Annotated in this window: 53 protein-coding genes, 3 pseudogenes and 1 riboswitch (1 of these 57 running past the window's edge); of the genes and pseudogenes, 27 read left to right on the top strand and 29 right to left on the bottom strand. The window is 58.2% G+C overall.

Going from position 1 to position 56141, the window contains the following annotated elements; genetic code table 11:
* Nucleotides 1-188 carry the 3' portion of a cardiolipin synthase ClsB gene (gene clsB / locus CWM54_RS00280; RefSeq protein ID WP_061155266.1) on the top strand. The gene continues 1057 nt to the left of window position 1, outside the view, so 188 of the gene's 1245 nt are visible here — the last part of the coding sequence; its start codon lies beyond the left edge, outside the window; its stop codon occupies nucleotides 186-188.
* Complete coding sequence (locus CWM54_RS00275) at nucleotides 185-1150, top strand: lysylphosphatidylglycerol synthase transmembrane domain-containing protein (protein ID WP_100695603.1); 966 nt, start codon at nucleotides 185-187, stop codon at nucleotides 1148-1150. The genes clsB and CWM54_RS00275 overlap by 4 nt, the downstream gene beginning before the upstream one ends.
* A 534-nt stretch (nucleotides 1151-1684) precedes the next feature.
* On the opposite strand, the gene CWM54_RS00270 is transcribed toward CWM54_RS00275, so the two are convergent.
* The 6 genes from CWM54_RS00270 to moaA all read right to left on the bottom strand — a co-directional run bounded on the left by CWM54_RS00270 (nucleotide 1685) and on the right by moaA (nucleotide 5150).
* Entirely contained in the window at nucleotides 1685-2389 is a 705-nt protein-coding gene (locus CWM54_RS00270; RefSeq protein ID WP_061155267.1) for a Bax inhibitor-1 family protein, read from the bottom strand.
* A 45-nt stretch (nucleotides 2390-2434) separates the two neighbouring features.
* Nucleotides 2435-2887 carry a molybdopterin synthase catalytic subunit MoaE gene (gene moaE / locus CWM54_RS00265; RefSeq protein ID WP_046622772.1) on the bottom strand — a complete coding sequence of 151 codons (453 nt, stop codon included), beginning with the start codon at nucleotides 2885-2887 and terminating at the stop codon, nucleotides 2435-2437.
* A 4-nt stretch (nucleotides 2888-2891) separates the two neighbouring features.
* Entirely contained in the window at nucleotides 2892-3140 is a 249-nt protein-coding gene (gene moaD, locus CWM54_RS00260) for a molybdopterin synthase sulfur carrier subunit (protein WP_008805749.1), read from the bottom strand.
* Complete coding sequence (gene moaC / locus CWM54_RS00255) at nucleotides 3133-3621, bottom strand: cyclic pyranopterin monophosphate synthase MoaC (RefSeq protein WP_008805748.1); 489 nt, start codon at nucleotides 3619-3621, stop codon at nucleotides 3133-3135. Before moaC ends, moaD begins: the two co-directional genes overlap by 8 nt.
* Nucleotides 3622-3624: 3 nt before the next feature.
* On the bottom strand, nucleotides 3625-4137 hold the full coding sequence (gene moaB, locus CWM54_RS00250; RefSeq protein WP_100681501.1) for a molybdenum cofactor biosynthesis protein B: 513 nt from the start codon (nucleotides 4135-4137) through the stop codon (nucleotides 3625-3627).
* 23 nt (nucleotides 4138-4160) lie between these two features.
* Entirely contained in the window at nucleotides 4161-5150 is a 990-nt protein-coding gene (moaA, locus tag CWM54_RS00245; protein WP_072041819.1) for a GTP 3',8-cyclase MoaA, read from the bottom strand.
* A riboswitch (molybdenum cofactor riboswitch) is annotated at nucleotides 5138-5276 on the bottom strand. Its footprint overlaps the gene before it by 13 nt.
* A 208-nt stretch (nucleotides 5277-5484) precedes the next feature.
* Between moaA and yvcK the strand changes: the two genes are divergently transcribed.
* From yvcK to pmrB, 4 genes are all read left to right on the top strand, one after another.
* Entirely contained in the window at nucleotides 5485-6390 is a 906-nt protein-coding gene (gene yvcK, locus CWM54_RS00235; RefSeq protein ID WP_061155269.1) for a uridine diphosphate-N-acetylglucosamine-binding protein YvcK, read from the top strand.
* Nucleotides 6391-6493: 103 nt separating this feature from the next.
* On the top strand, nucleotides 6494-8134 hold the full coding sequence (gene eptA / locus CWM54_RS00230; RefSeq protein ID WP_061155270.1) for a phosphoethanolamine transferase EptA: 1641 nt from the start codon (nucleotides 6494-6496) through the stop codon (nucleotides 8132-8134).
* The gene (gene pmrA / locus CWM54_RS00225) at nucleotides 8134-8805 is read left to right on the top strand and encodes a two-component system response regulator PmrA (RefSeq protein WP_061155271.1); all 672 of its coding nucleotides are present in this window, start codon (nucleotides 8134-8136) and stop codon (nucleotides 8803-8805) included. The genes eptA and pmrA overlap by 1 nt, the downstream gene beginning before the upstream one ends.
* Nucleotides 8806-8808: 3 nt before the next feature.
* Nucleotides 8809-9924 (top strand): two-component system sensor histidine kinase PmrB, encoded by a 1116-nt coding sequence (gene pmrB / locus CWM54_RS00220; RefSeq protein ID WP_077274693.1) that lies wholly within the window; start codon nucleotides 8809-8811, stop codon nucleotides 9922-9924.
* 216 nt (nucleotides 9925-10140) lie between these two features.
* Here pmrB and uvrB read toward each other — a convergent pair whose 3' ends face one another.
* Nucleotides 10141-12162 (bottom strand): excinuclease ABC subunit UvrB, encoded by a 2022-nt coding sequence (uvrB, locus tag CWM54_RS00210; protein WP_061155272.1) that lies wholly within the window; start codon nucleotides 12160-12162, stop codon nucleotides 10141-10143.
* A 411-nt stretch (nucleotides 12163-12573) separates the two neighbouring features.
* On the opposite strand from uvrB, the pseudogene CWM54_RS00205 reads away from it, so the two are divergent.
* Together CWM54_RS00205 and CWM54_RS00200 are read left to right on the top strand one after the other, a co-directional pair.
* A pseudogene (locus tag CWM54_RS00205) lies at nucleotides 12574-12783 on the top strand (hypothetical protein); the annotation flags it as partial.
* Nucleotides 12784-12872: 89 nt separating this feature from the next.
* Entirely contained in the window at nucleotides 12873-13595 is a 723-nt protein-coding gene (locus CWM54_RS00200) for an ABC transporter ATP-binding protein (protein WP_100681496.1), read from the top strand.
* Here the strand turns inward: CWM54_RS00200 and bioD are convergent.
* Genes bioD through bioB form a run of 4 tightly spaced genes read right to left on the bottom strand, consistent with a single transcriptional unit; the run spans nucleotide 13537 to nucleotide 17185 of the window.
* Entirely contained in the window at nucleotides 13537-14259 is a 723-nt protein-coding gene (bioD, locus tag CWM54_RS00195) for a dethiobiotin synthase (protein ID WP_061155274.1), read from the bottom strand. The genes CWM54_RS00200 and bioD overlap by 59 nt on opposite strands.
* Nucleotides 14252-15007 (bottom strand): malonyl-ACP O-methyltransferase BioC, encoded by a 756-nt coding sequence (bioC, locus tag CWM54_RS00190; RefSeq protein ID WP_100681495.1) that lies wholly within the window; start codon nucleotides 15005-15007, stop codon nucleotides 14252-14254. The genes bioD and bioC overlap by 8 nt, the downstream gene beginning before the upstream one ends.
* A complete protein-coding gene (gene bioF / locus CWM54_RS00185) occupies nucleotides 14991-16148 on the bottom strand; it encodes an 8-amino-7-oxononanoate synthase (RefSeq protein WP_100695602.1) in 1158 nt (385 codons plus the stop codon). The genes bioC and bioF overlap by 17 nt, the downstream gene beginning before the upstream one ends.
* A complete protein-coding gene (gene bioB / locus CWM54_RS00180) occupies nucleotides 16145-17185 on the bottom strand; it encodes a biotin synthase BioB (RefSeq protein WP_061155277.1) in 1041 nt (346 codons plus the stop codon). The genes bioF and bioB overlap by 4 nt, the downstream gene beginning before the upstream one ends.
* Nucleotides 17186-17270: 85 nt before the next feature.
* On the opposite strand from bioB, the gene bioA reads away from it, so the two are divergent.
* Together bioA and CWM54_RS00170 are read left to right on the top strand one after the other, a co-directional pair.
* Nucleotides 17271-18560: an adenosylmethionine--8-amino-7-oxononanoate transaminase gene (gene bioA / locus CWM54_RS00175; RefSeq protein ID WP_100681508.1), complete on the top strand. Its 1290-nt coding sequence runs from the start codon at nucleotides 17271-17273 to the stop codon at nucleotides 18558-18560.
* A 70-nt stretch (nucleotides 18561-18630) separates the two neighbouring features.
* Entirely contained in the window at nucleotides 18631-19107 is a 477-nt protein-coding gene (locus tag CWM54_RS00170; protein ID WP_008805732.1) for a kinase inhibitor, read from the top strand.
* 100 nt (nucleotides 19108-19207) lie between these two features.
* Here the strand turns inward: CWM54_RS00170 and CWM54_RS00165 are convergent, their stop codons facing one another.
* The 6 genes from CWM54_RS00165 to hutI all read right to left on the bottom strand — a co-directional run bounded on the left by CWM54_RS00165 (nucleotide 19208) and on the right by hutI (nucleotide 27039).
* Nucleotides 19208-20587, bottom strand: coding sequence for an amino acid permease (locus CWM54_RS00165; protein WP_061155278.1), 1380 nt, complete (start codon nucleotides 20585-20587; stop codon nucleotides 19208-19210).
* Between the two features lie 98 nt (nucleotides 20588-20685).
* Nucleotides 20686-22212, bottom strand: a complete 1527-nt coding sequence (hutH, locus tag CWM54_RS00160) for a histidine ammonia-lyase (RefSeq protein WP_100695600.1) — start codon at nucleotides 22210-22212, stop codon at nucleotides 20686-20688.
* Nucleotides 22209-23897, bottom strand: a complete 1689-nt coding sequence (hutU, locus tag CWM54_RS29120) for a urocanate hydratase (protein ID WP_061155279.1) — start codon at nucleotides 23895-23897, stop codon at nucleotides 22209-22211. The genes hutH and hutU overlap by 4 nt, the downstream gene beginning before the upstream one ends.
* Before the next feature lie 142 nt (nucleotides 23898-24039).
* Nucleotides 24040-24765 (bottom strand): histidine utilization repressor, encoded by a 726-nt coding sequence (locus CWM54_RS00150; protein WP_008805728.1) that lies wholly within the window; start codon nucleotides 24763-24765, stop codon nucleotides 24040-24042.
* Nucleotides 24766-24826: 61 nt separating this feature from the next.
* Complete coding sequence (hutG, locus tag CWM54_RS00145) at nucleotides 24827-25783, bottom strand: formimidoylglutamase (RefSeq protein ID WP_061155280.1); 957 nt, start codon at nucleotides 25781-25783, stop codon at nucleotides 24827-24829.
* Nucleotides 25780-27039: an imidazolonepropionase gene (gene hutI, locus CWM54_RS00140; protein WP_162677829.1), complete on the bottom strand. Its 1260-nt coding sequence runs from the start codon at nucleotides 27037-27039 to the stop codon at nucleotides 25780-25782. The genes hutG and hutI overlap by 4 nt, the downstream gene beginning before the upstream one ends.
* Nucleotides 27040-27253: 214 nt before the next feature.
* Here hutI and CWM54_RS00135 point away from each other — a divergent pair, with 214 nt between their 5' ends.
* Nucleotides 27254-28537, top strand: coding sequence for a putative acyl-CoA thioester hydrolase (locus CWM54_RS00135; protein WP_100695599.1), 1284 nt, complete (start codon nucleotides 27254-27256; stop codon nucleotides 28535-28537).
* 90 nt (nucleotides 28538-28627) lie between these two features.
* Here CWM54_RS00135 and CWM54_RS00130 read toward each other — a convergent pair whose 3' ends face one another.
* Complete coding sequence (locus CWM54_RS00130) at nucleotides 28628-31315, bottom strand: cation-transporting P-type ATPase (protein WP_061155283.1); 2688 nt, start codon at nucleotides 31313-31315, stop codon at nucleotides 28628-28630.
* 51 nt (nucleotides 31316-31366) lie between these two features.
* Nucleotides 31367-31798 carry a universal stress protein gene (locus CWM54_RS00125; protein WP_100681488.1) on the bottom strand — a complete coding sequence of 144 codons (432 nt, stop codon included), beginning with the start codon at nucleotides 31796-31798 and terminating at the stop codon, nucleotides 31367-31369.
* Nucleotides 31799-32331: 533 nt separating this feature from the next.
* On the opposite strand from CWM54_RS00125, the gene CWM54_RS00120 reads away from it, so the two are divergent.
* The 3 genes from CWM54_RS00120 to CWM54_RS00110 are packed head-to-tail and all read left to right on the top strand — an operon-like array spanning nucleotide 32332 to nucleotide 37445.
* The gene (locus CWM54_RS00120; protein ID WP_100695597.1) at nucleotides 32332-33417 is read left to right on the top strand and encodes an efflux RND transporter periplasmic adaptor subunit; all 1086 of its coding nucleotides are present in this window, start codon (nucleotides 32332-32334) and stop codon (nucleotides 33415-33417) included.
* Entirely contained in the window at nucleotides 33418-36483 is a 3066-nt protein-coding gene (locus CWM54_RS00115; protein WP_100695595.1) for an efflux RND transporter permease subunit, read from the top strand.
* Nucleotides 36484-36521: 38 nt separating this feature from the next.
* Nucleotides 36522-37445: an acyltransferase gene (locus tag CWM54_RS00110; RefSeq protein WP_162678323.1), complete on the top strand. Its 924-nt coding sequence runs from the start codon at nucleotides 36522-36524 to the stop codon at nucleotides 37443-37445.
* 16 nt (nucleotides 37446-37461) lie between these two features.
* Here the strand turns inward: CWM54_RS00110 and CWM54_RS00105 are convergent, their stop codons facing one another.
* The gene (locus CWM54_RS00105; RefSeq protein ID WP_061155288.1) at nucleotides 37462-37968 is read right to left on the bottom strand and encodes a hypothetical protein; all 507 of its coding nucleotides are present in this window, start codon (nucleotides 37966-37968) and stop codon (nucleotides 37462-37464) included.
* 206 nt (nucleotides 37969-38174) lie between these two features.
* Nucleotides 38175-38326 (bottom strand): annotated as a pseudogene (locus CWM54_RS28255) (hypothetical protein).
* Nucleotides 38327-38703: 377 nt separating this feature from the next.
* Here CWM54_RS28255 and CWM54_RS00100 point away from each other — a divergent pair.
* Nucleotides 38704-38916, top strand: a complete 213-nt coding sequence (locus CWM54_RS00100; protein ID WP_061155289.1) for a biofilm development regulator YmgB/AriR family protein — start codon at nucleotides 38704-38706, stop codon at nucleotides 38914-38916.
* Between the two features lie 82 nt (nucleotides 38917-38998).
* Entirely contained in the window at nucleotides 38999-39553 is a 555-nt protein-coding gene (locus CWM54_RS00095) for a helix-turn-helix transcriptional regulator (protein ID WP_074386501.1), read from the top strand.
* A gap of 38 nt (nucleotides 39554-39591) precedes the next feature.
* On the opposite strand, the gene CWM54_RS00090 is transcribed toward CWM54_RS00095, so the two are convergent.
* Both CWM54_RS00090 and CWM54_RS00085 read right to left on the bottom strand, forming a co-directional pair.
* On the bottom strand, nucleotides 39592-40326 hold the full coding sequence (locus CWM54_RS00090) for a MerR family transcriptional regulator (RefSeq protein WP_061155291.1): 735 nt from the start codon (nucleotides 40324-40326) through the stop codon (nucleotides 39592-39594).
* A gap of 155 nt (nucleotides 40327-40481) precedes the next feature.
* Complete coding sequence (locus CWM54_RS00085) at nucleotides 40482-41693, bottom strand: diguanylate phosphodiesterase (protein ID WP_061155292.1); 1212 nt, start codon at nucleotides 41691-41693, stop codon at nucleotides 40482-40484.
* A gap of 328 nt (nucleotides 41694-42021) precedes the next feature.
* Here CWM54_RS00085 and ycgZ point away from each other — a divergent pair, with 328 nt between their 5' ends.
* From ycgZ to CWM54_RS00070, 3 genes are all read left to right on the top strand, one after another.
* Complete coding sequence (gene ycgZ / locus CWM54_RS00080) at nucleotides 42022-42267, top strand: regulatory protein YcgZ (protein ID WP_012542413.1); 246 nt, start codon at nucleotides 42022-42024, stop codon at nucleotides 42265-42267.
* A 125-nt stretch (nucleotides 42268-42392) separates the two neighbouring features.
* Complete coding sequence (locus CWM54_RS29040) at nucleotides 42393-42698, top strand: hypothetical protein (RefSeq protein WP_008805712.1); 306 nt, start codon at nucleotides 42393-42395, stop codon at nucleotides 42696-42698.
* Between the two features lie 51 nt (nucleotides 42699-42749).
* Nucleotides 42750-43016: a biofilm development regulator YmgB/AriR family protein gene (locus tag CWM54_RS00070; protein ID WP_012542414.1), complete on the top strand. Its 267-nt coding sequence runs from the start codon at nucleotides 42750-42752 to the stop codon at nucleotides 43014-43016.
* Between the two features lie 111 nt (nucleotides 43017-43127).
* Here the strand turns inward: CWM54_RS00070 and pgl are convergent, their stop codons facing one another.
* Nucleotides 43128-44123 carry a 6-phosphogluconolactonase gene (pgl, locus tag CWM54_RS00065; protein WP_100695593.1) on the bottom strand — a complete coding sequence of 332 codons (996 nt, stop codon included), beginning with the start codon at nucleotides 44121-44123 and terminating at the stop codon, nucleotides 43128-43130.
* Between the two features lie 228 nt (nucleotides 44124-44351).
* On the opposite strand from pgl, the gene CWM54_RS00060 reads away from it, so the two are divergent.
* Nucleotides 44352-45170: a pyridoxal phosphatase gene (locus CWM54_RS00060; RefSeq protein WP_100681485.1), complete on the top strand. Its 819-nt coding sequence runs from the start codon at nucleotides 44352-44354 to the stop codon at nucleotides 45168-45170.
* Here the strand turns inward: CWM54_RS00060 and modC are convergent, their stop codons facing one another.
* From modC to CWM54_RS00040, 4 genes are all read right to left on the bottom strand, one after another.
* On the bottom strand, nucleotides 45171-46229 hold the full coding sequence (gene modC / locus CWM54_RS00055) for a molybdenum ABC transporter ATP-binding protein ModC (protein WP_100696870.1): 1059 nt from the start codon (nucleotides 46227-46229) through the stop codon (nucleotides 45171-45173).
* Between the two features lie 2 nt (nucleotides 46230-46231).
* Nucleotides 46232-46921: a molybdate ABC transporter permease subunit gene (gene modB, locus CWM54_RS00050; protein ID WP_002895159.1), complete on the bottom strand. Its 690-nt coding sequence runs from the start codon at nucleotides 46919-46921 to the stop codon at nucleotides 46232-46234.
* Nucleotides 46921-47694, bottom strand: coding sequence for a molybdate ABC transporter substrate-binding protein (gene modA / locus CWM54_RS00045; RefSeq protein ID WP_100695591.1), 774 nt, complete (start codon nucleotides 47692-47694; stop codon nucleotides 46921-46923). The genes modB and modA overlap by 1 nt, the downstream gene beginning before the upstream one ends.
* 142 nt (nucleotides 47695-47836) lie before the next feature.
* Nucleotides 47837-47986, bottom strand: a complete 150-nt coding sequence (locus CWM54_RS00040) for an AcrZ family multidrug efflux pump-associated protein (RefSeq protein WP_064774530.1) — start codon at nucleotides 47984-47986, stop codon at nucleotides 47837-47839.
* Nucleotides 47987-48139: 153 nt separating this feature from the next.
* Here CWM54_RS00040 and modE point away from each other — a divergent pair, with 153 nt between their 5' ends.
* The 7 genes from modE to gpmA all read left to right on the top strand — a co-directional run bounded on the left by modE (nucleotide 48140) and on the right by gpmA (nucleotide 55981).
* Nucleotides 48140-48928: a molybdenum-dependent transcriptional regulator gene (gene modE, locus CWM54_RS00035; protein WP_100631696.1), complete on the top strand. Its 789-nt coding sequence runs from the start codon at nucleotides 48140-48142 to the stop codon at nucleotides 48926-48928.
* A gap of 67 nt (nucleotides 48929-48995) precedes the next feature.
* The gene (gene modF / locus CWM54_RS29035) at nucleotides 48996-50468 is read left to right on the top strand and encodes a molybdate ABC transporter ATP-binding protein ModF (RefSeq protein WP_012542418.1); all 1473 of its coding nucleotides are present in this window, start codon (nucleotides 48996-48998) and stop codon (nucleotides 50466-50468) included.
* 209 nt (nucleotides 50469-50677) lie between these two features.
* The gene (gene galE / locus CWM54_RS00025) at nucleotides 50678-51694 is read left to right on the top strand and encodes a UDP-glucose 4-epimerase GalE (protein ID WP_022065235.1); all 1017 of its coding nucleotides are present in this window, start codon (nucleotides 50678-50680) and stop codon (nucleotides 51692-51694) included.
* A gap of 9 nt (nucleotides 51695-51703) precedes the next feature.
* Nucleotides 51704-52750: a galactose-1-phosphate uridylyltransferase gene (galT, locus tag CWM54_RS00020; RefSeq protein ID WP_100695589.1), complete on the top strand. Its 1047-nt coding sequence runs from the start codon at nucleotides 51704-51706 to the stop codon at nucleotides 52748-52750.
* Nucleotides 52751-52752: 2 nt separating this feature from the next.
* Complete coding sequence (galK, locus tag CWM54_RS00015; RefSeq protein ID WP_032701039.1) at nucleotides 52753-53901, top strand: galactokinase; 1149 nt, start codon at nucleotides 52753-52755, stop codon at nucleotides 53899-53901.
* A complete protein-coding gene (galM, locus tag CWM54_RS00010) occupies nucleotides 53895-54938 on the top strand; it encodes a galactose-1-epimerase (RefSeq protein ID WP_100695587.1) in 1044 nt (347 codons plus the stop codon). Before galK ends, galM begins: the two co-directional genes overlap by 7 nt.
* A gap of 290 nt (nucleotides 54939-55228) precedes the next feature.
* A complete protein-coding gene (gene gpmA, locus CWM54_RS00005; RefSeq protein WP_002895089.1) occupies nucleotides 55229-55981 on the top strand; it encodes a 2,3-diphosphoglycerate-dependent phosphoglycerate mutase in 753 nt (250 codons plus the stop codon).
* Between the two features lie 35 nt (nucleotides 55982-56016).
* Here gpmA and CWM54_RS29115 read toward each other — a convergent pair.
* Nucleotides 56017-56141 (bottom strand): annotated as a pseudogene (locus CWM54_RS29115) (hypothetical protein); the annotation flags it as partial.

The raw sequence follows: 56141 nt of genomic DNA, 5'->3' as shown, positions 1-56141 counted from the left end.
TGCCGAAGCGCAACTGGTGGCGGCTGGGCGTCAGCGTGATGGCCTTCCACTTTCTGCGCCACTTCCCGGCGTGGGTCGGCTGGCTACCAGCCCATACACCGCGGCTGGCCAGGGTCAGCCCGCCGGTGCAGCCGGAGATTGAAACCCAGGATCGTGTCGACTCGCAAACCAGGGATAATCCGCTATGAGCAAATCGCATCCCGGCTGGCGGATGGCGAAAAGAGTACTTACCGTGCTCTTTTTTATCGCCGTGATCGTTCTGTTGGTGATTTACGCGCAGAAGGTCGACTGGCAGGACGTGTGGAAGGTGATCCGCGGCTATGATCGGCTGGCCTTATTTAGCGCCATTGCGCTGGTCATCGTCAGCTATCTGATCTACGGCTGCTACGATCTGCTTGGCCGGGCCTATTGCGGGCATAAGCTGGCGAAACGCCAGGTGATGCTGGTGTCGTTTATCTGCTATGCCTTTAACCTGACGCTCAGCACCTGGGTCGGCGGGATCGGCATGCGCTACCGGCTGTACTCGCGGCTGGGGCTCAACGGCGGCACCATCACCCGTATTTTTTCGTTGAGTATTACCACCAACTGGCTGGGCTATATCCTGCTCGGTGGAGTGATCTTTACGGCGGATCTGGTGAAGTTACCGCCGCACTGGTACATCAGCCAGACCACCCTGCGCATTATCGGCGGGGTGATGCTGATCCTTACGCTTTGCTATCTGTTCGGCTGCGCGTTCGCTAAACGCCGTCACCTGACGATTAAAGGCCAGCGGCTGGTGCTGCCCTCCTGGCGCTTCGCGCTGCTGCAGATGGGGATCTCGGCGGCGAACTGGATGGCGATGGGGGCGATAATCTGGCTGCTGTTGGGCAGCGAAATTAACTATTTCCTGGTATTAGGGGTGCTGCTGGTGAGCAGTATCGCCGGGGTGATCGTTCATATTCCAGCCGGGATCGGCGTGCTGGAGGCGGTGTTTATCGCCATGCTCTCCGGAGAGGAGATTTCGAAGGGCGCGATTATCGCCGCCCTGCTCGCCTGGCGTGCGCTTTATTATTTCCTGCCACTGCTGCTGGCGATGGTGGCCTATCTGCTGCTGGAGAGTCGGGCGAAAAAGCTGCGGCAAAAGAACCAACGCAAGCTGGCCCGCGAATGACACAGCCAGGTCGCGCTGCGCTTACCGGGCCTGCGGGGTGTGAGCCTGTGAGAGGACCCCGTAGGCCGGGTAAGGCGCAGCCGCCACCCGGCAACATCACGGGTACCGTGCCTGAAATCTCGCCCGGCGGCGCTGCGCTTGCACGGGCCTACGGGGTGTGAGCCTGTGAGAGGACCCCGTAGGCCGGGTAAGGCGCAGCCGCCACCCGGCAGCACCACGGGTACCGTGCCTGAAATCTCGCCCGGCGGCGCTGCGCTTGCACGGGCCTACGGGGTGTGAGCCTGTGAGAGGACCCCGTAGGCCGGGTAAGGCGCAGCCGCCACCCGGCAACATCACGGGTACCGTGCCTGATATCTCGCCCGGCGGCGCTGCGCTTGCACGGGCCTACGGGGTGTGAGCCTGTGAGAGGATCCTGTAGGCCGGGTAAGGCATAGCCGCCACCCGGCAGCACCACGGGTACTGTGCCTGATGCCATCGCCCGGCGGCGCTGCGCTTGCCGGGCGTTAGGAGATGCAACCCTCTGATATTAAGAGGTTACCGGCGGTTGCCCATAATACGCAGCAGCATCAGGAACAGGTTGATAAAGTCCAGGTACAGCGTTAAGGCCCCGAGAATCGAGTATTTACGCAGCGTGGCGCTGTCGCGGGTATCAATCTGCTCGCCGATGTTTTTCAGCTTCTGGGTGTCATACGCCGTCAAACCGACAAACAGCACCACCCCAATGTAGGTTACCGCCCACATCAGCGCTTCGCTCTTCAGCCACAGGTTGACCAGCGATGCCAGCACGATGCCAATCAGACCCATAAACAGCATGCTGCCGAAGCCGCTCAGATCGCGCTTGGTGGTGTAGCCGTACAGACTCATCGCCCCGAACATCCCGCCGGTGACCACAAAGGTGCTGGCAATCGATGAGTAGGTATAGGCGATAAAAATACTCGACAGTGTCAGCCCGGTCAGCGCCGAATAGAGCATAAACAGCGTGGTGGCCATCCCGGCGCTCAGCCGCTGCACCATTCCCGACAGCACAAACACCAGCGCCAGCTGGGCAATAATCAGCCCGAAGAAAGTGATTTTGCTCGAAAAGACGAACATCATCACCGCCGGGGTATTCGCCGCAAACCACGCGATAAACGCCGTCAGCAGCAGGCCGACCGTCATCCAGCCGTACACCTGCGCCATGTAAGTCTGCAGACCGCTACGGCCCTGCACTATTGAATCGGAACGCGGAAATCTGTCCATGACTCTCTCCTGATTAACAAAGTTTCACCCTGTAAGCGTATCACACTACCAGCGCTCTGCCGCCTGACGATCGCTGTCGCGAGCGTCGACCCAGCGTTCGCCTTCCGGCGTCGCCTCGCGCTTCCAGAACGGCGCGCGGGTTTTCAGGTAGTCCATAATAAACTCGCCGGCGGCGAAGGCGCTGCCTCGGTGGGCGCTGGTGACGCCGACAAACACAATCTCTTCCCCCGGCCACATTTCGCCGATGCGGTGGATAACCGTCACCCGGCCCAGCGGCCAGCGCTCGCGCGCCAGGTCGACGATCTCCGCCAGAGATTTTTCGGTCATTCCCGGATAGTGCTCCAGCGTCAGCGCTTTCACGCTGTCGCCAAGATTATGATTGCGCACTTTACCGGTGAAGGTGACCACCGCACCGTCTTCATCGCGTTCAGCCAGCCAGGGATATTCCTCACCGACGCTAAAGCGTGCCGGGCTGACGACAATACGAGTTTGCGTCATCTTATTAGCCTCCGGTGACCGGCGGGAAGAACGCCACTTCGTCACCGCTGGCGACAGGATGGTCAAACGCGGTCAGCGTCTGGTTGACTGCCGCCAGCAGCTTGCCCTCTTCCAGGGCCAGCGCCCAGCGGTCGCCGCGGGCGGCAAGCTGTTGGCGCACGGCCTCGACGGTTGCCAGGTCGCTGGCGTCGAGGGTCAGAGCATCGGTGCCGACCAGTTCGCGCACCTGGGCGAAAAACAGAACCTTAATCATGGCGTTCGTCCACCTTAAAATCGCCGGACTTGCCGCCGCTTTTCGCCAGCAGGCGCAGCGGACCAATGACCATATCTTTTTGCACCGCCTTGCACATGTCGTAGATGGTCAGCGCGGCAACGGAGGCGGCGGTCAATGCTTCCATCTCAACGCCGGTTTTACCGGTCAGACGGCAAAGTGACTCAATGCGCACCCGGTTATGCTCCGGCTGCGCCTGCAAATTGACTTCCACTTTGCTCAGCATCAGCGGATGACACAGCGGGATCAGCTCCCACGTACGTTTTGCCGCCTGGATCCCGGCGATACGCGCGGTGGCGAACACATCGCCTTTGTGGTGGCTGCCGTCGATAATCATCGCCAGCGTCGCCGCCTGCATTTCGACATAAGCCTCGGCACGCGCTTCGCGCACCGTTTCCGCTTTGCCGGAGACATCCACCATATGGGCTTCGCCCGCGGCGTTAATATGGGTCAGTTGTGACATAGATTATTTCTTCAGGTGAGGAATGAAGTTACACGGACGGGTGCGGGCATCCAGCTGCGGGGCAATGATGTTGTCCCACGCCGTGCGGCAGGCTTTGGTCGAGCCCGGCATGGCAAAAATCAGCGTGCGATTGGCGACGCCGGCCACGGCCCTGGACTGCAGCGTCGAGGTGCCGATCTCTTCGAACGACAGCATGCGGAACACTTCGCCAAAGCCTTCGACCTCTCGGTCAAACAGCGGCAGCAGCGCTTCCGGCGCCTGGTCACCCTCGGTGAACCCGGTCCCGCCGGTGATCAGCACCACCTGCACGTCATCGCTGGCGATCCACGCCGACACCTGGGCGCGGATGGCGTAGCGGTTTTCTTTCACAATCGCCTTATCGACGACATGATGTCCCGTCTCCTGCGCCGCCTCACGCAGCCAGTGGCCGGAGGTATCATCCTCTTCGCCGCGGCGGCTGGAAACAGTAAGAATAGCAATACGGGTCGGGATAAACTCAGCGCTAGCCTGGCTCATCTGAATGCTCCTTTCGAAAACGATTAACCGCCAATATAGGACAGGTTCTGCGTAATACCGGTGTTGCCCTGATGCAGGAAATGGGTCTGCTTTTTATGGGTTAAGGCTTCGGCGATCCGCGCCTCCAGCTCGGCCTGCTGCTCGTCCTCAGCCATCAGGTCGCGCAGGTCGACGCCGCCTTCGCCAAACAGGCACAGGTGCAGTTTGCCAACGGATGAGACGCGCAGACGGTTGCAGGTGGCGCAGAAGTCTTTTTCATACGGCATGATGAGGCCGATTTCACCGGCGTAATCCGGGTGACAAAAGACCTGTGCCGGGCCATCGCTGCGCTGGCGGATCTGATGGATCCAACCGCGGCGCAGCAGCTCGTCGCGCAGCACCATGCCGGAAAGATGGTGACGGCGGAACAGGTCGCTGCCCTCACCGGTTTCCATCAGCTCAATAAAACGCAGCTGAATACGGCGGGGTTGGATCCACGCGAGAAAGATGTCGAGCTGGTGATGGTTAACATCACGCATCAGCACGGTATTGACCTTCACCTTGTCAAAGCCCGCGGCGAAAGCGGCGTCAATGCCGTCCATCACCTGGTGGAACTTGTCCTGGCCGGTGATGGCCTGAAATTGACGGGCGTCGAGACTATCAACGCTGACGTTAATCGCCGTCAGCCCGGCATCGCGCCAACGTTCGACATCGCGCGCCAGGCGGTAACCGTTGGTGGTGACCGCAATCTGACGGATCGCCGGGTTTTCACGCACCGCGGCAATGATTTCGGTGAAGTCGCGGCGCAGAGAGGGTTCCCCACCGGTGAGGCGAACTTTTTCGGTGCCCAGGGCGGAGAAAGCGCGCGTGACGCGGCGCACTTCGTCTACGCTGAGAAAGCCGTTGTTATTGACGGCGCCGGGTTTGTAGCCGTCCGGCAGGCAGTAGGTGCAACGGAAATTGCACACATCGGTAATCGACAGACGCAGGTAAAAAAACTTACGCGCGAATGCATCGGTAAGCTGTGAGGCCATATACACCTTTCCAAATACGGGAGGCGCGGTCATTTCTTCCCACGCCCTGGCGACACCCGGAGGGGTCGCGGCCAAATCGCCATATCTTTTGACACAGGCGAAGAGGCTAGAGTGTTAACAGGTTATGCCGATAGTAGCGCGTTACGGACGGTTTCGCCATTTGCGATTTCGTTATATAACATTGTATATATCGCTACCTTCGTGCATTTTCGTTACAGAATAGCCATAAATCATTTTTTTGCCTTGATGTCGGTCAGTTTGTCGGGCTCCTCCCATCGTCTTTTAGGGGTAGATCGGGTAGTGTGTGGCCGTTTATGTGAAATAAGGAATTTCTATGCGCAATCGTACATTCGCTGACCTCGATCGGGTGGTCGCGCTCGGCGGCGGGCATGGTCTGGGCCGGGTGATGTCCTCCCTCTCCTCGCTCGGCTCGCGGCTGACCGGCATTGTCACTACCACCGACAACGGGGGTTCCACCGGTCGGATCCGCCGCTCGGAAGGCGGCATTGCCTGGGGCGATATGCGCAACTGCATCAATCAGTTAATTGCCGAGCCGAGCGTGGCGTCGGCGATGTTTGAGTATCGTTTTAGCGGTAATGGCGAACTTTCCGGGCATAACCTCGGAAATTTGATGTTAAAGGCGCTGGACCACCTGAGCGTGCGGCCTTTAGAAGCCATCAATTTGATCAGAAACCTGCTCAAAGTAGACGCGTTTCTTATCCCGATGTCGGAACAACCGGTGGATTTGATGGCGCTCGATCATGAAGGCCATGAAGTTTACGGCGAAGTGAATATCGATCAGCTCGACAACCTACCGCAGGAGCTGATGCTTACCCCACCGGTACCCGCCACCCGCGAGGCGGTGGAAGCGATCGCCGAAGCCGATCTGATCCTCATCGGCCCGGGTAGCTTTTACACCAGCCTGCTGCCGATCCTGCTGCTCGACGAGATGGCTCAGGCGCTGCGCCGCACCCCGGCGCCGATGGTGTTTATCGATAACCTCGGCAAAGAGCACAGCCCGGCGGCGAGGCTGTCGCTGGCGGAGCGCATTGCGATTATGGAGCGCTATGTGGGTAAGCGGGTGGTGGATGCGGTGATCGCCGGCCCAAAAGCCGATATCCACGGCATCAACGACCGGCTGGTGATCCAGACGCCGCTGGAGGCCAGCGACGTGCCCTATCGCCATGACCGGGCGCTGCTTCGCGGCGCGCTGGAAAAGGCAATTCAGCTTCCTGGCTGACGCTGCGCGCCGGAGGGCCAACCTTCGGCGCACCTTAAAATCTTAAGGTTGTCTTAAAATAGGGCTGGCACTATACCCTTATCTCTTTCTGTGGGTAGGTATTATGTCGTTATTACCTTTACGTCGGCCAGTTCTCAGCCGCACGACTTATTTGATTCTCTTTGCTTGCTATATCGGTATCTTTCTCAACCTGGCTTTTTATCGCCAGGTTTTCCCGTTACTGCCGGTAAACAGCCTGCATAACTGGCTGGTATTCCTCAGTATGCCGATCGTGGCCATTAGCGTGATGAATATCATCACCACCCTCGCCTCGTTCCTGAAGCTCGATCGGGTGGTCATCAGCCTGTTTATTCTGCTCAGCGCGTCAGCACAGTACTTTATCTGGAACTTCGGCGTGGTGATTGACCGTTCGATGATCGCCAATATCTTCGATACCACCCCGGCGGAAAGCTTTGCTCTGCTGTCGACGAAAATGGTCATCGTGCTGGGGCTTTCCGGGCTGTTGATGGTTCTGGTCGCCTGGTGGATTAAAGTTCGTAAACCCGCCTCTTTCTGGCGCGGCGCGGCGATGCGCCTGCTCAATATCGCCGTTTCGGCGCTGCTGATTATTCTGGTGGCCGCACTGTTCTATAAAGATTACGCCTCGGTGTTCCGTAACAACAAAGAGCTGGTGAAATCCCTGAGTCCCTCCAACAGCATTGTGGCGCTGAACTCGTGGTATGCGCACAACCGCATGGACAACCTGCCGCTGGTGAAGATTGGCGAAGATGCCACACAGAAACCGGTGATGCATAACGGCCCCCGTAAGAACCTGACGATTGTGGTGCTGGGCGAAACCTCGCGCGCCGAGAATTTCTCGCTGGGCGGCTACGATCGGGAGACTAACCCACGCCTGCAACAGGACGATGTGGTGTACTTCCCGAAAACCACCTCCTGTGGCACGGCAACAGCGGTTTCCGTCCCCTGCATGTTCTCCAATATGCCGCGCGCGCATTACGATGAAGAACTGGCGCACCATCAGGAAGGCGTCCTGGATATTCTGCAGCGCGCCGGTGTTCAGGTGCTGTGGAACGACAATGACGGTGGCTGTAAGGGCGCCTGTGACCGGGTACCGCACCAAAACGTCACCGACCTGAATCTCAGCGGTCAGTGCATCGACGGCGAGTGCTACGATGACGTCCTGTTCCATAATCTGGACAGTTACATCGACAACCTGAAACAGGATGGCATTATCGTACTGCATACTATCGGCAGCCACGGTCCGACCTATTACAACCGCTATCCGGCTGAATTCAAAAAATTCACCCCGACCTGCGATACCAATGAAATCCAAAGTTGTACGCAACAACAGTTGACCAATACCTACGACAACACCATTTTGTATGTCGACTATGTCGTTGATAAGGCGATAAAACTACTGCAATCCAAACAGGATAAATTTACCACTAGCCTGGTTTATTTGTCCGACCACGGCGAATCGCTGGGTGAAGATGGCGTCTATTTGCATGGTCTGCCGTACTCCATCGCGCCGGATACGCAAAAACACGTCCCCATGCTGCTGTGGCTGTCGCCGGATTACCAGCAACGTTATGGTGTTTCCAGCCAGTGTTTGCAACAACAGGCTAAGACGAAGGATTATTCACAAGATAATCTGTTCTCCACCCTGCTCGGCCTGCTCGGCGTCAGCACCCACGAGTACCAGGCAGCAGATGATATTTTAACGCCATGTAGAGAGGCTGGTTGATGAAAATCTTAGTCATTGAAGACGATGCGCTGCTGTTACAGGGGTTGATTCTGGCGATGCAAAGTGAAGGATACGTATGCGATGGTGTCTCCACGGCGCACGAAGCGGCGCTATCGTTGGCCAGCAATCACTACAGCCTGATCGTACTCGACCTCGGCCTGCCGGATGAAGACGGTCTGCATTTTCTCACCCGTATGCGGCGGGAGAAGATGACCCAACCGGTGCTGATCCTCACTGCCCGCGATACGCTTGAGGATCGCATTAGCGGTCTCGATACCGGTGCGGATGACTATCTGGTGAAGCCCTTTGCCCTGGAAGAGCTGAATGCACGCATTCGCGCCCTGCTCCGCCGGCATAATAATCAGGGCGATAACGAAATCAGCGTCGGCGATCTGCGCCTCAATGTCACCCGCCGCCTGGTGTGGCTGGGTGAGACGGCGCTGGAATTGACGCCGAAAGAGTATGCCCTGCTGTCGCGGCTGATGATGAAAGCCGGTAGCCCGGTGCATCGTGAGATCCTCTACAACGACATCTACAGCTGGGACAATGAGCCGGCGACCAATACCCTTGAGGTGCATATTCATAACCTGCGCGATAAAATTGGCAAATCGCGGATCCGCACCGTCAGGGGTTTTGGCTATATGCTGGCTAACCACATCGACACGGAATAGACCATGGCTCTGTTTGCAACCGAATCCTGGACCATGCGCCACCGGCTGCTGCTGACCATCGGCACCATTCTGGTGGTCTGTCAGCTGATCAGCGTCTTCTGGCTATGGCATGAGAGTAAAGAGCAGATCCAGCTGCTGGTGGCCAGCGCCGTCGAAGGCCACAACAACCAGAAACATGTGGAGCATGAGGTACGGGAAGCGGTCGCCAGCCTGCTGGTGCCGAGCCTGCTGATTGTTGCTCTGGCGCTGTATATCAGCGTGCTGGCGGTGCGCAAGATCACCCGCCCGCTCTCACGACTGCAAAGCGAGCTTGAGAGCCGCACGCCGGACAACCTCACCCCTATCGTGCTCAGCGAATCGGTTCCCGAGGTTACGGCGGTGACCACCGCCCTGAATCAGCTGGTTTCCCGCCTCAATCTGACCCTCGACCGTGAGCGGCTGTTTACCGCCGACGTGGCGCATGAGCTACGTACCCCGCTGGCCGGCCTGCGCCTGCACCTCGAACTGCTGGCGAAAGTGCACGGCGTGGGCGTCGACCCGCTGATCCAACGCCTCGACCAGATGACCAACAGCATTTCCCAGCTGCTGCAGCTGGCGCGCGTCGGACAGTCTTTTTCCGCCGGTAGCTATCAGCAGGTGCTGTTGTTGGATGACGTAGTGAAACCGTTGCAGGAAGAGCTGGAAACCATGCTGGCGCAGCGTCAGCAGCGACTGCTGCTGACGGATATCGAAAGCGAAGCCATTGTCTCTGGCGACGCAACGTTAATCCGTGTGATCCTGCGCAACCTGGTGGAAAATGCTCACCGCTACAGTCCGGAAGGGTCAACTATCCGCATCTCGGTGAAAGCGGGCTTGATGCCGGTGATGGCGGTGGAAGATGAAGGTCCGGGAATTGATGAGGCGAAAAGCGGCGAACTCAGTAAAGCGTTTGTGCGCATGGACAGTCGCTACGGCGGCATAGGCCTCGGACTGAGCATCGTCACGCGCATTGCTCAGCTGCATGACGCCCAGTTCTTCCTGCACAACCGCCAGCCGGGGCCCGGCGTCCGCGCGTGGGTGTTATTCCCGCGGCGGCGCGTCAGAACGTCAGTACCCACTGATGGAAAAAGGCAACAATAATGACCAGGGCGGTGGCAACCGCCAGATATTCACGGAAGTTAATTTTTTGCATGGGCGCTATCCTCATCATGTTGAGGATAGTGTCGCCTGGTGAGATTAAGCAAACATTAAGAAGGCCGCAATGCGGCCTTTTTCTTCTCTGGCATTTGACTGGCGGGCGGCGAGACGCGGAAAACAGACCTTTCATCCGAATGTCCGGGAGTACGCCCCTGCCCATCAGGAGGCCGCGATAAACAGCTCACGCAGTTGATGCAACTGGTCGCGAATTTGCGCCGCCTCTTCGAACTCGAGGTTCTGCGCGTGCTGCATCATCTGCCCTTCCAGCTCGTGAATTTTCTGCTGCAGCGCTTTTGGCGTCATATCCACCCCGCTGAGTCCCGCAGGTTCGGCGGCCTTCGATTTGCCGCGCCCTTTGGCTTTGGTCTTCGCCAGGCTCTGGCCCAGCTGCAGGATGTCCACCACTTTCTTGTTGAGCCCCTGCGGCACGATGCCATGCTCTTCGTTATAGCGCTGCTGTTTCTCCCGTCGACGCTCGGTCTCGCCAATGGCTTTGGCCATAGAGGGAGTGATTCTATCGCCGTACAGGATGGCCTTACCGTTGATGTTACGCGCCGCGCGGCCGATGGTCTGGATAAGCGAGCGTTCGGAGCGCAGGAAACCCTCTTTGTCGGCATCCAGGATCGCCACCAGCGACACCTCCGGCATATCCAGCCCCTCACGCAGCAGGTTGATCCCTACCAGCACGTCAAACTCGCCAAGGCGTAAGTCGCGGATAATCTCCATGCGTTCGACGGTGTCGATATCCGAGTGCAGATAGCGCACCCGCTCGCCGTGCTCCTCAAGGTACTCGGTTAAATCCTCCGCCATCCGCTTGGTGAGGGTGGTCACCAGCACGCGCTCGTTGATGGCCGTGCGCAGACGGATCTCCGACAGCAGGTCGTCGACCTGAGTGGCCACCGGTCGCACTTCGATGATCGGGTCAAGCAGACCGGTCGGCCGCACCACCTGATCCACCACATCGCCGCCGGATTTATCCAGCTCATAGGCTCCCGGGGTCGCCGACACGTAGATAGTTTGTGGTGCCAGCGCTTCGAATTCTTCAAACTTCATCGGTCGGTTATCCAGCGCCGACGGCAGGCGGAAGCCATATTCCACCAGCGTCTCTTTGCGCGCCCGGTCGCCCCGGTACATGCCGCCGATCTGCGGCACCGTGACGTGGGATTCGTCAATGACCAGCAGACCGTCTGCCGGCAGATAGTCAAACAGGGTGGGCGGCGGCTCGCCGGGCCCGCGACCGGAGAGGAAGCGCGAGTAGTTTTCAATGCCCGAGCAGTAGCCCAGCTCGTTCATCATTTCGAGGTCGAACTGGGTGCGCTGGGTTAAACGCTGCTCTTCCAGTAGCTTGTTGTTAGCCAGCAGTACTTTGCGACGATCCGCCAGTTCCAGCTTAATCTCTTCCATCGCCTGGACGATGCGTTCCCGCGGCGTCACGTAGTGGGTCTTGGGATAAATGGTGAAGCGCGGCACCGCGGATTCCACATGGCCGGTCAGGGGATCAAACAGCGACAAGCGCTCGACCTCTTCATCAAACAGCTCAATGCGCAGCGCGATATCGTCGGATTCCGCCGGGAAGACGTCGATCACCTCGCCGCGAACGCGGAAGGTCCCGCGCTGGAAAGCCTGATCGTTGCGGGTGTATTGCAGCTCGGCCAGACGGCGCAGGATAGCGCGCTGGTCAATCAGCATCCCGACCGTCAGGTGCAGCATCATCTTCAGGTACAGGTCCGGGTCGCCGAGGCCGTAGATAGCCGAGACTGACGCCACCACCACCACGTCGCGCCGCTCGAGCAGCGCTTTGGTCGCCGACAGGCGCATCTGCTCGATATGTTCGTTCACCGAGGCGTCCTTCTCAATGAAGGTATCTGAGCTGGGAACGTAGGCTTCCGGCTGGTAGTAATCGTAGTAGGAGACGAAATACTCGACGGCATTCTCCGGGAAAAACTCTTTCATCTCGCCGTAGAGCTGGGCCGCCAGCGTTTTGTTTGGCGCCAGCACCATCGTCGGCCGCTGCAGATCGGCAATCACGTTGGCGATGGTAAAGGTTTTACCGGAGCCGGTAACCCCCAGAAGCGTTTGATGCGCAAGCCCATCCTCCAGCCCCTCTTCCAGGCGGCGGATGGCTTCCGGTTGGTCTCCGGAGGGGCGAAAGGCAGAATGCAGAACAAACGATTTACTCATTGATCAAAACCTGAAGATGGATTTAGCGGCCGGTGTTTAATTCTACCCTCCGGGCCATTTTTTGCCAACAAATTATACTGGATATTTAAACAGTGCATCACTATGATTGCGTCAGTAAACGGCTTATTTTGCCGCCATGGTGCGCACAAAGCGCGCGCCGGGTGGGATAATCCTCCGGCCGGTAGGGTTATCCCCAAAAAATTTCACCTTTTAACATTTGTCAAGCAGACGGGTGAAAGTTTTATGGCAGTAGATGACGCTTTTCTTACACCCATTGATTTTATCTAACAAGCTGATATTTAATGACTTTAAAGAAAAGACGCCTTTCGCGCCAATTCAGCCGCAGGCCGCGTACGCTCTAGCTTACCGCAGGTTTTCTAACTCTAATACACAAGGTTATCCACAGGAATAGTGGATAACTGTCTGCAGCCCATGACCACCGCCGCCCGGCGCAAATCGACTTTTGCCGTCAACCGTGCGGCGAAAAATTTTTATCGAACTATTTTTGATAACTATCCGTTTAAAGCCGCTCGATTTTTGCTGCTTTTTGCACCACCCTTTAGCGTCGGGCACCGGAAAAGTGCAGCGCCCGCGCTGACTGTGCCCGATGGTGTCGGCGTTTCGCGTTTTTTTCCGAGCGTTCTTTTTCCTGGCAAGAGTTTTGCAGCATCTTTCTGTCGCCCTGACGCCAGGATAAGGAGAAAACGTCCATGTTGAATTTACAGGCAGTAAATCATTTTTACGGTAACCAGCACTCGCTGTGGAATGTCGATCTTGAACTACGCCCGGGAGAGTGCATTGGCGTACTGGGACGCGAGGGAATGGGAAAAACCACCCTGGTCAACTGCATTGCCGGCCATCTGCCGGTGGCCAGCGGTCGGATGACCTGGCATGACATTGGCGCCCCGCCGTGCGATCTCACCCCCCTGTCAGCTCAGTCGCGCAGCGCTATCGGCATCGGCTACGTGCCGCAGGATAAACGCATCTTTTCCCAGCTCAGCGTGGAAGAGAATCTGCATATTGCCCTGGCGGCCGGGAAACCCGGGGTCAGCGCCAGCGGCGGTGAAATTTATGAGCACTTTCCCGAACTCTATGCGCTACGGCAGCGCAAAGGCGCCTCGCTGAGCGCCGACGATCAGTACCAGCTGGCGCTGGCCAGGGCGCTGATCGTCCGGCCACGACTGCTGATCCTCGACGAACCCTCGCGCGGCACAGGGCCGCGCTGCCTGCAAAAGCTGGCGGAGCTGCTGCTGCGGTTAAATCGCGATATCGGCCTGACGGTGCTGCTCGCCGAGCAGCACTTGCCCTTTATCCGCCGGGTGGCGGATCGGTTCTGTGTATTACACCGAGGGCGTAATGTCGCCGAGGGCGATATTATGGCGCTGGATGAACCGCTGCTGGCGCAGTGGATGACGCCAGATCCAGCGCGCTGAGATCCAGATACTGGCCGAGATCGTCGCGCTGCGCGATATCGGCAAGCCACGGTATTTCGCCGAGGAATGGCGCGGCCAGCCGGTTTTTCAGCGTCGCCAGATACTCATTATGGCGCTTGCCCGGCGGCTGCACGTCATTGGCGATCCATCCCGCCAGCGGCAGCCCTGCCTGGCGTACCGCTTGGGCGGTGAGCATGGCATGGTTGATGCAGCCGAGCTTGACGCCCACCACCAAAATCACTGGCAGTTGCTCCTGCTGCGCCCAGTCGGCGAAGGTCAGCGTATCCGAGAGCGGCGTAAACCACCCTCCGGCCCCTTCAACCAGCACCCAGTCGGCGAGACTTTCTAACTCGCGCAGCCCACCGGAAAGCGTCGCCGCGGCGATCGGCCGGCCTTCATCGGCGCTGATGATGTGCGGTGAGGTCGGCTCGGCGAAGGTATAGGGGTTCACCTGGTCGTAGCGCAGCGCAACCCGGCTATGGCGCTGCAGGGCCAGCGCGTCTTCATTACGCAGCCCAGCAGCGGTATGCTCGCTGCCGGAAGCCACCGGTTTATAGCCAGCGGTGTTAAAACCCAGCTGATTCGCCGCCTGCAGCAGCGCGCTGCTGGCAACCGTTTTTCCGACTTCAGTATCGGTTCCGGTGACAAAAAAACGTTTAGTCACGTTCAATGACTCCTGTAAAAAGATAATACGTCAGCGGGCAGACGCCCTGCTGTTGCGGCCAGGCCAGCTGCAGTTCGCGCAGTTTGCCGCGGCCAAGCGGGGCGGATGCCCTCCCCTGGTGCAAATGGGTAGCGCCGATGCCTTTCAGCGAGCGCATAGCGCTCAGCGCATCGGCGAACGGCAGGCGAATCTGATGAACGACGCCTTCGGCGCGCAGCCCGCTCATCGCCGCCCTTACCGCCGGTTCGCTGAGAAAACGGTTGGCATGTGGACGGTCGTCGATCGCCCGCCACGCCTGGTTAAGCTCCGGCAGCGAGTCGGCCAGCAGCGTGGTAAACGCCACCCGCCCGCCGGGCCGCACCACCCGGCACAGCTCGCCGATCGCCGCGCGCAGATCGTCGCACCACTGCACCGCCAGGTTGCTCCATGCCAGATCGACGCAGCCATCCGGCAGCGGCAGCGCTTCGATATCGCCCTGCAGATAATGCTGTGCGGCGTTGCGGCGCTGCGCCTCCGCCAGCATCCCGGCGGAGAGATCCAGCGCGGTCACCACGCTGCCCGCCTCACGCCAGTAGCGGCTCATGCTGCCGGGGCCGCAGCCGGCATCCAGCACCTGAGCAAAATCGCGGCGCGCCAGCTGGCGCAGCAGCAGATCGGCGCTGCGCCGTTGCAGTTCATCATGTTGCGTATAGCCGCTGGCCGCCCGGCCAAACGCCGCGGCCACCGCCTGCTTATTCACCGTGGCCATGCAGCGCCTCCAGTAAACGGTTAATGTCCTCAGCCTGATGGGCGGCGGTCAGGGTCAGGCGCAAACGAGCGCTGCCGACCGGCACCGTCGGTGGACGGATCGCCGTTGCCCAGCAGCCGGCCTCGCGCAGACGGCAGGCCAGGCTCAGCGCCCGGGCGTTATCCCCGACGATCAGCGGCTGGATCGCGCTGACGGAATCGGTCAACCCCAGCGACACATCGCCCATCCCTGCGCGGAACTGACGGATGCGGGCGGCCAGGCTTTCACGCCTCTGCTGCCCCTCATCGCTGCGAATGATCCGCAGGGCAGCGCTCAGCGCCACCGCCTGGGCGGGCGGCATCGCGGTGCTGTAGATCAGATGACGGGCAAACTGCAGCAGATAATCGGCCATCGCTTCGCTGCACAGTACCGCCGCGCCGCTGACGCCGAACGCCTTGCCAAAGGTCACCACCAGCAGATCCGGGCGTACGTTCTGCGCCGCGCAGCTCCCGCGACCTTCATCGCCGACGACCCCAACCCCGTGGGCATCATCCACCAGCAATGACGCCCCGGCGGTCTGCGCTGCGGCGTGAATGGCCGTCAGCGGCGCGCTGTCGCCGTCCATACTGAAAATGCCTTCAGTCACCACTAACTGCAGGCCGTCCAGCGGTTTCGCCAGCAGTTGCGCGAGCTGTTGCGGATCGTTGTGGGCAAAACGGCGCAACTGCGCCGGACTCAGGCTCGCCGCCTCCAGCAGGGAGGCGTGGCTCAGGCGGTCGGCGACAATCCGATCCTCTTTTTCCGCCAGCGCGGCAACCAGCGCCTGATTGGCGGCAAAGCCGGAGATAAACAGTAGCGCGCGCGGATAGCCCAGCCAGTCGGCGAGATCCTCCTCCAGCGCGCGATGGGCTTCGCTATAGCCGCTCACGTGGCCCGAGCCACCGGAGCCGACGCCATAACGTTCCGCCCCCTGCTGCCAGGCGGCGATAATGCCGGCATGCTGGCTCAGGCCCAGGTAATCATTGCTGGAGAAGTTGAGCCAGCGCTCCCCTTCGCGCTCCAGCCAGCGTCCGGCGCCGTGGCTTACCGGCAGGCGACGGCGAAACGCATCCGCCTGCCGCCGCTCGTCCAGCGCCCGCTCGATTCGTTGCTGCCAGGTCATAGCGCCGCCGCGTTGTAGTATTCCTCAGTGTCCGGGGTGAGTAAGGCCTGTTCCAGGCGCTGCTGCTGCTCATTGTCGCCTTCCAGTACCGCCGTCTGCTGCGGGTTGATCCCCAGCTTGCGGAACAGCTGCAGGTCTTTGTCCTCTTCCGGGTTCGGCGTGGTGAGCAGCTTGCAGCCGTAGAAAATCGAGTTCGCCCCGGCCATAAAGCACATCGCCTGGGTCTGCTCGTTCATCTGTTCGCGGCCAGCGGAGAGACGCACGTAAGAGGTGGGCATCATAATGCGTGCAATGGCGATGGTGCGGATGAAATCGAAAGCGTCGACATCGTCGTTATCCGCCAGCGGCGTGCCTTTGACCTTCACCAGCATGTTGATCGGCACACTCTCCGGCGGCGTCGGCAGATTAGCCAGCTGCAGCAGCAGCCCGGCGCGATCGTTTACGGTCTCTCCCAGCCCGACGATGCCGCCGGAGCACACTTTGATCCCGGCATCGCGCACCTTATCCAGCGTATCCAGACGCTCCTGATAGGTACGGGTGGTGATGATGTTGCCGTAAAATTCCGGCGAGGTGTCGAGGTTGTGGTTGTAGTAATCAAGACCTGCGCCGGCCAGACGCTGCGCCTGGCTGTCGGTGAGCGTACCGAGCGTCATGCACGACTCCAGTCCCAGCGCCTTCACGCCTTTCACCATCTGCTCCAGATAGGGCATATCGCGGTCATTGGGGTTCTTCCACGCCGCACCCATGCAGAAGCGGGTCGAGCCGGCGTTTTTCGCCTGGCGTGCCGACTCCAGCACCTGCTCCACTTCCATCAGGCGCTCAGTTTCGAGGCCGGTTTTATAGCGCGCGCTCTGCGGACAATATTTACAATCCTCCGGGCAGGCGCCGGTCTTGATCGACAGCAGGGTACTGACCTGCACCTGGCGCGGGTCAAAATGTTGACGATGGATTTGCTGCGCTTCAAATAACAGATCGATGAGTGGTTTATTAAATAACTCAGTTACTTGCGACATTGTCCAGCGTGCACGGTGAGCCATTGGTCTCTCCAAAGGGTTTTGTTAATTTACGGTTCGGTTTATACTTGTAAACCTAAATGTTTTCAAAATGGTTTACAAGTCGATTATGACACTGGACGATCTCGCCTTCGATCGGCGCCACATCTGGCACCCCTACACCTCTATGACTTCCCCCCTGCCGGTCTATCCGGTGGTTTCCGCCCACGGTTGCGAGCTGTCCCTCGCCGGCGGCGAACAGCTGGTTGACGGTATGTCCTCCTGGTGGGCGGCGATCCACGGCTACAATCACCCGCGCCTCAATGCGGCGATGAAAGCGCAGATCGACAAAATGGCGCACGTGATGTTTGGCGGGATCACCCATCCGTCGGCAGTGGCGCTATGCCGCCAGCTGGTGGCGATGACCCCGGAGTCGCTGGAGTGCATTTTCCTCGCCGATTCCGGTTCGGTGGCGGTAGAGGTGGCGATGAAAATGGCGCTGCAGTACTGGCAGGCCAAAGGCCAGCCGCGCCGTCGTTTTCTGACCTTCCGCAACGGCTATCACGGCGATACCTTTGGCGCGATGTCGGTCTGCGATCCGCAAAATTCAATGCACAGCCTGTGGCAGGGCTACCTGCCGGATAACCTGTTCGCCCCCGCGCCGCAAAGCCGCTTTGACGGCGAGTGGGATGAGCTGGATATGGTGCCGTTTGCCCGCCTGATGGCCGCGCATCGTCACGACATCGCCGCGGTGATCCTCGAACCCATCGTCCAGGGCGCGGGCGGCATGCGGATGTATCATCCGGAGTGGCTGAAGCGGGTGCGTAAAATGTGCGACCGGGAAGGGATTTTGCTGATCGCCGATGAGATTGCTACCGGCTTTGGCCGCACCGGCAAACTGTTCGCCTGCGAGCATGCCGGTATCTCCGCCGATATTCTTTGTCTGGGTAAGGCGCTGACCGGCGGTACCATGACCCTTTCCGCCGCCATCACCACCCGAACGGTAGCTGAAACCATCAGCAATGGCGAAGCCGGCTGCTTTATGCACGGCCCCACCTTTATGGGTAATCCGCTGGCCTGCGCGGTGGCAAGCGAAAGCCTGCGCCTGCTGGAGAGCGGCGAATGGCAACAGCAGGTAGCGGCGATTGAAGCCCAGCTGAAGGCCGAGCTGGCTCCGGCACGAGAGTCAGAATGGGTCGCCGACGTGCGCGTACTCGGCGCGATTGGCGTGGTTGAAACCCGTCATCCGGTGAACATGGCCGCTCTGCAGCGCTTTTTCGTTGAGCAAGGGGTATGGATCCGCCCGTTTGGCCGCCTGATTTATCTGATGCCCCCGTACATCATCACGCCCAAACAGCTGACCCGCCTGACCCGTGCGGTCAACCTGGCCGTGCAGGACGAAACATTTTTTAGCGAATAAACAGCGGATTTGCGCCGCCGGGAAGGCTACACTTCTTTGTTAATCTGCACATTATCAATGAGGATGAAGCATGAAACTGATCAGTCACGATCTCCAGGACGGCGGCAAGCTGCCTAATCGTCACGTCTTCAACGGCATGGGCTATGATGGCGACAATATTTCGCCGCACCTGATGTGGGATGATGTGCCCGCGGGCACCAAAAGCTTTGTCGTCACCTGCTACGACCCGGATGCGCCGACCGGCTCCGGCTGGTGGCACTGGGTGGTAGCCAACCTGCCCGCCGATACTCGGGTGTTACCGCAGGGTGCCGGCTCCGGTCAGGCGGAGCTACCGGAAGAGGCCGTTCAGACCCGCACCGATTTTGGTAAGGCAGGCTATGGCGGCGCGGCGCCGCCGAAGGGCGAAACCCACCGCTACATTTTTACCGTCCACGCGCTGGATATCGATAAGATTGATGTCGATGCCGAGGCCAGCGGCGCGATGGTCGGCTTTAACGTCCATTTCCATTCGCTCGCCAGCGCTTCCATCACCGCCCTGTTCAGTTAATTATCCCCCCGGATAGCGGCTTACGCCTTATCCGGGCTACTCGCTACAGTCAGTGCCATTTGTAGCCCCGGTAAGCGCAGCGCCACCGGGGAGATTGACCTTACTGTTCAGTGGCCACCTGCAGCGCGGTTTTACGCACCCGCGCATACCACACCACCGTCAGCAGCCCCAGCCAGACCAACCCGGCTAACAGCGCCACGCGCGTCTCTTCCACCATTCCCAGCACGGCGATCACCAGCCCCATAAACAGCAGCGTCAACAGCGGGCCCACCGGCCAGAAAGGAATAGGAAATTCGATCTTACTGCGCTCTTCGGCCGACAAACCGCGACGCATCGAAAAATGAGACAGCAGGATCATCAGCCACACCCAGACGGTGGCAAACGCCGCCAGTGAGGCAATCAGCACAAAGACTTGCTCCGGCATCAGATAGTTAAGCACCACCGCCACCAGCAGCGCCACGCCCATCACCACCACGGTCATCCAGGGCACGCCGTTGCTGGCAATCCGCTGGAAGCACTTCGGCGCCAGCCCCTCTTTCGACATGCCGTACATCATGCGTCCGGCGCCAAAAATATCGCTGTTAATCGCCGAGATACTGGCGCTAATCACGATGATATTCAGTACGGTCGCCGCCGCCGGGATCCCCAGACCATCAAAGATCAGCACAAACGGGCTGCCCTGTTCACCAAAACTATTCCACGGGAAAATCGCCATCAGCACCGCCAGGGTGCAGACGTAAAACAGAATAATACGCAGCGGGATAGTGTTGATAGCCTGCGGGATGACCTTCTTCGGATTCTGCGCTTCCGCCGCGGTGACGCCGATAATTTCCACGCCGCCGAACGCAAACATCACGATGCCAAGCGAGGCGATGATCCCCTGCCAGCCATTAGGCGCAAAACCGCCGTGGCTCCACAGATTTTCCAGCCCGGTGGCCGGGAAACTATGGCCAAAGCCAAAGAAAATAATCCCCGCGCCCGCCGCCATCATGGCGATGATGGCCACCACTTTAATCAGTGACAGCCAGAACTCCATCTCGCCGAACACTCGCACGCTGCAGAGGTTCATCGCGCCAATAAAGAAGATAATGCTGAGGATCCAGATCCAGCGCGGCACATCGGGATACCACAGTCCCATATAGATGCCGAACGCGGTGACGTCGGCCAGCGCCACGATCACCATTTCAAAGGTATAGGTCCAGCCGGTGATAAACCCGGCGAGCGGCCCGAGATACTGGCGCGCATAGCTGCCAAAGGAGCCGGAAACCGGATTGCGCACCGCCATTTCACCCAGCGCGCGCATGACCATAAAGACCGCCGCGCCGCCAATCAGGTAGGCCAGCAGTACCGCAGGGCCCGCCGCTTTAATGGCGGAGGCCGAGCCATAGAACAGCCCGGTACCGATAGCGGAACCAAGCGCGATAAAACGAATGTGTCGGGCATTTAGCCCGCGCAGCAGATGCGGTTTGTGTTGTTGCATATACAGGTGTCCTGATTTTTTTATATGACGACAAATATGCGATGTAGGTCGGCCGGGGGAATGACTTCCCCCGACGCGGGTACAGAGAACAACGGTGATTAATGCAGTACGGCAGGCAGCAGACGCGTCAGGTGACGTGCAGCCAAAAGTGCAATGGCATTTTCAATATCAGGGGCGAAGAAACGATCCTGCGTATAGTGAGATACGCGTTCGCGCAGCAGATGGCGCGCCTCTTCCAGCAGCGGACTGGTGGTCAGCCCTTCGCGCATATCCAGGCCCTGCGCCGCGGCCAGCCACTCGACGGCCAGTACGCCGCGGGTGTTTTCCGCCATCGCCCACAGACGACGGCCGGCAGCCGGCGCCATCGAAACGTGGTCTTCCTGGTTTGCGGACGTCGGAAGGCTGTCAACGCTATGCGGATGCGAGAGCGCTTTGTTTTCACTGGCCAGGGCTGCCGCCGTGACCTGAGCAATCATAAAGCCGGAGTTGACGCCGCCATTCTTCACAAGGAACGGCGGCAGCTGCGACATATGGCTGTCCATCATCAGCGCGATGCGACGCTCGGAAAGCGAGCCGATTTCCGCGATCGCCAGCGCGATATTATCCGCCGCCATCGCTACCGGTTCGGCGTGGAAGTTGCCACCGGAGATCACATCATTCTCAGCCGCGAAGACCAGCGGGTTATCGGAAACCGCGTTCGCTTCGGCTAACAATACCTCAGCCGCCTGGCGGATCTGCGTCAGGCAGGCGCCCATCACCTGCGGTTGACAGCGCAGAGAATACGGATCCTGTACCTTGGTGCAGTTATGGTGTGACCGTGAGATCGCGCTGTCATCGGTCAACAGGTGGCGATACAGTGCCGCCGCATCAATCTGACCACGCTGGCCGCGCACCTCATGAATACGCGCATCGAACGGACGACGGGAACCCAGCGCCGCTTCGGTGGTTAATGCCCCGCACACCACTGCGGAGGCGAACAAATCTTCGGCTTCGAACAGGCCGCGCAGCGCAAAAGCCGTCGACGCCTGGGTGCCGTTCAGCAGCGCCAGACCCTCTTTCGCCGCCAGGGTAATCGGCTCCAGCCCCGCCTGACGCAGCGCGTCGGTCGCTGGCAGCCATTCGCCACCGCGAACCCGCGCTTTGCCTTCACCCAGCAGGGTCAGCGACATATGCGCCAGCGGCGCGAGGTCACCGGAGGCGCCGACGGAACCTTTCGCCGGGATCCACGGCGTCACGCCGGCATTCACCAGGCCAATCAGCGCCTGGATCACGCTCAGGCGGATCCCGGAGAAACCGCGGGACAGACTGTTAATCTTCAGCACCATAATCAGGCGCGCCAGGTCGTCGTCCAGCGGCTCACCCACGCCCGCCGCATGGGACAGCACCAGTGAACGCTGCAGGTTCTCCAGATCGTCCGTCGAGATACGGGTTTGCGCCAGCAGGCCAAAACCGGTGTTGATACCGTAGGCCGTCCGCCCTTCGGCAAGGATGGTGTTGACGCAGGCCACACTCTCATCAATGGCGGCAAACGCGCTGCTGTCGAGGGTAATGTTCAGCGGGTGGCTGTAAACCTCGCGTAGCTGCGACAGGCTCAGTTTCCCCGGAATGAGCGTTAACGATTTCATTTAGCGTTCCCCTGCGTTGCTGCCACCATCGGAAGATTCAGACCCTGTTCTGCTGCGCATTCAATAGCAATATCGTAACCAGCATCGGCATGACGCATCACACCGGTCGCCGGGTCGTTGCGCAGGACGCGAGCAATACGCGCCGCTGCTTCATCGGTACCGTCACAGACGATAACCATCCCGGAGTGCTGCGAGAAGCCCATGCCTACGCCGCCGCCGTGATGCAGCGACACCCAGGTCGCGCCGCTGGCGGTGTTAAGCAGCGCGTTCAGCAGCGGCCAGTCGGATACCGCATCTGAGCCGTCGCGCATGGCTTCGGTTTCGCGGTTCGGGCTGGCGACGGAGCCGGAGTCAAGGTGATCGCGGCCAATCACGATCGGCGCGGAAACTTCGCCGCGGCGCACCATTTCGTTAAACGCCAGTCCGAGCTTCTGACGCCACTCCAGACCTACCCAGCAGATACGCGCCGGCAGTCCCTGGAAGCTGATGCGCTCGCGCGCCATATCCAGCCAATGGTGCAGGTGCTGATCATCTTGAATGATCTCTTTCACTTTCGCGTCGGTTTTGTAGATATCCTGCGGATCGCCGGACAGCGCTACCCAACGGAACGGGCCGATACCGCGGCAGAACAGCGGGCGGATATACGCCGGCACGAAACCCGGGAAATCGAAGGCGTTGCTGACACCCACTTCCTGCGCCATCTGACGGATATTGTTGCCGTAGTCGAAGGTCGGCACCCCCATCTCGTGGAAGGCCAGCATCGCCTGCACGTGGTCGGCCATTGAGCGTTTCGCCGCCAGCATGGTGCCCTGCGGATCGGATTCAGCTTTCTGCTGATACTCTTCCCAGCTCCAGCCTTTCGGCAGATAGCCATGCAGCGGGTCGTGGGCACTGGTCTGGTCGGTGACCATATCCGGGCGCACGCCGCGTTTCACCAGCTCTGGCACGATATCCGCGGCGTTGCCGCACAGCGCGATGGAGATGGCGCGGCCTTCGGCGGTGTATTTTTTGATGCGCGCCAGGGCGTCATCCAGAGAAGTGGCTTGTTCATCCACGTAGCGGGTACGCAGACGGAAATCGATACGGCTCTGCTGACATTCGATGTTCAGCGAGCAGGCGCCTGCCAGCGTCGCGGCCAGCGGCTGCGCGCCACCCATGCCGCCCAGACCGGCGGTTAATACCCAGCGGCCTTTCAGGCTGCCCTGATAGTGCTGGCGACCGGCTTCGACGAAGGTTTCGTAGGTGCCCTGCACGATGCCCTGGCTACCGATGTAGATCCAGCTGCCGGCGGTCATCTGGCCGTACATCGCCAGCCCTTTGGCATCCAGTTCGTTGAAGTGTTCCCAGGTGGCCCAGTGCGGGACCAGGTTGGAGTTAGCGATCAGCACGCGCGGCGAGTTTTCATGCGTTTTAAATACGCCGACCGGTTTACCGGACTGCACCAGCAGGGTCTCGTCGCTTTCCAGGTTTTTCAGCGCCTTCACGATAGCGTCATAGCATTCCCAGTTGCGCGCAGCGCGACCAATACCGCCATAGACCACCAGCTCATGCGGGTTTTCAGCGACATCGGGATCGAGGTTATTCATTAACATACGCAGCGGCGCTTCGGTCAACCAGCTCTTGGCGGTCAGCGTCGTGCCTCTCGGTGCACGGACGTCCAGCTGGCGATATTTGCTTTGCGACATCGGGGTTTCTCCTGACAATTAACGTTGTGTACGTAGATACATATACTTGTCTATACAACTCTGCGCAAGCCAGGATTTAACAGAAATGATACAATTTTGTTATATTGCGTCAGCAATCACGTTTTGCTGACGCGAGGAAGGATCAGGAGCTGAAATGGCCCTGCAGACGGTAGCGTGCGCCGGGGAACAGCAGGCGAGCATGAGAGACAATATGCGTCTTCGACCAGGTGCGACGGCGAATGAGCAGGCAGGGATCGTGCGGCAGAATGCGCAGCAGCGCGCACTCCTCTGACGTCGCCTGCACCGCCTCGACAATATGTTCGCCTTCGGTTAATGGCGCGATCAGTGACAGATAATCATGCGGCGTGGTGGTGGTGTAATCCTGTAACAGATAATCCGGCACCACCGCGGCATTGACGCAGCGATCTTCGATTTGTACCGGAACCTCGTTTTCGAAATGCACCATCCGTGAATGAAAGATGCGCGTGCCTTCGGCGACGGTGAGCGCCTCCGCCTGAATGAGATCGGCTTCGGTCTCCTCCAGTAGCAGCACTTCACAGCGGTGCTGATGGCGACGAGAGACAATCTCATCGGCAATGCTGCGCACTTCAAACAGCGCCGACTGCCCTTTCGGCTCGGCGACGAAGGTACCGACCCCCTGCAGCCTGACCAGCAGGCCTTCATCCGTCAGCTCGCGCAGCGCGCGGTTGATGGTCATCCGGCTGAAGCCGAACTGGGCTACCAGTTCAGCCTCCGAGGGAATTCGGTCGTGCGGACGCCACTCGCCGCGGTAGATTTTTTCGCTGATCGCCTGCTTCACCTTTTCATAGAAAGGCGCGGGCGCGGAACGAGGTTGTTGTGCAAACATGGCCTGGCTTTCCTTATGCGTAATAAGCGGAGCGGCGAAACGAAAATAATAGCGCGGATCGCTAGCGCCACCAATGGGCGATTTGCCATGCCAGACGGGCCGCCGCGCGGGCGCCCTGTCCGTCGATGTCAAATTGCGGATTAAACTCGACCAAATCTACCGCCTGCAGCTTACCGCTGCGGCACAACGGCTCAACGATGCGCAGCAGGATTGCCAGCGGCACGCCCAGCGCCGCCGGGGCCGACACCGCCGGCATTTCCCGCGCCGGCAGCACGTCGAGATCGATGGTCAGATACAGACGATCGTACTGCGCGATATTACGCTCCAGCTCCGGCAACACGTGAGTGTCGAAGGCCGCCAGCACCGCCAGATCCTCAACGATAGCCACCTGGCGGCGCGCCGCTTCATCCCATAGCGCCTGAGTGTTGGCCGCCCGGCTGACGCCGATGCAGGTATAGTGAAAACCGCGCTGCTGCGCGTCACACTCCAGCGCCAGCTGGCGGAACGGCGTCCCGGAGCTGGCGCATTCGGCAAAGCGTAAATCAAGATGCGCATCGAGATTAATAATGCCCACTTTTTCGCCCGGGAAGGCATCCAGTACCCCAGCGCCGTGGCCGAAGGCCGTCTCGTGGCCGCCGCCCAGGACCAGCGTACGTTTACCGGCACGCTGGCAGGCGGCCACCGCCTCGCGCAGCGCCTGATGCGCGGCTTCTAACTGTTCGCCATCGACGCTGATGGTGCCCATATCCACGCACCGGTCGTGGCCCTGATGGCTGGCCATATTGGCCAACGCCCGGCGCAGCGTTTCCGGGCCAAGCGCGGCACCGGTACGCCCTTTGTTACGCCGGACCCCTTCGTCACAGGCGAAGCCGAGCAGCGCGATATCGCCGGGCATCGCCTGCGGCGCGAAGCGTTCCGCGCGGGCGATAGTCTGGAACAGGCGCAGCGCATTAGGCGCTTCCGCGCTATCATCACGCCCCTGCCAGAGACTGGCGGGCGTGGCTTGCCATAGCATCATTGCATTTCTCCTCGCACCACGCGCTGCCAGAGCGGCGCGCGCCCCGGCTCATACACCATCTCGACCGGATGCTCAGCATCCCAGATGGCAAAGTTAGCCACAAAGCCCGCCGCCAGCTGACCGTGGCTGTCCTGCCGCCCCAGCGCCCGCGCGGCATGGCGCGTTACCCCGGCCCACGCCTCTTCCGGGGTTAAACCAAACTTGACGCAGGCCATGTTCATCGCCAGATGCAGGCTGGCGAAGGGGCTGGTGCCGGGGTTGAAATCGGTCGCCACCGCCATCGGCACCTGGTACTTGCGCAGCAGTTCCACCGGCGGTTTGCGGGTTTCATTGAGGAAGTAGAACGCACCGGGCAGCAGAGCCGCCACGGTGCCGCTTTCGCGCATCGCCGCCACGCCCTCTTCCGTCAGATATTCGATATGGTCGGCGGACAGTCCGTGATAGCGACTCACCAGCTGCGCGCCGCCCAGCGACGAGAGCTGCTCAACGTGGCCTTTTACCGGAATGCCCAGCGCCTGCGCGGCCTGAAAGACGCGCTCGGTTTGCTGCGGGCTGAAGCCAACGTTTTCGCAAAAGACGTCAACGCTTTCAAACAGCCCCTCCTGCCACAGCGTCGGCAATAGGGTCTCGCAGACCAGTGAGATATAGCCATCGGCGTCGCCATGATATTCCGGCGGCGTGGCGTGGGCGGAGAGCAACGTCGCCGACAGCTCCACGCCATTGTCGTCAGCCAGCTGGCGGGCGACCCGCAGCATTTTGCGTTCGTTTTGCAGATCGAGACCGTAACCGGATTTGATCTCCAGGGTCGTCACCCCTTCACGCAGCAGGCGCGCCAGACGCGGCTGCGCCAGCGCCAGTAGTTCCGCTTCGCTGCTGTCGCGCGTGGCGCGCACAGTGGAATTAATCCCACCACCGTTAGCGCTGATGGTTTGATAGGAGACGCCGTTCAGCCGCTGCTCCCACTCCTGCGCCCGGCTGCCGCCAAAGATCAGGTGGGTATGGCAGTCGATTAAACCCGGCGTAACCAGCCGGCCTTCGAGATCGATACTGCGCCCGCTGGGGGCGTCAGCGTCGGCGACAATTGCCTCAATGCGGCCATTGCGCACCAGCAGCGCATGGCGCTCCAGCAGACCGTAGGGTTGAGAGTAATCAGGGTTCAGGGTGGCGAGACGCGCGTTTCGCCAGACAACGAGTTCGGGGGTGGCTTCAGTCATAGCGCTCAACTTGTCATGGGTTGTATAGACATTTATTTTCATAACGCCGGTAATGTCAACAAAAGCGCGAGTAAATGTTATTTTTTTGTGACTGGAGGCCGTTCGACGACGCGGCGTATTGCGTAAAGAAGGTAAGTTTTTCAGCCCACGTCTTCCCGTTTCGTTCAAGTTAGTATAAAACAGCAGGTTTTAAAGGACTTATACCCTGGCGTCTCAGCCGGGGTATTTCACTACGCTTAATTTTGCCCGGAGCAACATGAACACATATTCCGTTTCCCGTCTGGCGCTGGCGCTGGCCTTCGGCGTGACGCTGTCCGCCTGTAGCTCGACGCCTGCCGATCAACAGCCCTCTACGCAGACTGCACCGGGCACCACCGCGCGTCCCATTCTGAACGCCGATGAAGCGAAGAACTTCACCCCGGCGGCCTATTTCCAGTCGCTGACCCCCAATGCCGCGGCCTGGACGCCGTCCGCCATCAGCCTGCCGGCGCAGCCTGACTTTATCGTTGGCCCGGCGGGAACCCAGGGCGTGACCCATACCACCGTCCAGGCGGCGGTCGATGCGGCGATTGCCCGTCATTCAAATCGCCGTCTGTTTATTGCCATCATGCCTGGCGAGTACCCGGGAACGATTTACGTACCGGCGGCGCCTGGCGCCCTGACCCTGTATGGTACCGGCGATAAACCGATTGACGTGAAAATCAGCGAAGCCATTGATTCTGAAATGGATCGCAACACCTGGCGCCGTCTGGTCAATCCGGGCGGTAAATATATGCCGGGCAAACCGGCATGGTATATGTTCGACAGCTGCCAGAATAAATCCGCGGCCACCGTCGGCGTGATGTGCTCCGCGGTCTTCTGGTCGCAGAATAACGGCCTGCAGTTGCAGAACCTGACCATCGCCAACAACCTTGGCGACAGCGTCGACGCCGGGACTCACCAGGCCGTCGCCCTGCGCACCGATGGCGATCAGGTGCAGATCAACAAGGTCAATATTCTTGGCCGTCAGAACACCTTCTTTGTGACCAACAGCGGCGTGCAGAACCGTCTGCAGGATAACCGCCAGACCCGCACCCTGGTGACCAACAGCTATATTGAAGGCGATGTGGATATCGTGTCCGGTCGCGGCGCGGTGGTATTTGATAACACCGATTTCCGCGTGGTGAACTCGCGTACTCAGAAAGAAGCCTATGTTTTCGCGCCGGCTACCCTGAAGAGCGTGACCTACGGCTTCCTGGCGACCAACAGCCGCTTCACCGCGTCCGGCGATAACGTCGCGCAGCTGGGCCGCGCGCTGGACGTTGACGGCGACAGCAACGGCCAGGTCGTGATCCGCGACAGCGTCATCAATGAAGGCTTTAACATCGCCCAGCCGTGGGCGGCAGCGGTCGGTTCAAACCGTGCCTTTAGCGGTAACGTTGGCGCAGTAGATGCCAAAGGTAATCTGCAGCGCAACCTCAACGACAATAGCGTCAATCGCATGTGGGAATATAACAACCGCGGCGTGGGAAGCACTGTGGTCGCCGAGCAGAAACAGTAAAGCACAATAACCGAAAACCATCATAAAAGAGGGGGCGATGCCCCCTCTTCTCTTTTGCGTGTTCTCTTTTGCGTACTGCACGTCACGCCGTCAGGCGGTTCGCCATTTGCGGGTCAGCGGTTTTTCCAGTTCAACGATCAGGAACATCGCGAAGCCGATGATGAAGGTGATCACCCAGTAGCGGAACGGCAGCCCGGTGGTACCGAACAGCATCTGCATAAACGGCGCATAGATAATCAGCAACTGCAGCACCAGCAGCACGCCGCTGACAATCCAGATCCCTTTGTTGGCCAGCAGACTTTTCGTCAACGAGAAACCATCCGACACGCGGCAGTTCAGCATATAGAACCACTGGGCGGTGACCAGGGTCTGCAACAGCACGGTACGGATAAACTCCGGCGAATAGCCGCGCGGTTGCAGCCAGGCTTCGAGAATAAATGCGCTGACCGCAATCATCGACCCCACAAACGCCACGCGCCAGATGGCAAAGCCGTCCATGACGTGAATTTTCGGATCACGCGGCGGCCGCCGCATAATATTTTTCTCACCGGCTTCAAACGCCAGACCAAACGACAACGTGGCGGAGGTGGCCATGTTCATCCACAGGATCAGCACCGGCGTCAGCGGCAGTACGTTGCCCGCCAGCAGCGCGATCACGATCAGTAACCCCTGCGCAAGGTTGGTCGGCATGACGAAGAGAATGGTTTTCTTCAGGTTGTCATACACCCGACGCCCCTCGCGGACCGCGCTGGCGATGGTGGCGAAGTTATCATCGGTCAGCACCATATCGGCGGCTTCCTTGGTCACCTCGGTCCCCTTGATCCCCATCGCCACGCCGACGTCAGCCTGCTTCAGCGCCGGGGCATCGTTCACCCCATCGCCGGTCATCCCGACAATCTCTTTCTTGCTCTGCAGGGCCTGCACCAGACGGAACTTATCTTCCGGGCTGGTTCGGGCGAAGATATCAAACTGCTGTGCGGCCACGCTCAGCTGTGCGTCGTCCATCACCTCCAGCTCACGCCCGGTAATGGCATTCCCGGCATTGCCAATCCCCAGCATCTTGCCGATACTCATTGCCGTTTGCGGGTGGTCGCCGGTGATCATCTTCACGCGGATCCCGGCCTGCAGGCAGTCGGCAATCGCCGTGATGGCCTCCGGACGCGGCGGATCCATCATCCCGGCAACCCCTAACAAAATCACCCCCTGCTGCAGATCCTGATGGGTCAGCTCCGTCTGGCCTGCGGAAGCCGGCTTCCAGGCCGCGGCCACCATCCGTAGCCCTTCCCGGGCGTACTCTTCAATTTTGGCTTCCCAGTACGGCAGATCCAGAGGCTGTAATCCGCTGTCGCTCTGCTGATATTGACACAGGCGGAACAGAACATCCGGCGCGCCAGTGACCAGCACCACCTCCTCTTCACCCAGCCGGTAGAGGGTCGACATGTATTTATATTGCGAATCAAAAGGAATTTTACTGCGCAGCTCGCTGGTCAGCGGCGGCAAAGTGACCTTCGCCGCCAGTACCTTCAGCGCCCCCTCGGTCGGGCCACCGGTGATTTTCCACAGCCCGCTCTCATCTTTAATAAGCTGGCTGTCGTTACACAGATCGATGGTACGCAGATAGCGCTCGAATAGCGTGCCAGGTGCAACCGCGACCGGCGTCGGGTCATCAATGGCGTGGATCTTACCAACCGGCTCATAGCTGTCCCCTTCCACCCGATAGACGCTGTCCGCGGTGATCACCGCCTTCACCGTCATTTCGTTCATGGTGAGGGTCCCGGTTTTATCCGAACAGATAACCGTCATCGCGCCGAGGGTTTCCACCGTCGGCAGCTTGCGGATAATCGCTTTCTGGCGCGCCATCGCCTGCACACCGAGCGACAGAATAATCGAGATAATCGCCGGCAAGCCTTCCGGGACTGACGCCACCGCGAGGCTAATCAGCGACAGCATCAGTTCGGAGACCGGCATATCGCGGAACAGCAGGCTAAAGACGAACAGAGCCGCCATCATCACCAGAATGAGGATAAAGATGGCTTTGCCCAGTTTGTCCATTTGCACCAGCAGCGGCGTGCGGTGTTTCTCAATGCCCGCCATCATCTGGTTGATGTGACCGAGCTCGGTATCGCCGCCGGTGGCCACAACAATCCCTTTGCCCGCCCCTGAACTGACGGTGGTCCCGGAAAACAACAGGTTGCTGCGATCGCCGAGCGGTAAATCGCCGCTTAGCGGCTCAGTGGTTTTTTCCACCACCGTCGACTCCCCGGTGAGGATCGCCTCTTCCACCCGCAGGTTGTGCGCCTCAATCACGCGTAAATCGGCGGGGATACGGTCGCCCGCGCGGATCACCACAATATCGCCGGGTACCAGCGAGGTGGTGGGGATGGTTTCATGGTTACCCTGACGGATCACCACCGCTTCGCTGGACAGCATATTGCGGATACTCTGCAGCGATTTTTCCGCATTACTCTCCTGAATGAAGCCGATCAGCGCATTGACGACCGCCACAGCGAGGATCACCGCCATGTCGATCCAGTGGCCCATCACCGCCTTCAGCAGCGCCGCCGCCAGCAGCACGTAGATCAGCACATCGTTAAAATGCACGATGAAACGCAGCCAGGCTGGCTTACCCGGCTTCTGCGGCAGGGCGTTTTCGCCATACTGCTGCAGGCGTGTGGCCGCTTCTGTCCCGCTAATACCCTCCGGCGTACTTTGCACGCTGGCGAGCGTCTCCTCGACGGAGCGCTGATAGAAGGGCGCCCCCGGTTTATCTGTATTCATACTCTCTCCCTCGATTTCTGAAGCGGAAGTCAGGACGACATCCCGCCGTCATCAGCGCACAACGAAAACCGGTACATGGGCGTAGCGCACGATGTTTGCCGCTTCGGAGCCCAGAAGATGGGTCTGGATCCCCGGATTACGCGAACCGACAATCACCACGTCCGCTTTCAACTCATCGGCCAGGGCGATCACTTGATCGCGAATATTGCCACTGCGCACATACAGATGGCTGGCGTCTTCCGCAAGGCCATTTTTCTTTACCAGTTCGCTTAGTTTTTCCTTAGCAGTAGAAATCAGATGTTCCTCCATCTTTCGTGCATCAGAGATAAATCCTCGCGTTAATACCGGTGAAAATGCCGGAATAACATGGACAAGATGTATTTGCCCGGCAGAGTGCTGGGCGAGGAATTTCGCATGAGAGAGGGCTTTGTCGGCCAGGCCTGCATCAAACACGTCAACGGGAACAACGATATTTTTATACATGAGATAATCCTTTTATTACCAATACAATGCGTAGTGATGAATAGCCCCATTCTTGGGGAGGAAGCAAATCTCAACAACAGAAGCGGAAAACGGAATAGATGTTATTAAACGTAGCACAGGAAAATTAACATTAGAAAATGAGCCATTAATAGACTGAAAAATATTATAAAAACCCGCGAATGCCTGCAGATCTCCTGCCCTTACCCCCTTGACGCCAACAGCGACGCGGTATTCTCTTTTTTAACACTTCATGTTTTCTCCGACTATGCTGATTACAAGCAGGAGTGCCGCACCGAATGTCCGACGGTCACACGTCGTGCCGGACGAAATGACATTCGCGGTTCGGGTGGGAGTTAAGGGAGAAAATCATGTTTGGTTATAGCCTGTTACGTCTGGGATTGTTTGTCGCGCTGGCCATTGTCGCCTGTACGCTGGTAGGACTATTCACTTATCTGGTTGTCGCCGCCCTCGCAGAATAAGCGTGCGCCGCGTAATAAAAACGTAAAATAAATCATGAGTCTGAGGGGAATACTGTGAACCGTTATTTTTCTCTCATCCCGGTTGTTATTTTATTAACAACCGCTTGCGATCAGAAAGCACCGTCCGTCGAAGCCGCCCCCCGGATGGTCAAGGTGGCGCAAGTTACCGCCGTGGGTAACACCCAGCAGCGGACGTTTCCAGCCCGCATCGAGTCTGGCGACTCCACCGAGCTGTCGTTTAAACGGGGTGGTCAGGTGGAGTCACTGGATATTCGCCAGGGCGCAACCCTAACCCAGGGACAAACGCTGGCGCGTCTGAATGCCCGCGAAGCCCAGCAGCGAGTCAATGAGCGACAAACGGCGGCGACCCTCGCCCAGCGTCAGTTTGATCGTTTCCAGACCCTGGCGGGACGCCAGGCGATTTCCCAGGCGGAGATGGACGTGCAGCGCGCCAATCGCGATGCCGCCAACGCGGCCTTAAAAATCGCTCGTGAAGAGCTGGCGCAAATGAGTCTCACCGCCCCCTTTGGCGGGATTGCCGCTGGCGTGCATATCCGTAATCATCAGGTGGTCGCGGCTGGCCAGCCGGTGGTCACCCTGACGCGTACCGACCTGCTCGATGTGGTCTTCAGCATTCCGGAAAATCTGTTCACCTCGCTGGATATCCGCAATACCGCCTACCGCCCCGTCGTCAGGATCAATACTCTGCCGGGCCGCGAGTTTACCGCGGAATACAAAGAGCATACCGGCAGCAGCGACAACAGCACCCTCACCTGGCAGATCATTTTAACCATGCCGCGGCCGGATGATTTCCCTACCGTCGGCGGGGTCAGCGGCACCGTGACGGTCAATCTCGGTAATTTACCGGCCAGCGCCGGGCGGGAAACCCTCGTGGTGCCAGTGGAAGCGGTGTTTAACCCCGATAACCGGCCGAAGAATGAACCGGTCGTCTGGGTGGTAAAAGGCGACAACACGCATCTGTATCTTGAGGAGCGCAGGGTCACGGTGGGGGAAGTGACCTCGCAGGGAGTGATGATCACCGAAGGGCTCCGCGCGGGTGAACAAGTGGTTGCCGCAGGCGTGAGCGAACTCCACGACCGGCAGCCGGTGCGGATCTGGACGCGTGAACGAGGATTATAAATGGACATTTCCCGCCAGTTTATTAACAACCCGACCCGCGTCTGGTTAGCCATTTTGCTGTTGGGGGTGGGTGGCCTGTTCGCCCTGCTCAATATCGGCCGTCTGGAAGATCCTGCCTTCACCATTAAAACGGCGGTGATCGTCACCCACTACCCTGGCGCGTCTGCCCAGCAGGTGGAGGAGGAGGTGACCCTGCCGCTGGAAAACGCGATTCAGCAACTTCCCTCGCTGGATAACGTCAGCTCCATCTCCTCGAATGGCTTATCGCAAATTACGGTGAATATTGCTTCGCAATACCATTCCAGCGAACTGCCGCAAATCTGGGATGAGCTGCGTCGCCGCGTCGGTGACGCCAGCCGGCTTTTTCCCCCGGGGGTAGTCCCCTCCTTCGTCAATGATGACTTTGGCGATGTGTTTGGCTTTTTCTTCGCCATTTCGGGCGACAGTTTTACCAACCCTGAGCTGGTGCGCTATGCCGAGCAGCTGCGCCGCGAGCTGGTGCTGGTGCCGGGCGTCGGCAAAGTCGCCATTGGCGGCGCGATTCCACAACAGATCAATGTTGATATCTCGCTGGCGAAAATGGCGGCGCGCGGTATTACCCTTAACCAGCTTGCCGCTATCCTGACCCGGCTCAACGTGGTGTCCAGCGCCGGGGAGATCCGCGCTGGCAGCGAATCGATCCGCCTTCACCCCACCGGGGAGTTTCAGAATATCGATGAGCTGGGGGATCTGCTGGTCAGCCCTCATGGCGCCAGCGCCACCACCCGACTACGGGATATTGCCACGTTGTCGCGCGGGCTGACCGACTCTCCCTCCAGTATCTATCATGCCAACGGCCGCCAGGCGGTGACCATGGGGGTCTCCTTTATCCCTGGCGTTAACGTCATTGACGTGGGGCATGCCCTCGAAGCCCGACTTCAGCAGATGGCCGCCGATAAACCGGCGGGTATCGACATCGCCATTTTTTACGATCAGGCGGCAGAGGTCGCCCACTCGGTCAATGGCTTTATTACCAACTTCCTGATGGCCCTGGCGATCGTCGTCGGCGTGCTGCTGGTGTTCATGGGGGTGCGCAGCGGGATCATTATTGCTTTGTCGCTGGCGCTCAACGTCCTCGGCACTCTGCTTATCATGTATATCTGGGGGATCGAGTTACAGCGAATCTCCCTCGGGGCGCTGATCATCGCCCTGAGTATGTTGGTGGACAATGCCATTGTCATTGTCGAAGGGGTGCTGATTGCCCGCCAGCAAGGATCTCCGCTGCTGGGCGCGATTAATTATGTGATCCGCCGCTCCGCCCTGCCGCTGCTCGGCGCCACCGTTATTGCCATCCTCGCCTTCGCGCCAATTGGCCTTTCACAGGACTCTACCGGGGAGTATTGCAAATCCCTGTTCCAGGTGCTGCTGATCTCCCTGATGCTGAGCTGGTTTTCCGCCCTGACCATCACCCCGGTGCTCATTAAGTGGTGGTTGTTTAAAAACGCCCCGCCGGCCGCCGCGCCGGAGGAAAAAGCCGATCCCTACCGCGGCCGCTTTTACCGCGGCTATCAGCAGACGCTGCGAATACTGCTGCAGCAAAAGACCCTGACCCTGGTGCTGATGGGCGTGCTGTTAGCCGGGGCGATCTGGGGCTTCACCTTCGTCCGGCAGAATTTCTTTCCGTCATCGAATACGCCCATTTTCTTTGTCGACCTGTGGCTGCCCTACGGTACCGATATTAACGCCACCGAGCAGATGACCCGCGATATTGAGCGGTCGATCGCCAGCCAGCCAGGAGTGGCTACCACCGTCTCCACCATCGGCCAGGGCAGTATGCGATTTATTCTTACCTACAGCGGCCAGCGGCAGTACAGCAACTACGCACAGATTATGGTGCGGATGGATGACCAGCGCAGTATCGCCCCCGTCACCCGCCACGTAGAGGCCTGGATTGCCAGAAACTACCCGCAGGTGAACGCCAGCACCAAACGCATTATGTTCGGCCCCTCCGGCGATAGCGCGATTGAAGTGCGCATTAAGGGTCCTGATCCGGATACCCTGCGCGCGCTGGCCAGTCAGGTGGGCGACATTCTCGCCGCGGATCCGGCGACCGACAGCGTACGTAACGACTGGCAGAACCGCAGCAAGGTGATCCGCCCGCAATACTCTCTGGCGTTGGGACGTGAGCTGGGGGTGGATAAACAGGATATTGATAGCGCGCTGGAGATGAATTTCTCCGGCAGTCGCGCCGGGTTATATCGCGAGGGCGCCGACCTGTTGCCGGTTATCGTCCGTCCGCCGGAAGCGGAGCGACAGGATGCCAACCACCTGAATAACGTGCTGGTCTGGAGCCAGAGCCGGCAGCAGTATATTCCGTTGAGTAACGTCATCAATGGCTTCTCGCTGGAGTGGGAAGATCCATTGATTCTCCGCCGCGATCGCACCCGGGTGCTTACCGTTCAGACCGACCCCAGCCCGCAAAGTGGCCAAACGTCGGGCGATATCCTTGCCAGGGTGAAACCGCGCATTGACGCGCTGACCCTGCCGCATGGCTACCGCATCGAATGGGGGGGCGATGCGGAGAACTCCAGTGAAGCGCAGCAAGGGCTGTTCACGACCCTGCCGCTTGGCTATCTGGTGATGTTTATCATTACGGTGCTGATGTTCAGTTCGCTGAAAAACGCCGTTGCCATCTGGCTAACCGTGCCGCTGGCGCTGATCGGCGTCACGCCCGGCTTTTTGCTGACCGGCATCCCCTTCGGCTTTATGGCCTTAATCGGCCTGCTTAGCCTCAGCGGTATGCTGATCCGCAACGGCATTGTACTGGTGGAAGAGATAGAGCAACAAAAACAGGAGAAAGATCAACGACAAGCTATCATTGATGCGGCAACCTCTCGTCTGCGGCCGATCCTGCTGACCGCCTTTACCACCGTGCTTGGCCTTGCCCCGCTCCTGCGCGATGTCTTCTTCCAGAGTATGGCGGTGGTGATTATGTTCGGACTGGCCTTTGCCACCGTACTGACGCTGCTGGTTCTGCCGGTCATTTACGCTTGCTTCCACCATAAGGATATGACGCCTCAACGATGAACAGTACCGGTCTGAGCATTATCAAGACATTAGGCTGTATGACAGCGGTGACCTTTTTCACTATCTATAACACCTGGGATCACTATGATTATGACTATCACTGGATCCTCGGGCTGCTGACCTTTATCTCGACCATCGCGACGCCGTTGTTTTTTGTGGTGGCCGGTTATCTTGATGCGCAGACGCGCCACGATGCCAACTGGCAGATTGGTAAAATTAAAAGCGTGGTCATCGTCTTTCTGTTCTGGGTAACGGTCTATTATGTCTGGGAGCCTTATCAGCGCGGCTACCTGATCCAGCCCTGGTTTATTTTCGCCCTGATCGTGATCTACACCTTCCATCCCTTGATCGCCTGGCTCAGCCAGCGGCGCGGCCTGTTTTTCAGCGTGGTACTGACGCTGCTGTGCTGCTCCTATGGTTACGACCTGCTCTCGGTGCTCTACCCGGACAAACATCTCTTCAGCCTGCCGCCGCAGTATCGTCTGTGGACATGGCTACTCTTTTATTTAACCGGGCAGTTGTTTAACGATCCGCGGGTCACGGAGTGGATACGCGACCCGCGGGTAATTAAAGCCTCAATTATCGCCCTGCCCTTTGTCTATTTATTCACCTGGTTTTATGAACGCCATTTTTTCTTCGCGCTGTTTAAAGCCGATCGTAATGCGTTCATTCTGACGGGGTCGCAAATTTATATTCTGATCGTCCTGCTGGTGATTGCCGCTAACGCCGTGCAGTTTAAAAAGAACCGCGAACTGAAAGAGACGCTGCTGGCGACGGTCAGTAAAGCGATGACCGGGGTCTATATTCTGCATTACTCCGTTTTTCACCTGCTGGTGATGCTGATCCCTATTCACTCGTTAGCCACCAAGCTGGGCGTGATTGCGCTGACGTTTGTCCTGTCGGTGCTCATTTCCCTCGCCGTGCTCTCCAGTACGCTGCTCAAGAAAGTGATAACCCTGTGACAAACGACGCGGCAATTTAGCGGAAGCTCCACTGGATGCTGATCACAAACACGCTGGGAATAATAATGCCGCTCTCAAGGGCAAAATAATCGGTAAAGTTGTACTGGATGGCATGGTAGATATAGGGGGAAAAGCCGATCCCGGTGGCGTCCTTAAAATCTTTGTAGGAGCCGTGGTCGCCACAGTGCTCAAAGGCATCGAAGAAGAATTCACCGGTGTAACCGTAGACCCCTTTAAAGGTCCATCCACTGCCGTTGTGGTACCAGTCTCTTCTCACCCCCAGCGCCAGGCAGCGATCGTCGAAACTGTTGTTCATGGTGCCAATCAGCAGACTGTATTTCGAGTCTTCTGAGAATTTCCGCTCCACCGAGAAAAAGTGGTTTTCAAAATTCTCAGTATATTGTCCGTGGTTATTGGTCAGATGGTAAACATAGGAACCAGTATTCACCGAATAGAGATTAATTTCCTTCGCCTGCGCGAAGGTGGCTAACCCGGCCAGCAGCATCACGCTTTTACCGCGCATCATCCCTCCTCAATCCTCTATGCCTGTCCATGGACAGAATGCTTATGCCGTATTTACCGGTCGTTATGCTGGTGCGACACCCGACAGGAAAATGGGGGAAAGATAACCGTGCCGAAATGAAAAAGTGGTTATAGAAAAGCGTAGCACACGCCTAATCCGCCAACAAACCGGCCATGACAATAGCGGAGTGGTTGATATTTCTCTCTTTACCTTACTGTGCAAAAAACAGACAAAACCTCACCTGTTTTCCGCTATGCTCAGGGTCCGACGCGGAAGTTAGCCACCTGTCGACGACAGAGTTGCTGTGTACCCCTTCCTGCGTCGGTGCTGTTTCTGCGCAAGTGACGTAAACCGACAACGCCCGTATTTCGATCGTGTCTGCGTCATTATCCCCGTTTTGATTGCCCGCCCCCTATTCTGCACAAAGTCACTTTTGTGTACAACTTAGAGAAACATAAAAATATCCTTTTAAATCAATGAATAAATAAATACAAAAAGAGCAAGTCGTCTCGTTGTACATATTATTATGAAAAAAGTTGTACATACTGAAATCACCGACTATAGTTTTGGAGTGTTAACTGCTTGTTGCGCAACGAAGCGGGGATGCTTAACGGTTGCGCGGTGAGCCTGGCGGTGGTTCCTGGTTTTGCATTTTCTGTTCGCAACTTTGCGCGTACCACCGGTACGCTGCGACTTTTATGGTCAGTTTGCTTTATACGTGGGAGAGTTCGAGCTATGCATATTAAAAATACCATTCCAGCAGAGTTTGTCTTTAATTCAGCCCTGATGAAGAATATTGAAAACACGCTCATGAAGCAGCACAGCACGATCAATAATGAGCGGATGATTACGGAAATCCAGCACCGCCTGCAAACGGAAAGTAATGAAATACTTTCCGACCTCTATCTGCAGGCGTTGGATATGCTGTACAGCAAACATCATCATTAAGTGATCCCACCGCGCTGACAGCAGGGACAGCCCTGCTGTGCCGGCACGCCTGGGTTTTCATCTGCTAACTGGGGCTCAAAAAATGTCACACCATAATACTTGCTATCATTCTGAGCATTACGATCTGTGGTTTGATAATCGTTTTCTTCTCTACGGGATGTCGCTGATCCTGAATACCTTGCCGGCATCTTATTTCCGTAAAAAACATGTTTTCTTTACCAGCGATAATTATTTCGCAGTGCTTGAGCATAACTATAATCGTCGGGATACGTTATTTATTCTGTTAACTGAGGGCAACGATCTTAATTTCCTCAGTGAACTGCCTATGTTGCGGTTACCGGCAAATTCGACGCCGGAAGAATTAAAAATATTTCTGCATCAGCCTACCCGCTATTACAAAACCCACCCGGCGCCGGGCGCCTCGGTACAGTTTACTGAGCGGGAAAAGAAAGTTATTCAGCTTATCAGCAATGGCGAAGCGGTTGCCAGCATTGGTCGTTCGCTGAATCTGCACATCAAAACCATTTATCAGATCCGGCTGAATCTGATTAAAAAGCTCGGCTGTAGCGGTAGGACCGATTTTTTTAATATCAGTCGTAGCGAAACCTTTAAATCCTGGAGTCAGATTCACCTCTAGCCAGGCGCACCAGCCCCGGCCTGTCCCCGCAGACGGGGCTATTGCGTACTGTGAAAATGAATGCTGAAGCCCTGCTCCTGCCAGTGGCTGAGCAGCTCTTGCTGCAGAGGGGTGACGGCGCGTCCGGTCCAGACGAAGGTATGCTGCCCGGGGAACAGCTCGGGCCGTGGCGACTCCAGCGGCTCCGCGAGAACGTTGACATGCCAACCGCGCTGGGAAAGACGCCATGCCTCCAGCCACAGGCGAGTCCGGTCTTCATTACTCCAGCCCACCAGCAGCGTCTCTTTGCCATTTTTTTTACGCGCTTCGGCGAGAAACAGCGCCACACAGTCGATTAACAAGCCGTCCAGCATGCTGCTAATCACCAGCGAGGTATTCTGATCGAGTTTCAGCCGCTGTCGTACCGGCACTAACAGGCTATCGATGAGGGTGTCGACGGGGTGCTGATGGCTCAACGCCATTAATTTGGCGCGGATTCTGGCGGGCTGCATATAACGCAGAATGGACATCATCTCTTCCTGAAGATGCGCGGATTCGTCGCGCGCCGCCGGCAGGTTGTCCTCCAGCAGCGCTTTGACTTTCCCGACGGAAACACCGCGCTCTATCCAGCGCTTGATCTCTTCTATGCGCAGGATATCTTCTTCATCAAACTGTCGATGCCCGCCTTCGCTGCGCTGCGGTTTCAGTAGACCGTAACGCCGCTGCCATGCGCGCAATGTAACCGGATTGATTCCGCAACGTTCGGCGACTTCACCGATACTGTAAAACGCCATAGCAGCCTCACATCAACCTGATACTTTAATACCTAAACTAACGAATTCAGGCATCCTGTACAACTCTATTTTCTTGTACAGATAAAGATATCAGGTTGTGGCTCACAGCGCGCGGGGAAAAAGATGAAAAAAAAGTTAGCTGATTTCGCGGTGAATCATTTTTTCTCCGGCCAGGCGATAGCGGGCAGGCCCCCCAGGCGGGCACCCGCGAATAAATTTCCCTGAAACTGTGAGATACCGGCTGATTCCAGCCACATCCACTCTTCAGCACGCTCGATACCGACGGCAGATACCGCAATTTCCAGCGAAAAACAGCATTTGATAATAGCCTGTACAATCGACTGTCGCGGGCCGTCCTGATGAATATTGCGGATCAGTTCATGGTCGATTTTAATCCGGTCAGGCTGGTATTGCGCCAGCAGCGATAGCCCGGCAAAGCCTGCGCCGAAGTGATCGATGGCGAGATTAATCCCCGCGCCCTTCAGCTTACGCACCGCGTCGGTAAAATCGTCCATCCGTGAGATCACTTCCCGTTCGGTAAACTCCACAATAATCTGTTCCGGAATAAGATCATTGCGCTTAATTTCATCGAGCAGAAAAGCCACCGCGTCAGGCGCTTTCACCAGCGTCATCGGCAGCAAATTAATGCTTAACGCCTTATTACGTAAACCTAATTTCCCCGCCAGAGACAGCGCGACGCGTTTACTGTGCAGGTCGGCAAGATAAATATCGTCCCCTGCCAGCCCGGCAAAATAGGCGCCAGGAGATTGACCATCCGGTGTGCGCAGCAGTGCTTCCCACGAGATAATTTCACAGGCGAAAGGATCGACGATCGGCTGAAAGGCAAAAGACCAGCTTTCCGTATTATCGATAATAGGAGTGTCAGGGAAAAAGGTCTCGTTATCAGCAATAAATACCCAACTGTCCGCGGAAGGGATCTCAAAATAGTTCGCTTTTTCCGTGGATTCGACAAAAGTACGGAAAAATTGCAGCGCCCGGTCATCATAGGTGAGCTGATATTTTGTCGTGCCCCGGTCCATCACTGTCTGTAGTACTTCCTCGCGATCATGTTCCCGTAAATCAAACAGTTCCATACCGACCTTACCAAATCGACGGGACGGTGCATAATCGCAAAACAACTCCACCAGATTATAATGGCGGGGATCGAGGAAAATTTTTTGATAAATATCCCGTACCTTTTCTTCCGGTCCTTCAATAAGTTGAAAAAAATGCGTCCCGTTAAACAGTAATATACCGGTGACATCCGCCTGCCCATTTCTCTCGTTTGCCCTGGCAACCATGGCCTCGATCGATTTGAATGAGACATTGTCGCAAATATGGCTGCGATAAATGATGGTGGTAAGCATAGTGATTCCAGATGGGAGGGATAAGCATTCACAGTAGCAGTTATCAGGCTAATCGTCTTGCAAAACTACGGTTTATCTTAACAAAAAATATACACTCAAACGCATTACGCCCCACCCCGGCGTCCCCCACCCTCTCACCTTGTACAATGTACAACATAAAACCCCACCCAATCAGGTTAAAAAACAATCACTCAATAAAATTAATTTATTAAAAATCAATAAAATATCAACAATCGCAGCAATATTGCGCAACTTTCTGTGTACAACTTAATAATTATTGTATAAGTTTATTTGCAGTTAACAGATGAATGAAATGAAAGGAGCACATATGCAGCAGAATGGTTACATTCCAGATACAGCGAACGCAATTGCCCAGTATTTCAACAAAGCATCGTTACCTTCCCAGCAGGAAACGCTGGGTCAGATCGTGATGGATATTCTCAACGAAGGGCGCCATCTCAACCGCAAGGCACTGTGCACCAAACTGTTGAGCCGCCTTGACAGCGCCCGTGCGCCTGAGGAAGAGAGCCACTATCAAACCTTAATTGGTTTGTTGTTTGCCGGTCAGGAATAACGTCATCGATCGTCGCCTGTTGCAACCGCAGTAGCAGATGAGGGGCGATCGCTTCCATAAACCTGCTGCTGACCTGAATGCCCGTTATCAGATTCAGGAAGAGTGTGGCATGCAGAGAGACGGTTATGAATAGCAGTGATACTGAGGAAATAACCGATGAGATCATCGGCGAGGCGGTGCTCGCGCTTCTGAAAACGAATCGCCCGATTACCACCCCGACCCTGCTGGTTCGGCTTCGGTTGATGCAGGCCACAGAGTCAGATCGCCAGCGAAGGAAAATCATCGCTGCCGTTATTGAAGAAATTTGCGCGAAGCTCGCCCTCCAGCGGAAGCACGCGCCTTTGCAGGTTAAGAAAATCAATGGCCGTTGGGAAAGCAGAGGAACGCTGGCGCAGAGCAGCATGGCGCCGGAAGCTAAAAAAATCCACTGATTGTCCCAACCATGGTGAATAAAACAGAGTGAGAATGTGATGAGACAGACTATGCATCAGCAACCCGATATTTACGCAGGACTGCAGGACACCGCGCTCTCAGATTATTTCCGTACCGCCGGTGATAAACTGGTTGATGAGTCCGCCGTCATGTCGCTCGCCATCAACAGTATTCTTCAGTCCGAGGGGCACCTGAACAATAAGGCCATTATATTATGGCTGATTCAGGCGCTGGAAAGCACCGATGATGTGGTCACTGCCGACGTGATCCGTAAAACGCTGGAAATTGTCGTCGGCTACACCATGGACGATATTTAACCGCTCTGCGTTTCAGGCCTGCCAGTGCTGGCGGCCCCTTCCCTAAAGAGCCTGTCCGCTCTGATCAAAAAACCTCGCTGACGCGAGGTTTTTCTTTTACCGCCTGACGCTTCAGTGGGCGTTGACCACCACCCACATCGGGCCCTGACCAACCGCATAGCGGCCTTTCTCCTGCAGCAGCCCCTGCTCACCCTCAATTTCATACACTGCGATATGGTGCGACTTCTGCCCTGCAGCAATCAGATACTTACCGCTGTGATCGAGGTTAAAGCCGCGTGGCTGAGTTTCCGTCGGCTGATAGCCTTCCACTGCCAGCACGCTGCCATCTTCCGAGACGCTGAACACCGTAATGATGCTGGCGGTACGATCGCAGGCGTACAGATGACGACCGTCAGGGGTGATGTGAATATCCGCCGCCCAGCGCACGCCGGTGAAATCCTGCGGCATCATATCCAGGGTTTGTACACATTCGATGTTGCCATTCGGGTCTTTCAGTTCCCAGACGTCAACGGAACTGTTCAGTTCATTGACGCAATAACCATACTGCTGGTTCGGATGGAACACCATGTGGCGTGGACCGGCGCCCTCGACGGTGGTCACTTCCGCCGGCTCCTGAGCGGAGAGAAAACCATCCTCGCTGAGGGTAAACAGGCAAATACGATCCTGCTTCAGCGCCGGCACCCACAGGGTGCGGTTGTCCGGGGAGATATTGGCCGAGTGGCAACCTTCCAGCCCTTCCACCACGGTGCCGGTTTCGCCCGGCAGGCCGTCCTGCAGCGGGGTCACGCTAACGCAGCCCTGATTGTAGGAGGCGCTGAAGACAAAGCGGCCATGATGATCGGTAGAAATGTGGGTCGGGCTGCCTGGCAGCGCCGCTTCCCCCGCGAAGGTCAACGCCCCGTTATCCGGCGTGATGCGATACGCTAACACGCGAAACTCCGGACGAACGCCAACGTACAGATACTCCTTGTTGGGACTGACCACCATCGGCTGTACCTGCCCCGGGGCATCAACCACCTGCACCAGCGTCAGTTTGCCGTCCGCTTCAAGACTCCAGACGTGGATTTGTTGGCTTTCCGGGCTGGCGGTATAAACGGTTTGTTTCATGACTACTCCTTCCCTCACTGCACGTGGAATTTTCATTTTCAGGATAACAGCACCCTGAAAATTATAAGACATCCGCCCATGATACTCGCAAAGTCCGCTGAATTTCCGACGGACGGCGGCACAAAGGGCATACAGGCATTCACGGCAGATGTGGAAAAATTGGTCCTGACGCCACGGCGGTGTACCATCATGGCCAGGTCACTTTTCAACATCAACCGGAAATAACACATGACAACACGCGTGATTGCCCTGGATTTAGACGGCACCCTGCTCACCAGCAAAAAAACCATCCTGCCCGCTTCGCTGGAGGCGCTGGCCCGCGCCAGAGAGGCGGGCTACCAGGTTATCGTCGTTACCGGACGTCATCACGTCGCTATTCATCCTTTTTATCAGGCACTGGCTCTCGATACACCTGCAATTTGTTGTAATGGCACTTATTTGTATGATTATCACGCAAAAGAGGTTTTGGCAGCCGATCCTATGCCGGTAGCGCAAGCGGTCAGCCTGACGGCCATGCTCGCCGAACAGCAGATCCATGGCCTGGCGTATGTGGATGATGCGATGCTTTATGAACAACCCACCGGGCATGTGATCCGCACCCGCAACTGGGCGCAGGCGCTACCGGAGGATCAGCGCCCGGTCTTCCGCCAGGTCGACTCGCTGGCGCAGGCGGTCCGCGAGGTCAACGCGGTATGGAAATTCGCCCTCACCGATGAAGATATTCCCCGCCTGCAGCACTTTGCCCGCCAGGTCGGCGAGACGCTGGGCCTGGAGTGCGAATGGTCGTGGCACGATCAGGTGGATATCGCGCGCGCCGGCAACAGCAAAGGCAAACGTCTGGCGCAGTGGGTAGCCGACCAGGGGCTGTCGATGCAGGATGTGGTGGCCTTCGGTGATAATTACAACGACCTTAGCATGCTGGAAGCGGCGGGCACCGGGGTGGCGATGGGCAATGCGGTGGACGAGGTGAAAGCCCGTGCCAGGGTGGTCATCGGTGACAATGAGTCCACCAGCATCGCCGAGTTTATCTACCGCCAACTGCTGTAATCAGGCGGCGATCGACACGCTTTTGATCTGAGCAAACACCAGCTGACCTGGCGCTATCGCCAGGTCATCCCGCGCCCAGGGGCTGATTCGAGCCCACAGAGGATGGCCGCTCACCCTAAGCTGGACCTCAATCTGCCCGTTGACTTCGAGACACTGAACCACCTCGGCGCGTAAGATATTGCGGATGCTGGTCCCGGACGGCTGCGCCAGCACCAGCGAAACGTCCGACGCCTGAATACGGATCCGCGCGGTGTCTCCTGGGGGACGTTCGAGCCGGTTGACCCACAGTAGCTGGTCGCCCAGCGTCAGGGCCGTCATCGCGTACTGCGGATGCTGCGCGGCGACCGTGGCGCTGAGGATCGTACTCTGCTGTTCCGCCGGCAGCCAGGGGTGCATCACGCTGCTACTCCAGACCTCCTCCAGCGGACCAAAAGCCTTCACCTTACCGGCCTCCAGTACCAGCACGCGATCGGCCAGATGCTGGATCTCATCCAGCGAGTGGCTGACGTAAAGCATCGGAATATGGATCTCCTGCGCCAGCCGCTGCAGGTAGGGCAACAGTTCGCGTTTGCGCGGAATATCCAGCGAGGCCAGCGGCTCATCCAGCAGCAGTAACTCCGGTGCGGTCAGCAGGGCGCGGCCGATAGCCACTCGCTGCTTTTCGCCGCCGGATAACCGACCCGGCAGGCGATCCAGCAAGGGCGCGATCCCCAGCAATTCCACCAGCTTATCGAACTGGCTGACCATGGAGTTCGCCATCCCGTAGCACAGGTTACCGCGCACTTTATAGTGGGGAAACAGGCGCGCGTCCTGAAACACATAGCCAATACGGCGCTGCTCCGGCGCCAGGCAGATACGCTGCGCGGTGTCGTTCAGCACCCTGCCGTTGAGCACGATGCGCCCCGTCTGCGGCCGGGTCAGGCCGCTAATGGCGTTAATCAACGAGGTTTTGCCTGCGCCGGAGACGCCAAAGATGGCGGTGATCCCGCTGGCGGGCAGGGTTTCACGGATCTGCAGGCAGTGACTGCCGAGGGTCTGGGTAAAGTCCAGCTCCAGCATCATTATCCTCCCATGCGCTGGCGGCTCACGCGGGCCAGCCATTCCGAAATCAGCAGCGAAACCAGCGCCAGTCCGATGGCGATGAGGCAGAGGCGGGCCGCCGCCCCCTCCCCGCCCGGGGTCTGGATCAAAGTGTACATCGCCGAAGGCAGGGTGCGCGTTTCGCCGGGAATATTGGAGACGAACGTGATGGTCGCGCCAAACTCCCCTAACGAGCGGGCGAAGGCCAGCACCGTGCCGACGATAATCCCCGGCAGGGTCAGCGGCAGCGTAATGGTCAAAAACACCCGCCAGCGGCTGGCCCCGAGGGTTCTCGCCGCTTGCTCCAGTTTGACGTCCACCCCTTCCAGCGCCAGGCGAATGGCGCGCACCATCAGCGGGAAAGACATCACCGCCGCCGCCAGCACCGCCCCGCGCCAGCTGAAGGCAAAGCTGATGCCAAACCAGTCATACAGCCAACTGCCAATAAACCCGCGCCGCCCCATAGCCACCAGCAGCAGATACCCCACCACCACCGGCGGCAGCACCAGCGGCAGATGGAGAATACTGTCGAGCAGCGCCTTACCGGGAAAGGTGCGCCGAACCAGCAGCCAGGAAAAAAAGATCCCAAAAGGCAGGCTCAAGGCCACCGCCAGGGAGGAGACTTTCAGGCTCAGCAGCACCGCCTGCCATTCGGGTTCGCTCAGAAACATCAGCGGGTGGTAAATCCGTAACGTTTAAAAATCGCGGACGCTTCCGGCCCTTTCAGGTAGTCATAGAAAGCGCTTACGGCCGCATTGCGGTGACCATCGACAATCGCCAGCGGGTACTCGACTTTCTGATGCGAGGTTTCCGGGAAAGTACCGACCACTTTCACTCCCTTGCTGGCCACGGCATCGGAGCCATAGACAATCCCCAGCGGCGCTTCGTTGCGCTCCACCAGCGCCAGCGCGCCGCGCACGTCTTCAGCCGGGGCAAGTTTCGGCGACAGGGTCTCCCAGGCGCCGAGTTTCTGCAGCGCCTCTTTGGCGTAGATGCCTGCCGGAACGTGCTGCGGATCGCCCACCGCCAGACGGCCTCCTTTCAGCAGACTGGTCCAGTCGGTTTTCTCATCAATGGTTATCGCCCCCTGCGCGCTGGCTTTCGGCGCGACCACCACCAGGCTGTTGCCAAGCAGGGTGGCACGGGTTGCCGGATCGATGGCCTTTTTGTCTGCCGCGTAATCCATCCATTTCTGATCGGCGGAGATAAACAGATCGGCTGGTGCGCCCGCTTCAATTTGCCGCGCCAGCGTCGACGACGAGGCAAACGACGACACGACATCGACGTTTTTCTCTTTCTTATACGCCTGGGCAATATCCTGCATCGCGTTGGTTAACGATGCGGCGGCGAAAACGGTCACTTTCCCCTCTGCCGCCAGCGCCTGACCCGCGACGCACAGCGTGAGTGATACCCCGATAACTCCGCGTAACCAAGAACCTGCCATCTGAATCTCCTGTCAATGCGTTATGTATTCTACAATATAACGATATGCAGAGCATTTTTATAGTGACACAGGACAATAAAACGAAGGGAAATGATACAGGAGGGAAATAGCACAGCGCCCGGTTAAACCGGGCGCCGGGAAATCAATGATTTTGCTGGCTGCGATCTTTGTGGCCCACGCTGGAGAAGAGGTTAAACACTTCGCCAAGACCGTAAATCAATCCCAGGATGACCGCCATCACCACCGGTACCATGATGACCGCAAAAACCAGACTTTTCAAAAGCTCTAACATGGTTCACTCCAGATAGTATGATTTGCTGATTGTAACGGTTTCAGCCGAAAAAACACGCCCCATTTGTGCGGTGGCTAATGACAAAACCGCGCACAGAGGTTTTGCAAGTGGGTGACTATCGGTCACAATACCCTTTTTTGTCAGGAAACGATTATGCAGGCCGAAATTCTTCTCACCCTTAAGCTACAGCAGCGCCTGTTTGCCGATCCCCGGCGGATCGCCCTGCTCAAACAAATTGACCAGACCGGTTCGATAAGCCAGGGGGCGAAGCACGCGGGTATCAGCTACAAAAGCGCGTGGGATGCCATTAACGAGATGAACCAGCTCAGCGAACAACCGCTGGTGGATCGTGCCACCGGCGGTAAAGGCGGCGGCGGCGCGGTGCTGACCCGCTATGGGCAGCGGCTGATCCAGCTGTACGATCTGCTGGCGCAGATCCAGCAGAAAGCGTTTGATGTACTCAGCGATGACGATGCCCTGCCGCTGGATAGCCTGCTGGCGGCTATCTCACGCTTTTCCCTGCAGACCAGCGCCCGCAACCAGTGGTTCGGCACCATTACCGGTCGCGATCGCCAGCAGGTGCAGCAGCACGTCGAGGTACTGCTGGCCGACGGGCAGACACGCCTGACCGTCGCCATCACCGCACAAAGCGCTGAGAAGCTGGGGCTCGATGAGGGCCAGGAGGTGCTGGTCCTGCTGAAGGCCCCCTGGGTCGGCATCACCCTCGACCCCGACGTGGCCCGCCAGGCCGATAACCAGCTGTCGGGACGTATCAGCCATATCGAATGCGGTTCCGGGCAGTGCGAAGTACTGATGACGCTGACCGACGGTCAGACCCTGTGCGCCACTCTGCCACAGGCGCAGACGTCTGGCCTGGCGGCAGGGACGGAGGCGATCGCTTACTTCAATGCCGATCGCATCATTCTCGCGACGTTATGCTGACCCCATTGACATTACGCGCCCGAAGTCGTATCCCTGATGCACATCGCTGCAAAAAATGGGATACATCATGTCATCATTGCAAATTTCGCAAGGCACGTTTCGCCTGAGCGATACAAAAACCTTAAAAATAGACCAGTTGAACCTGAGAGCGGGTCAAAGCTGGGCGTTCGTCGGTAGCAACGGCAGCGGCAAATCCGCCCTCGCGCGGGCCCTGGCTGGCGACCTGACCCTGCTCAGCGGCCAGCACGAAAGCCACTTCTCCCGCGTAACCCGCCTCTCCTTCGAGCAGTTACAGAAGCTGGTCAGCGACGAGTGGCAGCGCAATAACACCGACCTGCTGAGCCCCGGCGAAGAAGACACCGGCCGCACCACCGCGGAGATTATCCAGGATGAGGTGAAAGATCCTGCCCGCTGCGCGCGCCTGGCCGAACAGTTTGGCATCAGCGCCCTGCTGGACCGCCGGTTTAAGTACCTGTCGACCGGGGAAACACGTAAGACCCTGCTGTGCCAGGCCCTGATGACCGATCCGCAACTGCTGATCCTCGACGAACCTTTCGACGGCCTCGACGTCAACTCCCGCCAGCAGCTGGCTGCCCTGCTGGCCGACCTGCACCGCGCCGGCATCACCCTGGTGCTGGTCCTCAACCGCTTCGATGAGATCCCGGAGTTTGTGCAATTCGCCGGCGTGCTGGCTGACTGCACCCTCAGCGAGACCGGCGAGAAGTCTTCCCTGCTGCAGCAGGCGCTGGTCGCCCAGCTGGCGCACAGTGAAAAACTGGACGGCATCACCCTGCCGGAGCCGGATGTCCCACCAGCCCGTCATGCGCTGGCAGACTCGGCGCCGCGTATCGTGCTCAATGACGGTGTGGTCTCCTACAACGATCGCCCGGTCATCAATCACCTCTCATGGACCGTGAACCCGGGCGAACACTGGCAGATCGTCGGCCCCAACGGCGCCGGTAAATCCACGCTGCTGAGCCTTATCACCGGCGATCATCCGCAGGGCTACAGCAACGATCTGACGCTCTTTGGCCGCCGTCGCGGCAGCGGTGAGACCATCTGGGATATTAAAAAGCATATCGGCTACGTCAGCAGCAGCCTGCATCTGGACTACCGGGTCAGCACCAACGTCCGCAACGTCATCCTGTCGGGCTATTTTGACTCTATCGGCATTTATCAGGCGGTCTCGGACAAGCAGCACAAGCTGGTGCAACAGTGGCTGGATATTCTCGGCATTGATAAACGCACCGCCGACGCGCCGTTTCATAGCCTGTCGTGGGGCCAGCAGCGGCTGGCGCTTATCGTTCGCGCGCTGGTGAAGCATCCGACCCTGCTGATCCTCGATGAACCGCTGCAGGGACTGGACCCCCTGAATCGCCAGCTGGTTCGCCGCTTTGTCGACGTGTTGATTGGCGAAGGGGCCACACAGCTGCTGTTTGTCTCGCACCATGCGGAAGATGCCCCGGACTGTATTACCCATCGCCTGGCGTTCGTTCCCAGTGGAGACGGTTACACTTATCAGCTCGGTCCTGTGGCCTGATGCCCCCTGCCGGGGGTCGAAAGATCCCTGGTATTTTTCAGAAAAATAGCGGCAAAACCACCTAACCATCTGTATTAAAGATAAAAAAATTTAATTTATGTCGTTTCACCACCAAGTGTAAACGATTCCACTAACTTGCCCTATGTCACACTTTTCACTTCTTTGATATGCTATCTTCCTCATACACGATAAGCCGAATGGAGCGAATCATGAAAGTTCTGGTTACAGGTGGTAGCGGTTACATTGGAAGTCATACCTGCGTTCAACTGCTGCTGCAGGGACATGAGGTGGTGATCCTCGACAATCTCTGCAACAGCAAGCGCAGCGTACTGCCGGTGATTGAACGTCTCGGCGGCAAAGAAGCCACCTTTATTGAAGGCGATATTCGTAACGAAGCGCTGATGACGGAGATCCTCCACGATCACGCCATTGAAGCGGTGATCCACTTCGCCGGGCTGAAGGCCGTTGGGGAGTCCGTCGCCAAGCCGCTGGAATATTACGACAATAACGTCACCGGCACACTGAAATTAGTTTCTGCCATGCGCGCCGCGGGCGTGAAGAACTTCATCTTTAGCTCCTCCGCCACCGTCTACGGCGATCAGCCGAAAATCCCGTATGTCGAAAGCTTCCCGACCGGCACCCCGCAAAGCCCATATGGCAAAAGCAAACTAATGGTGGAGCAGATCCTGACCGACCTGCAGAAAGCCCAGCCGGAGTGGAGCATTGCCCTGCTGCGCTACTTCAACCCGGTCGGCGCCCACCCGTCGGGCGACATGGGGGAAGACCCGCAGGGGATCCCTAACAACCTGATGCCGTACATTGCCCAGGTCGCCGTCGGCCGTCGCGACTCGCTGGCCGTGTTTGGTAACGACTACCCGACCGAAGATGGCACCGGCGTACGCGATTATATCCACGTGATGGACCTCGCCGATGGCCATGTCGCGGCCATGGAAAAACTGGCTGACAAAGCCGGGGTACATATCTACAACCTTGGCGCCGGCGTCGGCAGCAGCGTGCTCGACGTGGTCAATGCTTTCAGCAAGGCCTGCGGCAAACCCATTAACTACCATTTCGCGCCGCGCCGCGATGGCGACCTCCCGGCCTACTGGGCGGATGCTGCCAAGGCCGACCGCGAGCTGAACTGGCGCGTGACGCGCAACCTGGACGAAATGGCGCAGGACACCTGGCACTGGCAGTCCCGTCATCCGCAGGGTTATCCAGACTAAGGAACCTTCATGAGCGTATTTAACCCCGTTGACCATCCACATCGTCGTTATAACCCGTTAACCGGGCAGTGGATTCTGGTTTCTCCGCATCGCGCCAAGCGCCCCTGGCAGGGGGCGCAGGAAACGCCGGCAAAACAGACCTTGCCAGCCCACGATCCGGACTGTTTCCTGTGCCCGGGTAATACCCGGGTCACCGGCGACACTAACCCGAATTACACCGGTACCTACGTGTTTACCAACGACTTTGCGGCCCTGATGACCGACACCCCGGACGCACCGGAGAGTGACGATCCGCTGATGCGCTGTCAGAGCGCGCGCGGCACCAGTCGGGTGATCTGCTTCTCGCCAGACCACAGCAAAACGCTGCCGGAACTGAGCCCTGAAGCGCTGGAAGGCGTGGTTAAAACGTGGCAGGAACAGACCGCGGACCTCGGGAAAAGCTACCCGTGGGTCCAGGTCTTTGAAAACAAAGGGGCAGCGATGGGCTGCTCCAACCCGCATCCGCATGGTCAGGTATGGGCCAACAGCTTCCTGCCCAATGAAGCGGAACGGGAAGACCGTCTGCAGAAAGAGTATTACGCCGGACAGGGTCAGCCGATGCTGCTGGACTATGTTCAGCGCGAACTGGCCGACGGCAGCCGCACGGTGGTCGACACCGAGCACTGGCTGGCGGTCGTGCCCTACTGGGCCGCCTGGCCGTTCGAAACGCTGCTGTTGCCGAAAGCGCACGTGCAGCGTATTACCGATCTCACCGACGCCCAGCGCAGCGATCTGGCGCTGGCGTTGAAAAAGCTGACCAGCCGTTACGACAACCTGTTCCAGTGCTCATTCCCCTACTCCATGGGCTGGCACGGCGCGCCGTTTAACGACGAAGACCATCACCACTGGCAGCTTCATGCCCACTTTTATCCGCCGCTGCTGCGCTCCGCGACGGTCCGCAAGTTTATGGTTGGCTATGAAATGCTGGCCGAAACCCAGCGCGATCTGACCGCCGAGCAAGCTGCCGAACGACTGCGCGCCGTCAGCGACGTCCATTTTCGTGAATCCGGAGTGTAATGATGAGTCTGAAAGAGAAAACCCAAACCCTGTTTGCTGACGCCTTCGGTTATCCGGCCAGCCATGTCATTCAGGCGCCAGGCCGCGTCAACCTGATCGGCGAGCATACCGATTACAACGACGGTTTTGTGCTGCCCTGCGCCATCGACTACCAGACGGTGATCAGCTGTGCGCCGCGCGACGATCGTACGGTGCGGGTGATTGCCGCCGATTACGACAATCAGACCGATGAGTTCTCTCTCGACGCGCCGATTATCAGCCACGATACCCAGCAGTGGTCGAACTATGTCCGCGGCGTGGTAAAGCATCTGCAGCAGCGGAACAACCACTTTGGCGGCGCGGATCTGGTGATCAGCGGCAATGTACCGCAGGGTGCGGGGTTAAGCTCCTCAGCCTCGCTGGAAGTCGCCGTCGGCACCGTGTTCCAGCAGCTCTATCATCTGCCGCTGGATGGCGCGCAAATCGCCCTCAACGGCCAGGAGGCGGAAAACCAGTTCGTCGGCTGCAACTGCGGCATCATGGATCAGCTGATTTCGGCGCTGGGCAAAAAAGACCACGCGCTGCTGATCGACTGCCGTTCGCTGGGCACCAAAGCCGTTTCGATGCCGAAAGGCGTGGCGGTGGTGATCATCAACAGCAACTTTAAGCGCACCCTCGTCGGCAGCGAGTACAACACCCGTCGTGAACAGTGCGAAACCGGCGCGCGCTTCTTCCAGCAGCCCGCCCTGCGCGATGTTACCCTCGAGCAATTTAACGCCGTCGCCCATGAGTTGGATCCGGTCGTCGCGAAGCGCGTACGCCATGTGCTGACGGAGAATGCCCGCACCGTGGAAGCCGCCAGCGCCCTCGAAAAAGGCGACCTGAAGCGGATGGGTGAGCTGATGGCCGAATCCCATGCCTCAATGCGCGATGATTTCGAGATCACCGTCCCGCAGATCGACACTCTGGTGGAGATCGTTAAGGCCGCGATCGGTGATAAAGGCGGCGTACGCATGACCGGCGGCGGCTTTGGCGGCTGCGTGGTAGCGCTGGTCCCGGAAGATCTGGTCGATACCGTTCAGCAGGCCGTTGCCAAAACGTATGAAGCGAAAACCGGTATTAAAGAGACATTCTATGTCTGCAAACCGTCACAGGGGGCTGGCCAATGGTAACGCAAACCACCGCACTGGCGCCGGACGGCCAACCCTGGCAGCAGGTGACCCTGCGCAATAAGGCGGGGATGACCGTTACCGTGGCGGACTGGGGCGCGACGCTACTCAGCGCCGAGGTGCCGCTGGCTGATGGCAGCCTGCGCCATCCGCTGCTGGGCTGTGCGAAGCTGGAGGACTATGCCCGCCAGGCCGCGTTTCTTGGCGCCTCGGTAGGCCGCTACGCCAACCGTATCGGCAATAGCCGCTTTCCGCTTGACGGCCAGCTCGTCAACGTCACGCCGTCAAACGACGCGGGCCACCAGCTCCACGGCGGCCCGGAAGGGTTTGATAAACGCCGCTGGCGCATTGTCCGCGCCGACGAGCAGGAAGTACTGTTCGCCCTGACCTCGCCCGATGGCGATCAAGGCTTCCCCGGCACTCTGCAGGCCACCGCGCACTATCGTCTGACCGACGATAACCGCATCGCGATTACCTATCGCGCCACCGTGGACCAACCCTGCCCGGTGAATATGACCAATCACGTCTATTTCAACCTCGACGGTGACCAGCGCGACGTGCGCCAGCACCAGCTGCAGATCCTCGCCCAGAGGTATCTGCCGGTGGAAAGCGACGGTATCCCGGGTGGTGAACTCAAAGATGTTGCTAACACCAGCTTTGATTTCCGCCAGCCGAAAACCATCGCCGCCGACTTCCTCGCCGACGCCGATCAGCAAAAGGTGAAGGGATACGATCATGCCTTCCTGCTGGACGCCAGAGGCGACGCCAGTCAGCCTGCGGCGCAGGTCTGGTCGCAGGACGGCAAGCTGCAGATGACGGTCTATACCTCCGCTCCGGCGCTGCAGTTTTACTCCGGCAACTATCTCGGCGGCACCCCGTCGCAGACGACGGAGCCCTACGCCGACTGGCAGGGGCTGGCGCTGGAGAGCGAATTCCTGCCGGATTCGCCGAATCATCCGGAATGGCCGCAGCCGGACTGTGTGTTACGTCCGGGCCAGGAGTACGTCAGCCTGACGGAATATCAGTTTATCGCCCGATAACCGCATGCGCCCCCCGCCGGGGGCGCTGCTTTTCGTCCCCGCCCTCCTCTCTGCCGCCTCTTTTTTCAGCAACCTGCTCTATTTTCCGTCACCAAAGGACAAAAAAATAACCTGTGTTTTACAAGCACCTTACACTGAGCCACTATTTTCGCTATGGTTAGGGATAAGCATTGCCGTGAGCCAAATCACGGCAATATAATGAGAATAGTTATCAATCAATAACACATACACCAACATATTCAGCGCACCGTTCGCGGCGCGAGGGATGGCGTGTAGAGAGGAGTAAGAGAATGGCTGTAACTAAGCTGGTACTGGTTCGTCATGGCGAAAGCCAGTGGAACAACGAAAACCGCTTCACCGGTTGGTACGACGTTGATCTGTCCGAGAAAGGCGTTAGCGAAGCGAAAGCGGCAGGTAAACTGCTGAAGGCTGAAGGCTTCAGCTTTGATTTTGCTTATACCTCCGTGCTGAAACGTGCCATCCACACCCTGTGGAACGTGCTGGACGAACTGGATCAGGCCTGGCTGCCGGTCGAGAAATCCTGGAAGCTGAACGAGCGTCATTACGGCGCGCTGCAGGGCCTGAACAAAGCGGAAACCGCTGAGAAATACGGTGACGAGCAGGTTAAACAGTGGCGTCGCGGCTTCGCTGTCACTCCGCCGGAGCTGACCAAAGACGACGAGCGCTACCCGGGCCACGATCCGCGCTATGCAAAACTGACCGACGCGGAACTGCCGACCACTGAAAGCCTGGCGCTGACCATCGACCGCGTCGTGCCTTACTGGAACGAAACCATTCTGCCGCGCCTGAAAAGCGGTGAGCGCGTGATCATCGCCGCTCACGGTAACTCCCTGCGCGCGCTGGTGAAATACCTCGACAACATGGGCGAAGACGAGATCCTCGAACTGAACATCCCGACCGGCGTACCGCTGGTGTATGAGTTCGATGAAAACTTCAAGCCGATCAAACATTACTATCTGGGCAATGCGGAAGAGATCGCGGCGAAAGCTGCTGCCGTCGCCAACCAGGGTAAAGCGAAGTAATTTTTACGATAGCGCTCCCCGTTTGGGGAGCCACGTTAATCGCTAAATACCGGACCGGCCGGGAATCTGACCAGAAACCCGGTCACCGCCAGCAGCGATCTCAGCGCGGGCCAGACTATCTGTCGCTCGCGAAGCTCATCATCCAGCGTCAGTAGCGCAA

Origin of the sequence: Klebsiella sp. D-Nf1 (genome assembly GCF_002810515.1) — a bacterium.
Lineage (GTDB): Bacteria > Pseudomonadota > Gammaproteobacteria > Enterobacterales > Enterobacteriaceae > Klebsiella > Klebsiella variicola.
The sequence above is the reverse complement of the archived record's forward strand: the minus strand, read 5'-3'. Positions and strand labels throughout refer to the sequence as shown.

What these genes read in the sequence shown, in the direction of transcription:
- CWM54_RS00275 (WP_100695603.1), top strand. Translation starts at nt 185, where the DNA reads ATGAGCAAATCGCATCCCGGCTGGCGGATGGCGAAAAGAGTACTTACC.
- CWM54_RS00270 (WP_061155267.1), bottom strand. Translation starts at nt 2,389, where the DNA reads ATGGACAGATTTCCGCGTTCCGATTCAATAGTGCAGGGCCGTAGCGGT.
- moaE (WP_046622772.1), bottom strand. Translation starts at nt 2,887, where the DNA reads ATGACGCAAACTCGTATTGTCGTCAGCCCGGCACGCTTTAGCGTCGGT.
- moaD (WP_008805749.1), bottom strand. Translation starts at nt 3,140, where the DNA reads ATGATTAAGGTTCTGTTTTTCGCCCAGGTGCGCGAACTGGTCGGCACC.
- moaC (WP_008805748.1), bottom strand. Translation starts at nt 3,621, where the DNA reads ATGTCACAACTGACCCATATTAACGCCGCGGGCGAAGCCCATATGGTG.
- moaB (WP_100681501.1), bottom strand. Translation starts at nt 4,137, where the DNA reads ATGAGCCAGGCTAGCGCTGAGTTTATCCCGACCCGTATTGCTATTCTT.
- moaA (WP_072041819.1), bottom strand. Translation starts at nt 5,150, where the DNA reads ATGGCCTCACAGCTTACCGATGCATTCGCGCGTAAGTTTTTTTACCTG.
- yvcK (WP_061155269.1), top strand. Translation starts at nt 5,485, where the DNA reads ATGCGCAATCGTACATTCGCTGACCTCGATCGGGTGGTCGCGCTCGGC.
- eptA (WP_061155270.1), top strand. Translation starts at nt 6,494, where the DNA reads ATGTCGTTATTACCTTTACGTCGGCCAGTTCTCAGCCGCACGACTTAT.
- pmrA (WP_061155271.1), top strand. Translation starts at nt 8,134, where the DNA reads ATGAAAATCTTAGTCATTGAAGACGATGCGCTGCTGTTACAGGGGTTG.
- pmrB (WP_077274693.1), top strand. Translation starts at nt 8,809, where the DNA reads ATGGCTCTGTTTGCAACCGAATCCTGGACCATGCGCCACCGGCTGCTG.
- uvrB (WP_061155272.1), bottom strand. Translation starts at nt 12,162, where the DNA reads ATGAGTAAATCGTTTGTTCTGCATTCTGCCTTTCGCCCCTCCGGAGAC.
- CWM54_RS00200 (WP_100681496.1), top strand. Translation starts at nt 12,873, where the DNA reads ATGTTGAATTTACAGGCAGTAAATCATTTTTACGGTAACCAGCACTCG.
- bioC (WP_100681495.1), bottom strand. Translation starts at nt 15,007, where the DNA reads ATGGCCACGGTGAATAAGCAGGCGGTGGCCGCGGCGTTTGGCCGGGCG.
- bioF (WP_100695602.1), bottom strand. Translation starts at nt 16,148, where the DNA reads ATGACCTGGCAGCAACGAATCGAGCGGGCGCTGGACGAGCGGCGGCAG.
- bioB (WP_061155277.1), bottom strand. Translation starts at nt 17,185, where the DNA reads ATGGCTCACCGTGCACGCTGGACAATGTCGCAAGTAACTGAGTTATTT.
- bioA (WP_100681508.1), top strand. Translation starts at nt 17,271, where the DNA reads ATGACACTGGACGATCTCGCCTTCGATCGGCGCCACATCTGGCACCCC.
- CWM54_RS00170 (WP_008805732.1), top strand. Translation starts at nt 18,631, where the DNA reads ATGAAACTGATCAGTCACGATCTCCAGGACGGCGGCAAGCTGCCTAAT.
- CWM54_RS00165 (WP_061155278.1), bottom strand. Translation starts at nt 20,587, where the DNA reads ATGCAACAACACAAACCGCATCTGCTGCGCGGGCTAAATGCCCGACAC.
- hutH (WP_100695600.1), bottom strand. Translation starts at nt 22,212, where the DNA reads ATGAAATCGTTAACGCTCATTCCGGGGAAACTGAGCCTGTCGCAGCTA.
- hutU (WP_061155279.1), bottom strand. Translation starts at nt 23,897, where the DNA reads ATGTCGCAAAGCAAATATCGCCAGCTGGACGTCCGTGCACCGAGAGGC.
- CWM54_RS00150 (WP_008805728.1), bottom strand. Translation starts at nt 24,765, where the DNA reads ATGTTTGCACAACAACCTCGTTCCGCGCCCGCGCCTTTCTATGAAAAG.
- hutG (WP_061155280.1), bottom strand. Translation starts at nt 25,783, where the DNA reads ATGATGCTATGGCAAGCCACGCCCGCCAGTCTCTGGCAGGGGCGTGAT.
- hutI (WP_162677829.1), bottom strand. Translation starts at nt 27,039, where the DNA reads ATGAAAATAAATGTCTATACAACCCATGACAAGTTGAGCGCTATGACT.
- CWM54_RS00135 (WP_100695599.1), top strand. Translation starts at nt 27,254, where the DNA reads ATGAACACATATTCCGTTTCCCGTCTGGCGCTGGCGCTGGCCTTCGGC.
- CWM54_RS00130 (WP_061155283.1), bottom strand. Translation starts at nt 31,315, where the DNA reads ATGAATACAGATAAACCGGGGGCGCCCTTCTATCAGCGCTCCGTCGAG.
- CWM54_RS00125 (WP_100681488.1), bottom strand. Translation starts at nt 31,798, where the DNA reads ATGTATAAAAATATCGTTGTTCCCGTTGACGTGTTTGATGCAGGCCTG.
- CWM54_RS00115 (WP_100695595.1), top strand. Translation starts at nt 33,418, where the DNA reads ATGGACATTTCCCGCCAGTTTATTAACAACCCGACCCGCGTCTGGTTA.
- CWM54_RS00110 (WP_162678323.1), top strand. Translation starts at nt 36,522, where the DNA reads ATGACAGCGGTGACCTTTTTCACTATCTATAACACCTGGGATCACTAT.
- CWM54_RS00105 (WP_061155288.1), bottom strand. Translation starts at nt 37,968, where the DNA reads ATGCGCGGTAAAAGCGTGATGCTGCTGGCCGGGTTAGCCACCTTCGCG.
- CWM54_RS00100 (WP_061155289.1), top strand. Translation starts at nt 38,704, where the DNA reads ATGCATATTAAAAATACCATTCCAGCAGAGTTTGTCTTTAATTCAGCC.
- CWM54_RS00095 (WP_074386501.1), top strand. Translation starts at nt 38,999, where the DNA reads ATGTCACACCATAATACTTGCTATCATTCTGAGCATTACGATCTGTGG.
- CWM54_RS00090 (WP_061155291.1), bottom strand. Translation starts at nt 40,326, where the DNA reads ATGGCGTTTTACAGTATCGGTGAAGTCGCCGAACGTTGCGGAATCAAT.
- CWM54_RS00085 (WP_061155292.1), bottom strand. Translation starts at nt 41,693, where the DNA reads ATGCTTACCACCATCATTTATCGCAGCCATATTTGCGACAATGTCTCA.
- ycgZ (WP_012542413.1), top strand. Translation starts at nt 42,022, where the DNA reads ATGCAGCAGAATGGTTACATTCCAGATACAGCGAACGCAATTGCCCAG.
- CWM54_RS29040 (WP_008805712.1), top strand. Translation starts at nt 42,393, where the DNA reads ATGAATAGCAGTGATACTGAGGAAATAACCGATGAGATCATCGGCGAG.
- CWM54_RS00070 (WP_012542414.1), top strand. Translation starts at nt 42,750, where the DNA reads ATGCATCAGCAACCCGATATTTACGCAGGACTGCAGGACACCGCGCTC.
- pgl (WP_100695593.1), bottom strand. Translation starts at nt 44,123, where the DNA reads ATGAAACAAACCGTTTATACCGCCAGCCCGGAAAGCCAACAAATCCAC.
- CWM54_RS00060 (WP_100681485.1), top strand. Translation starts at nt 44,352, where the DNA reads ATGACAACACGCGTGATTGCCCTGGATTTAGACGGCACCCTGCTCACC.
- modC (WP_100696870.1), bottom strand. Translation starts at nt 46,229, where the DNA reads ATGCTGGAGCTGGACTTTACCCAGACCCTCGGCAGTCACTGCCTGCAG.
- modB (WP_002895159.1), bottom strand. Translation starts at nt 46,921, where the DNA reads ATGTTTCTGAGCGAACCCGAATGGCAGGCGGTGCTGCTGAGCCTGAAA.
- modA (WP_100695591.1), bottom strand. Translation starts at nt 47,694, where the DNA reads ATGGCAGGTTCTTGGTTACGCGGAGTTATCGGGGTATCACTCACGCTG.
- CWM54_RS00040 (WP_064774530.1), bottom strand. Translation starts at nt 47,986, where the DNA reads ATGTTAGAGCTTTTGAAAAGTCTGGTTTTTGCGGTCATCATGGTACCG.
- modE (WP_100631696.1), top strand. Translation starts at nt 48,140, where the DNA reads ATGCAGGCCGAAATTCTTCTCACCCTTAAGCTACAGCAGCGCCTGTTT.
- modF (WP_012542418.1), top strand. Translation starts at nt 48,996, where the DNA reads ATGTCATCATTGCAAATTTCGCAAGGCACGTTTCGCCTGAGCGATACA.
- galE (WP_022065235.1), top strand. Translation starts at nt 50,678, where the DNA reads ATGAAAGTTCTGGTTACAGGTGGTAGCGGTTACATTGGAAGTCATACC.
- galT (WP_100695589.1), top strand. Translation starts at nt 51,704, where the DNA reads ATGAGCGTATTTAACCCCGTTGACCATCCACATCGTCGTTATAACCCG.
- galK (WP_032701039.1), top strand. Translation starts at nt 52,753, where the DNA reads ATGAGTCTGAAAGAGAAAACCCAAACCCTGTTTGCTGACGCCTTCGGT.
- galM (WP_100695587.1), top strand. Translation starts at nt 53,895, where the DNA reads ATGGTAACGCAAACCACCGCACTGGCGCCGGACGGCCAACCCTGGCAG.
- gpmA (WP_002895089.1), top strand. Translation starts at nt 55,229, where the DNA reads ATGGCTGTAACTAAGCTGGTACTGGTTCGTCATGGCGAAAGCCAGTGG.